The organism is Nocardia aobensis NBRC 100429 (assembly GCF_000308375.1).
Lineage (GTDB): Bacteria > Actinomycetota > Actinomycetes > Mycobacteriales > Mycobacteriaceae > Nocardia > Nocardia aobensis.
Window position 1 is genome coordinate 1 of record NZ_BAFQ01000294.1, and the last position, 57333, is coordinate 57333.

The 57333-nt window shown below is 61.9% G+C and carries 55 protein-coding genes and 6 pseudogenes (1 of these 61 only partly in view); 39 read left to right on the top strand and 22 right to left on the bottom strand.

Annotation, left to right across the window (positions count from 1 at the left end; genetic code table 11):
* Both RJ03_RS37920 and RJ03_RS36555 read right to left on the bottom strand, forming a co-directional pair.
* A partial coding sequence (locus RJ03_RS37920) for a class I SAM-dependent methyltransferase (RefSeq protein ID WP_167332039.1) occupies nt 1-382 on the bottom strand: 382 nt, incomplete at its 3' end.
* A 623-nt stretch (nt 383-1005) separates the two neighbouring features.
* Nucleotides 1006-1668 carry a class I SAM-dependent methyltransferase gene (locus tag RJ03_RS36555; RefSeq protein ID WP_157163569.1) on the bottom strand — a complete coding sequence of 221 codons (663 nt, stop codon included), beginning with the start codon at nt 1666-1668 and terminating at the stop codon, nt 1006-1008.
* 157 nt (nt 1669-1825) lie between these two features.
* On the opposite strand from RJ03_RS36555, the gene RJ03_RS32470 reads away from it, so the two are divergent.
* The 5 genes and pseudogenes from RJ03_RS32470 to RJ03_RS32485 all read left to right on the top strand — a co-directional run bounded on the left by RJ03_RS32470 (nt 1826) and on the right by RJ03_RS32485 (nt 7205).
* Nucleotides 1826-2446, top strand: coding sequence for a TetR/AcrR family transcriptional regulator (locus RJ03_RS32470; protein ID WP_051025575.1), 621 nt, complete (start codon nt 1826-1828; stop codon nt 2444-2446).
* Between the two features lie 607 nt (nt 2447-3053).
* Entirely contained in the window at nt 3054-3314 is a 261-nt protein-coding gene (locus tag RJ03_RS36560) for a thioredoxin family protein (RefSeq protein WP_373281744.1), read from the top strand.
* A gap of 352 nt (nt 3315-3666) precedes the next feature.
* Nucleotides 3667-5055, top strand: a pseudogene (locus RJ03_RS32475) (fatty acid desaturase family protein).
* 26 nt (nt 5056-5081) lie between these two features.
* On the top strand, nt 5082-5981 hold the full coding sequence (locus RJ03_RS36565) for a polyprenyl synthetase family protein (protein ID WP_157163570.1): 900 nt from the start codon (nt 5082-5084) through the stop codon (nt 5979-5981).
* Between the two features lie 3 nt (nt 5982-5984).
* Nucleotides 5985-7205, top strand: coding sequence for a lycopene cyclase family protein (locus tag RJ03_RS32485; RefSeq protein WP_063820497.1), 1221 nt, complete (start codon nt 5985-5987; stop codon nt 7203-7205).
* A gap of 619 nt (nt 7206-7824) precedes the next feature.
* Here the strand turns inward: RJ03_RS32485 and RJ03_RS38715 are convergent.
* The 7 genes from RJ03_RS38715 to RJ03_RS36580 all read right to left on the bottom strand — a co-directional run bounded on the left by RJ03_RS38715 (nt 7825) and on the right by RJ03_RS36580 (nt 15383).
* Complete coding sequence (locus tag RJ03_RS38715; RefSeq protein ID WP_245552458.1) at nt 7825-8010, bottom strand: hypothetical protein; 186 nt, start codon at nt 8008-8010, stop codon at nt 7825-7827.
* Nucleotides 8011-8259: 249 nt separating this feature from the next.
* On the bottom strand, nt 8260-8868 hold the full coding sequence (locus tag RJ03_RS32490) for a LysE family translocator (protein ID WP_157163571.1): 609 nt from the start codon (nt 8866-8868) through the stop codon (nt 8260-8262).
* Between the two features lie 294 nt (nt 8869-9162).
* Entirely contained in the window at nt 9163-9903 is a 741-nt protein-coding gene (locus RJ03_RS32495) for a PadR family transcriptional regulator (RefSeq protein ID WP_157163572.1), read from the bottom strand.
* A gap of 677 nt (nt 9904-10580) precedes the next feature.
* On the bottom strand, nt 10581-10952 hold the full coding sequence (locus RJ03_RS32500; RefSeq protein WP_036510339.1) for a DoxX family protein: 372 nt from the start codon (nt 10950-10952) through the stop codon (nt 10581-10583).
* Between the two features lie 520 nt (nt 10953-11472).
* A complete protein-coding gene (locus RJ03_RS32505; protein ID WP_036510235.1) occupies nt 11473-13203 on the bottom strand; it encodes an amidohydrolase in 1731 nt (576 codons plus the stop codon).
* A 449-nt stretch (nt 13204-13652) separates the two neighbouring features.
* Complete coding sequence (locus tag RJ03_RS32510; RefSeq protein ID WP_167332040.1) at nt 13653-14489, bottom strand: GntR family transcriptional regulator; 837 nt, start codon at nt 14487-14489, stop codon at nt 13653-13655.
* Between the two features lie 498 nt (nt 14490-14987).
* Nucleotides 14988-15383 carry a DoxX family protein gene (locus RJ03_RS36580; protein ID WP_083871512.1) on the bottom strand — a complete coding sequence of 132 codons (396 nt, stop codon included), beginning with the start codon at nt 15381-15383 and terminating at the stop codon, nt 14988-14990.
* A 333-nt stretch (nt 15384-15716) separates the two neighbouring features.
* Here RJ03_RS36580 and RJ03_RS32515 point away from each other — a divergent pair, with 333 nt between their 5' ends.
* Nucleotides 15717-16343, top strand: a complete 627-nt coding sequence (locus tag RJ03_RS32515; RefSeq protein ID WP_036510345.1) for a VOC family protein — start codon at nt 15717-15719, stop codon at nt 16341-16343.
* A gap of 20 nt (nt 16344-16363) precedes the next feature.
* Nucleotides 16364-16765 carry a VOC family protein gene (locus tag RJ03_RS32520; protein WP_245552459.1) on the top strand — a complete coding sequence of 134 codons (402 nt, stop codon included), beginning with the start codon at nt 16364-16366 and terminating at the stop codon, nt 16763-16765.
* A 149-nt stretch (nt 16766-16914) separates the two neighbouring features.
* Here the strand turns inward: RJ03_RS32520 and RJ03_RS32525 are convergent, their stop codons facing one another.
* Nucleotides 16915-17355 (bottom strand): YdeI/OmpD-associated family protein, encoded by a 441-nt coding sequence (locus RJ03_RS32525; protein WP_036510242.1) that lies wholly within the window; start codon nt 17353-17355, stop codon nt 16915-16917.
* A gap of 1 nt (nt 17356) precedes the next feature.
* Nucleotides 17357-18217 (bottom strand): sigma-70 family RNA polymerase sigma factor, encoded by an 861-nt coding sequence (locus RJ03_RS32530; RefSeq protein ID WP_051025580.1) that lies wholly within the window; start codon nt 18215-18217, stop codon nt 17357-17359.
* A gap of 92 nt (nt 18218-18309) precedes the next feature.
* On the opposite strand from RJ03_RS32530, the gene RJ03_RS32535 reads away from it, so the two are divergent.
* The 5 genes from RJ03_RS32535 (at nt 18310) to RJ03_RS32550 (ending at nt 22020) form a co-directional block, all read left to right on the top strand.
* Nucleotides 18310-18660 (top strand): VOC family protein, encoded by a 351-nt coding sequence (locus tag RJ03_RS32535; RefSeq protein WP_036510248.1) that lies wholly within the window; start codon nt 18310-18312, stop codon nt 18658-18660.
* 77 nt (nt 18661-18737) lie between these two features.
* Entirely contained in the window at nt 18738-19331 is a 594-nt protein-coding gene (locus tag RJ03_RS32540; protein WP_036510251.1) for an MspA family porin, read from the top strand.
* A 776-nt stretch (nt 19332-20107) separates the two neighbouring features.
* Nucleotides 20108-20515, top strand: coding sequence for a nuclear transport factor 2 family protein (locus RJ03_RS32545; protein ID WP_036510254.1), 408 nt, complete (start codon nt 20108-20110; stop codon nt 20513-20515).
* 33 nt (nt 20516-20548) lie between these two features.
* The gene (locus RJ03_RS37615; protein WP_157163574.1) at nt 20549-21115 is read left to right on the top strand and encodes a hypothetical protein; all 567 of its coding nucleotides are present in this window, start codon (nt 20549-20551) and stop codon (nt 21113-21115) included.
* Nucleotides 21112-22020 (top strand): alpha/beta fold hydrolase, encoded by a 909-nt coding sequence (locus RJ03_RS32550; protein WP_157163575.1) that lies wholly within the window; start codon nt 21112-21114, stop codon nt 22018-22020. The genes RJ03_RS37615 and RJ03_RS32550 overlap by 4 nt, the downstream gene beginning before the upstream one ends.
* 273 nt (nt 22021-22293) lie before the next feature.
* On the opposite strand, the gene RJ03_RS32555 is transcribed toward RJ03_RS32550, so the two are convergent.
* Complete coding sequence (locus RJ03_RS32555; protein WP_036510256.1) at nt 22294-22896, bottom strand: TetR/AcrR family transcriptional regulator; 603 nt, start codon at nt 22894-22896, stop codon at nt 22294-22296.
* Between the two features lie 167 nt (nt 22897-23063).
* Between RJ03_RS32555 and RJ03_RS32560 the strand changes: the two genes are divergently transcribed.
* The 6 genes and pseudogenes from RJ03_RS32560 to RJ03_RS38720 all read left to right on the top strand — a co-directional run bounded on the left by RJ03_RS32560 (nt 23064) and on the right by RJ03_RS38720 (nt 27873).
* Entirely contained in the window at nt 23064-23558 is a 495-nt protein-coding gene (locus tag RJ03_RS32560; protein WP_083871513.1) for a nitroreductase/quinone reductase family protein, read from the top strand.
* A 79-nt stretch (nt 23559-23637) separates the two neighbouring features.
* A complete protein-coding gene (locus tag RJ03_RS36585) occupies nt 23638-24282 on the top strand; it encodes a class I SAM-dependent methyltransferase (protein WP_083871514.1) in 645 nt (214 codons plus the stop codon).
* 452 nt (nt 24283-24734) lie between these two features.
* On the top strand, nt 24735-25130 hold the full coding sequence (locus RJ03_RS32570; protein WP_157163576.1) for a hypothetical protein: 396 nt from the start codon (nt 24735-24737) through the stop codon (nt 25128-25130).
* A complete protein-coding gene (locus RJ03_RS32575; RefSeq protein WP_245552460.1) occupies nt 25127-26704 on the top strand; it encodes a multicopper oxidase family protein in 1578 nt (525 codons plus the stop codon). The genes RJ03_RS32570 and RJ03_RS32575 overlap by 4 nt, the downstream gene beginning before the upstream one ends.
* A 436-nt stretch (nt 26705-27140) precedes the next feature.
* Nucleotides 27141-27518 (top strand): annotated as a pseudogene (locus RJ03_RS39155) (SDR family NAD(P)-dependent oxidoreductase); the annotation flags it as partial.
* Between the two features lie 25 nt (nt 27519-27543).
* Nucleotides 27544-27873 carry a hypothetical protein gene (locus RJ03_RS38720; RefSeq protein WP_051025584.1) on the top strand — a complete coding sequence of 110 codons (330 nt, stop codon included), beginning with the start codon at nt 27544-27546 and terminating at the stop codon, nt 27871-27873.
* Here RJ03_RS38720 and RJ03_RS36595 read toward each other — a convergent pair.
* Nucleotides 27866-28534 (bottom strand): TetR/AcrR family transcriptional regulator, encoded by a 669-nt coding sequence (locus RJ03_RS36595; RefSeq protein WP_245552461.1) that lies wholly within the window; start codon nt 28532-28534, stop codon nt 27866-27868. The genes RJ03_RS38720 and RJ03_RS36595 overlap by 8 nt on opposite strands.
* Nucleotides 28535-28710: 176 nt before the next feature.
* On the opposite strand from RJ03_RS36595, the gene RJ03_RS32590 reads away from it, so the two are divergent.
* From RJ03_RS32590 to RJ03_RS39160, 4 genes are all read left to right on the top strand, one after another.
* Nucleotides 28711-29946 (top strand): LLM class flavin-dependent oxidoreductase, encoded by a 1236-nt coding sequence (locus RJ03_RS32590; RefSeq protein ID WP_036510262.1) that lies wholly within the window; start codon nt 28711-28713, stop codon nt 29944-29946.
* A 178-nt stretch (nt 29947-30124) separates the two neighbouring features.
* Nucleotides 30125-30775 carry a hemerythrin domain-containing protein gene (locus RJ03_RS32595; protein WP_063820499.1) on the top strand — a complete coding sequence of 217 codons (651 nt, stop codon included), beginning with the start codon at nt 30125-30127 and terminating at the stop codon, nt 30773-30775.
* 64 nt (nt 30776-30839) lie between these two features.
* Nucleotides 30840-31025, top strand: a complete 186-nt coding sequence (locus tag RJ03_RS32600; RefSeq protein WP_036510265.1) for a hypothetical protein — start codon at nt 30840-30842, stop codon at nt 31023-31025.
* Nucleotides 31026-31302: 277 nt separating this feature from the next.
* The gene (locus RJ03_RS39160) at nt 31303-32109 is read left to right on the top strand and encodes a transposase (protein ID WP_373281745.1); all 807 of its coding nucleotides are present in this window, start codon (nt 31303-31305) and stop codon (nt 32107-32109) included.
* A 38-nt stretch (nt 32110-32147) separates the two neighbouring features.
* Here the strand turns inward: RJ03_RS39160 and RJ03_RS39165 are convergent.
* Together RJ03_RS39165 and RJ03_RS32610 are read right to left on the bottom strand one after the other, a co-directional pair.
* Nucleotides 32148-32276 (bottom strand): annotated as a pseudogene (locus RJ03_RS39165) (hypothetical protein); the annotation flags it as partial.
* A gap of 82 nt (nt 32277-32358) precedes the next feature.
* Nucleotides 32359-32970, bottom strand: a pseudogene (locus tag RJ03_RS32610) (recombinase family protein).
* Between the two features lie 163 nt (nt 32971-33133).
* Here RJ03_RS32610 and RJ03_RS37625 point away from each other — a divergent pair.
* The 4 genes from RJ03_RS37625 (at nt 33134) to RJ03_RS35460 (ending at nt 34793) form a co-directional block, all read left to right on the top strand.
* The gene (locus RJ03_RS37625; protein WP_157163578.1) at nt 33134-33328 is read left to right on the top strand and encodes a hypothetical protein; all 195 of its coding nucleotides are present in this window, start codon (nt 33134-33136) and stop codon (nt 33326-33328) included.
* Between the two features lie 365 nt (nt 33329-33693).
* On the top strand, nt 33694-34113 hold the full coding sequence (locus tag RJ03_RS32615; protein ID WP_063820500.1) for a hypothetical protein: 420 nt from the start codon (nt 33694-33696) through the stop codon (nt 34111-34113).
* A gap of 21 nt (nt 34114-34134) precedes the next feature.
* Nucleotides 34135-34608, top strand: a complete 474-nt coding sequence (locus tag RJ03_RS35455) for a helix-turn-helix domain-containing protein (RefSeq protein ID WP_051025587.1) — start codon at nt 34135-34137, stop codon at nt 34606-34608.
* On the top strand, nt 34596-34793 hold the full coding sequence (locus RJ03_RS35460) for a hypothetical protein (protein WP_051025588.1): 198 nt from the start codon (nt 34596-34598) through the stop codon (nt 34791-34793). Before RJ03_RS35455 ends, RJ03_RS35460 begins: the two co-directional genes overlap by 13 nt.
* Nucleotides 34794-35142: 349 nt before the next feature.
* Here RJ03_RS35460 and RJ03_RS38735 read toward each other — a convergent pair whose 3' ends face one another.
* Both RJ03_RS38735 and RJ03_RS39170 read right to left on the bottom strand, forming a co-directional pair.
* Nucleotides 35143-35307, bottom strand: coding sequence for a hypothetical protein (locus RJ03_RS38735; RefSeq protein WP_245552463.1), 165 nt, complete (start codon nt 35305-35307; stop codon nt 35143-35145).
* Between the two features lie 259 nt (nt 35308-35566).
* A pseudogene (locus tag RJ03_RS39170) lies at nt 35567-35692 on the bottom strand (PadR family transcriptional regulator); the annotation flags it as partial.
* Nucleotides 35693-36024: 332 nt separating this feature from the next.
* Here RJ03_RS39170 and RJ03_RS32625 point away from each other — a divergent pair.
* The 4 genes from RJ03_RS32625 to RJ03_RS32640 all read left to right on the top strand — a co-directional run bounded on the left by RJ03_RS32625 (nt 36025) and on the right by RJ03_RS32640 (nt 42963).
* Nucleotides 36025-36645 (top strand): TetR/AcrR family transcriptional regulator, encoded by a 621-nt coding sequence (locus tag RJ03_RS32625; protein WP_036510271.1) that lies wholly within the window; start codon nt 36025-36027, stop codon nt 36643-36645.
* 1062 nt (nt 36646-37707) lie between these two features.
* On the top strand, nt 37708-39732 hold the full coding sequence (locus tag RJ03_RS32630) for a hydantoinase/oxoprolinase family protein (protein WP_218001049.1): 2025 nt from the start codon (nt 37708-37710) through the stop codon (nt 39730-39732).
* Between the two features lies 1 nt (nt 39733).
* The gene (locus RJ03_RS32635; protein ID WP_036510277.1) at nt 39734-41506 is read left to right on the top strand and encodes a hydantoinase B/oxoprolinase family protein; all 1773 of its coding nucleotides are present in this window, start codon (nt 39734-39736) and stop codon (nt 41504-41506) included.
* On the top strand, nt 41503-42963 hold the full coding sequence (locus RJ03_RS32640) for an aldehyde dehydrogenase family protein (RefSeq protein ID WP_036510280.1): 1461 nt from the start codon (nt 41503-41505) through the stop codon (nt 42961-42963). Before RJ03_RS32635 ends, RJ03_RS32640 begins: the two co-directional genes overlap by 4 nt.
* 885 nt (nt 42964-43848) lie before the next feature.
* On the opposite strand, the gene RJ03_RS32645 is transcribed toward RJ03_RS32640, so the two are convergent.
* Nucleotides 43849-44436 (bottom strand): TetR/AcrR family transcriptional regulator, encoded by a 588-nt coding sequence (locus RJ03_RS32645; protein ID WP_157163579.1) that lies wholly within the window; start codon nt 44434-44436, stop codon nt 43849-43851.
* A gap of 161 nt (nt 44437-44597) precedes the next feature.
* Here RJ03_RS32645 and RJ03_RS32650 point away from each other — a divergent pair, with 161 nt between their 5' ends.
* From RJ03_RS32650 to RJ03_RS37630, 3 genes are all read left to right on the top strand, one after another.
* Complete coding sequence (locus RJ03_RS32650; RefSeq protein WP_218001050.1) at nt 44598-46670, top strand: MMPL family transporter; 2073 nt, start codon at nt 44598-44600, stop codon at nt 46668-46670.
* Between the two features lie 134 nt (nt 46671-46804).
* Nucleotides 46805-47164: a nitroreductase/quinone reductase family protein gene (locus tag RJ03_RS36615; protein WP_245552466.1), complete on the top strand. Its 360-nt coding sequence runs from the start codon at nt 46805-46807 to the stop codon at nt 47162-47164.
* 589 nt (nt 47165-47753) lie between these two features.
* On the top strand, nt 47754-48239 hold the full coding sequence (locus RJ03_RS37630) for a hypothetical protein (RefSeq protein WP_157163580.1): 486 nt from the start codon (nt 47754-47756) through the stop codon (nt 48237-48239).
* Between the two features lie 653 nt (nt 48240-48892).
* Here the strand turns inward: RJ03_RS37630 and RJ03_RS32655 are convergent.
* Nucleotides 48893-49522: a TetR/AcrR family transcriptional regulator gene (locus tag RJ03_RS32655; RefSeq protein ID WP_036510285.1), complete on the bottom strand. Its 630-nt coding sequence runs from the start codon at nt 49520-49522 to the stop codon at nt 48893-48895.
* 88 nt (nt 49523-49610) lie between these two features.
* Between RJ03_RS32655 and RJ03_RS32660 the strand changes: the two genes are divergently transcribed.
* The 3 genes from RJ03_RS32660 (at nt 49611) to RJ03_RS32670 (ending at nt 52714) form a co-directional block, all read left to right on the top strand.
* Nucleotides 49611-50612 carry an SDR family oxidoreductase gene (locus RJ03_RS32660; protein ID WP_036510288.1) on the top strand — a complete coding sequence of 334 codons (1002 nt, stop codon included), beginning with the start codon at nt 49611-49613 and terminating at the stop codon, nt 50610-50612.
* 1519 nt (nt 50613-52131) lie between these two features.
* Nucleotides 52132-52332, top strand: coding sequence for a hypothetical protein (locus tag RJ03_RS38740; protein ID WP_036510291.1), 201 nt, complete (start codon nt 52132-52134; stop codon nt 52330-52332).
* Nucleotides 52325-52714, top strand: a complete 390-nt coding sequence (locus tag RJ03_RS32670; protein WP_036510294.1) for a nuclear transport factor 2 family protein — start codon at nt 52325-52327, stop codon at nt 52712-52714. The genes RJ03_RS38740 and RJ03_RS32670 overlap by 8 nt, the downstream gene beginning before the upstream one ends.
* A gap of 521 nt (nt 52715-53235) precedes the next feature.
* Here RJ03_RS32670 and RJ03_RS32675 read toward each other — a convergent pair.
* A complete protein-coding gene (locus RJ03_RS32675; RefSeq protein WP_218001051.1) occupies nt 53236-54180 on the bottom strand; it encodes an NADP-dependent oxidoreductase in 945 nt (314 codons plus the stop codon).
* Between the two features lie 195 nt (nt 54181-54375).
* On the opposite strand from RJ03_RS32675, the pseudogene RJ03_RS38745 reads away from it, so the two are divergent.
* The 3 genes and pseudogenes from RJ03_RS38745 to RJ03_RS32690 all read left to right on the top strand — a co-directional run.
* Nucleotides 54376-54854, top strand: a pseudogene (locus tag RJ03_RS38745) (cupin domain-containing protein); the annotation flags it as partial.
* A gap of 231 nt (nt 54855-55085) precedes the next feature.
* Nucleotides 55086-55304 (top strand): helix-turn-helix transcriptional regulator, encoded by a 219-nt coding sequence (locus RJ03_RS38750; RefSeq protein ID WP_245552467.1) that lies wholly within the window; start codon nt 55086-55088, stop codon nt 55302-55304.
* Nucleotides 55305-55635: 331 nt separating this feature from the next.
* Nucleotides 55636-55839 carry a sigma factor gene (locus RJ03_RS32690; RefSeq protein ID WP_036510297.1) on the top strand — a complete coding sequence of 68 codons (204 nt, stop codon included), beginning with the start codon at nt 55636-55638 and terminating at the stop codon, nt 55837-55839.
* A 502-nt stretch (nt 55840-56341) separates the two neighbouring features.
* Here RJ03_RS32690 and RJ03_RS32695 read toward each other — a convergent pair.
* Together RJ03_RS32695 and RJ03_RS32700 are read right to left on the bottom strand one after the other, a co-directional pair.
* Entirely contained in the window at nt 56342-57235 is an 894-nt protein-coding gene (locus RJ03_RS32695) for a beta-ketoacyl-[acyl-carrier-protein] synthase family protein (protein WP_167332042.1), read from the bottom strand.
* 48 nt (nt 57236-57283) lie between these two features.
* Nucleotides 57284-57333 carry the 3' end of a helix-turn-helix domain-containing protein gene (locus tag RJ03_RS32700; protein ID WP_036510303.1) on the bottom strand. Its footprint extends 703 nt past the window's final position, so only the last 50 of its 753 coding nucleotides appear in the window; its start codon lies off the right edge, out of view; it ends in the stop codon at nt 57284-57286.

Here is a 57333-nt window from a genome sequence, read left to right on the forward strand (position 1 = left end):
GGTGGTGGGGGCTCGATCCGTCGCGGTAGTCGACGAGGTGTAGGTGACCCGACGGCTTCAGGACACGGAGTATCTCAATGGCAACAGCACGCTTCTCGTCGGGCGGCAGCTGCCGAAACATCATGGCCGCCAGCGCTCGGTCGAATTCGCTGTCGGCGTACGGGAGTTGTTGTGCAAAGCACTTCACGAGCCGAAAGCCGGACAGTCCCGTCGCGCGGCGTTGAGCGCGAACCAGCACTTGCGGGTCCGAGTCACAAGCGACGACATCCGCTTGCGGGTGTGCGAGCTTGGCCCGAAGTGCAAGATTTGCTGTACCACAGCCAATCTCCAGCACCTTGCTGTCGGGGGCGATCCCCGCTTGGGCGAGAATTGCGCCATGCACGGTAGGTACACCGCGAATTCGGCTGCGGAGATCGTACCGTGGACCTGGTGTTTCGCGGCTTGCGCCGAGCCGGCTCCCAAGTTCTGATGTGGGGGTCCCGTGCTTTTCTCCCCTAACTCGGAACGGCCGCCCACTCGCGGAGGCCTGGAACTTCACCATGGTCTCCTCGCCCGTGGGGGACAGGCCGGAACGCCGACTCGGACCGGTGTGCCGTCCGGAGGCTGCGACCTGTACGCAGGGCTGGAATAAGCCGCCCGACCGAATTCGCAACCAGTCATCACTAACTCTCCCTCGTACTGTATTCGTTGACAAGCGCCCGGGCGGTGGGGCGAACCCCAAGTGCGATTTCCTACGCATACGCGTGGCGCTGATTGCCGGGCTTCAGGCAACCTTCTCTACGGGATCCGAATTGGCACTGCTGTGAAAGAGAACGTTCTTTCGTCGGTGGACTTGCCGGGCTCGGACGCGCCGACCCAGCAGTTGAACGACTAGCGACGCTGATACGGCATGCGCGGCGAGGCCAAGGAGGACAAGCCCGAGCCCGAGACCGCTCAAACGCAGGTGCAGGAGCAACGTGACGACTAGGAGTGCGGTCACTGTCAGCCACGGTCTCGAAATATGCCTCACGCTGCGCTCGCGGGCTTGACCGCGACGACGTAATGTGTCCATGGATGCAGGTCGCCTTCGGCAAGTTGACTGAATCCCGCCGCTCTTACCGATCGCCCTAGTTGCTCGATAGCATTGTGTTCCATGGCATGTGCCGTCAAGATACCGACGAGCCGACGCCCAATCGGATTTGTCGGCGGCCGAAAATCTGCCACCATGACATGCCCGCCAGGGCGCAGAACACGATACATCTCCGCCAACGCGGCACCTCGCAATACCAGCGGCAAGTGATGCAACATCATGCAGCTCGTGACGATGTCCAGGGAATTGTCCTCGACGTCAAGAGATTCGGCGATTCCGACCGCATAGGAACAGTTCGGCAACTGGGTGGCCCGTCGTGCCACTTCCAGCATCGATCCGGATGCGTCGATACCACGTACCGTGCCGTGCTGCCCCGTCAACTCTGCAAGTCGACGCGTGAGTTGCCCTGTGCCGCAGCCGACATCGAGAACATTATCGCCGGCCCGGGCGCGACTGAGCGTGGCCAGCCGGTCGTAGACGAGGTCGCGACGGCCCCCGAAGAAGATCGCGTTGAAGAGGTCGTAGCTATGGCCGTGGTCCATGGTGAGCCCGGGAGTGTCAGGGTTCGGCTGTCGATGCAGCAGCTGTCCGAGGTGCACAACATGCTCCTTACTTAGTTCAGACTAAGAACATGGATAACTTAGTCATAACTAAGTAGTGACGCAAGAGCATCTGCGATGAAGTGTGACGATGTGCCGGTCGCCGCAGTGCGCCGCGCCGAACGAAGTCAGCTTCACGACTGGCTAGGATGGCGAGATGTTCGCCAAGTCGTCCCCCACAGACGGCCGTCGTTCCCGGCTGAGCGCGCGAGATCGCAGAGCGTCGATTATCGAGGCCGCAACCGACGTCTTCGCAGAGTTCGGCTACTACCGCAGCACCATGGGCGAGGTGGCGCATCGCGTCGGAGTAACCGAACCGGTCGTCTTCCAGAACTTCGGGACCAAAATGGCGTTGTACACGGCAGTGGTCGAAAGTTCGGCTTCGCGCATGTGTGCGCTGATCGATACGCTGGCAGAGCAAGCGACCTCTGCCGAGGAGCTTTTGTCGGCAGTAGTGGGCCCGGCGCGCGTCGATGAGCTGCATGCGCCAGGAGCCGTGGGGGTGATTTTCGCCGATGCGATGGCCTTGCAAACCGAACCAGCGGTCCGGGAGGTCCTGCGCCACAGCATTCGCAAGATCGCCTCAGTCCTAGCCGCGAAGGTGGACGACGGCAAGAACGCCGGCCAACTGAGGGCGGATGTCGACGCCGAGGCAGCCGCGTGGCTGGTGTTGTCGTTTCTGGCAGGGCACGGCTTCCGTAGCGCGGTGATGCCGGACCGAAAACGGTTGGAAACCAAGTTATCCGAGTACACACTGGCCGCGCTTCTGGACAGGTGAGCCGGCAGAACCGGAGGTCCACCACACGGAAGCGGCTGTTCGAGTTTTCCTCCTTCTTGTCGGTCCGGCAATGGTTAGAAACGTGATGCGCCTGTAGTGGTCAGCGGCATCAAGCCCCGACCGCGGGCGCAGAACACCGCGAGCTGTCGAACCTCGAGATCCACCTAGAACGTTCTGATGTGTACCTCTGAGCTCGTTGCGCCAATGTGCGGTTATTGTATCCAAAGGGTCTGTTAGAGTCTACAAGTCAAGGCAGGCTGGATGCATGCGTGGTGTGCGCATCGCTGGGCCCACACGTGCTCCGTGGTGCGGTAGCGCCTGAGTGTAGCGTCCTGCTCGAACCTCGCTGCTCGCCAACGATCGAGGTCACGAGCGATGTGCATCCAATCACGTGGATTTCGTATCCAACTTGATGTAGGTTAGATTCGAGCTTCGCCCCTTCGGATGCATCGGAACGGCGGCCTGGCAGGAATGTTATTGCTATGTCGTCGATATCGCGGCGCCGAACCGTTCAATCATCGAGAGAGATATGTCTACCGGAAAATCAACTGGGATCATCGAAGTTACCGATCGATCGTTTGAGGATGTAGTGCTGGCGTCTGAAAAGATGGTCTTGCTCGATTTTTGGGCTGAATGGTGCCCTACGTGCAAGGCATTGACGCCCGTCCTGGAAGAGTTTGCGGCGCAGTACAGTCACAAAGTTGCGGTTGCTGCGGTCGATGCGGATCGGAACCCGGGAACGGCAGCCAGATACAGCGTCGCCTCCGTCCCAACTTTGTTGCTCTTCCGTGGTGGCCAGATGCTTCGACGTATTTCTGGAACGCAGACGAAAGCTACCTTGATACGTGAGCTCAGCGAACTTCTGTAGTAGATTTAGTGCAAGCTGTCCGGTTCTGATCGGCGGAACTGCATGCAACCTGTTGCTGCCCGCCTGGATCGAGCGGGCGGATCGAACATCCACTGCGAGTCCATTCGATATCGATCGGAGCCTGTGGGCAATCGCCTCGCCTGTCGTCTTGTTCGGTACGGCGCTTTTCGGGCATGAGGTTGGCTATCGGAAGCATGCGTTTTTAAATTCGGAACCGGGCGGAACGGAAAGTTTTATCGCGCCGCTGTAAAGCGAATTTGGATCCGCAGGACGTCATCGACTGACCCCGGATCGCTGAGAGCTTCGGGGCGAGAGTTGCCGGTAGCCTCCGGCAGGTAAAGGGAGAATTTCGATGGCCATCACGGATATACGGGCCTTCGCTCATCTCGCCGAGGCCGACATCGAGGAACTCGGTCGCGAATTGGACCAGCTTCGAACAGACATCGAGCAATCGCTCGGACAACGAGACGCCGAATACATTCGGCGCGTCATAAAATTTCACCGCAGCCTTGAGGCATCGGCGCGTCTGTTGTTGTGAGCCAGCCGAGACCGAGTACCGCGCACAGTCGGGACCGTGATGCTGGCAACCGCCAAGATCATCGAGATGATGGAACTCGGCCACAACATCAGCCACGGCCAATGGGACTGGATGAACGATCCCGAGATCCACTCCAACAACTGGGAATGGGACTTCTTCGGCCCTTCCGCTCATTGGAAGCGTTCGCACAACTACGTCCACCATGCCTACACCAACGTCTATGGGATGGACGAGGACCTGGGCTTTGTCATCCTGCGGATGACCCGTGACGAGCCATGGCGTCCGGTCCATCTGCTGCAACCGGTGACGAACCTGATCATCGCAGCAGCGTTCGAGTTGGCCATTGCCGTACACGATTTGGCACTCGAGCGGCGACATCTGGGCATTCCCCGCAGCCGGCTGAAGTCGAAACCGAACATCGAGTTCGCGCGGAAGGTCGCACGTCAGGTCGGTAAGGACTTCCTGCTGTTCCCGGCGTTGAGCGGACGGAGGTTCCGCCAGACGCTTGCGGCGAATGCCTCAGCGTTGTTGCTGCGCAATCTGTGGTCCTATCTCGTAATCATGTGTGGGCACTTCCCCGACGGTGCTGAAAAGTTCACCACCGAACACATAGAGGGGGAGACCCGTGGTGAGTGGTATCTGCGACAACTACTGGGCACCGCGAACTTCACCGCCGGCACGGTACTTGCGTTCCTGACAGGCGGCCTCTGCTACCAGATCGAACACCATCTGTTCCCCGACCTGCCCAGCAACCGCTACCCCGAAATTGCCAAGCGTGTTCGCGCCCTGTGTGACACGTACGACTTGCCGTACACGACCGGGCCGCTGCTCGCGCAGTTCTGGCAGGCTCACCGCACGGTGTGGAAACTCGCGCTGCCGGATTGGTTGCTGCGTCGCACGTCCGACGATTCTGCGGAAACTCGCTCCGAACGCAAATTCTTCGAGGTTTCGGGTGATCGGCCTGTCCGACAGCCGAACGAGCCTGTCACCGGTGCGCGGCAGGGGCTGCGCACTGCCCTGTCGGTGGCCGCCTCGTCGAAGCGGCGTGCTCTGCCCCAGATAACTGTCCGTTATCCGGGTGTGAAGCGAGGGTGGGTAAGTGTGTCGTCAGGGCGGGCTTTCGGCATTTTTCGTTGGCGGGAGGCAGTCGCAGTCGCAGGTAGGTTTTCGTGGTCGAGTTGGGCCCTCAGGCGGCGAGCATGAGCTGGCTGAGGCGTGGTTCGGGAGCTATGAGCGGTTTCGACAACACAACGGTCATGACAAGCGGGGGCAACCCCGTGGGTGCGGTCGATCCGGGTGTCGACTGGGGTGGTTTCGAGCTTCCGATGCGGGTGGGCGCCACCTTGGGCGAGGTCGAGAAATTGCTGGCTGGTGAATTCGCCGGACTAGGTGCTGCCTTACGTCGGCCCACATCGGTGGCGGTGTCGGCCGATGGTGTTTGTGTGCGTCTTCGTCCGCTGTTTACCGTTCTTGCCGGACAAGTTGGCCCGCGACCGGATGATTCGGCACTGGTTACCGCGGCGGCGGTCCTCGAACTCGTTTACCTCGCTACGCTGTGTCACGGCTGGGTTCATGACGAAGCGCCGGTGCGGCGGTGGCCATCTTCGGACGTGGCGGTGCAGAACGGACGGGACCTCTACGTTTTGACCGGCGACTATCTGTCCGCCCACGCCTCGGTACTGGTGTCGAGGCTGGGCGCGGACGCAGCGCGGATCGTCGCGGAGGCTTTTGCCACGGTGGTCACCGGGCAGATGCGCGAAAAATCGGATCCGCAGCGTAACGACGATCTGATCGACCGCTACCTGCGGATCGCCCGGGAGAAGACCGGGACGTTGTTCGGTGCGTGCTGCCGACTCGGCGGTATGTACTGCGGTGCCAGCGCCAGCGACGTCGATGTGCTGAGCCGGTTCGGTGCCACTGTGGGCGTGGTTGCGCATATCGCCGATGACCTCACCCGCGCTGTGTCGACGCCTGACGGACTAACAGAACCGGAACTCGAGGAGTCGATGCGGAAACAGCTTCTCGACCATGCTGGTCTTGCGGACACTGAATTGATCGCACTGCCTAGCGGGGCTGGTGTCGAGGGTCTGCGGCGGGCAGTGCGCCACCTCGCGGAACGCGCGGGATAGGCATTGGCAAGCAGTATTTCTCGCGGGACGCGCGAGGTAGACCTGTGCGTAGTCGGTCTCGGTCCCGCGGGCCGGGCACTGGCACACCGCGCCTCCCAGGCCGGGCTGACCGTGGCGGTGGTGGATCCGCGGCCGGACAGATTGTGGCCACCCACTTTTGGCTGCTGGGTCGATGAACTTCCCTCATGGCTGCCCGCCACCACGATCGCCGTCCGCATCGCGCGGCCTATCGTTTGGACGAACAGGCGCCGCAATATCGACCGGGAGTATTGCGTCCTGTCCAAACCCCGGCTCCGCGCCGCGTTGTCCCTCGACGATGCCCGCGTCGTGGCTGCTCGGGCCACGCGGGTCGAGCCACATCGAGTGAAACTTTCCAACGGGACAGCCCTCACCGCGGCGACGGTTTTCGACACTCGCGGCTCGACGTCCGGGCACCGGCGACGCATGGCGAGCGCCCACGGCATCTTCGTCGACGCCGATATCGCGGCGCCGATGATCGGCGACGGTGAAGGATTGCTGATGGACTGGCGGCGCGGCAACGGCGCCAGCTCGCAGGAACCGCCCTCGTTCCTGTATGCCATGCCGCTGGGCGATGGAACAGTCGTCTTCGAGGAGACCAGCCTCGGCTTGTGTGGTGGCATGCCGCAGCACGAACTACGCAGGCGGACAGTGAATCGTCTCGCCGCCCACGGCATCAGGCTCAATGGTGACGAGAGGTGCGAGGCCGCCCACTACCCACTGGTTGAGCCGCCACCGAAACCCGGCGCCGGGCGGGTGGTCGGGTATGGCGCCCGCGGTGGCATGATGAATCCGGCCACCGGATACAGCGTGGCCGATTCCCTGGCACTGGCCGACACGGCGGTCACCGCTCTGCAACAAGGAGAAGATCCGATCGCCGCGCTGTGGCCCTGGCAGGCGCGGCTGGTGTACTGGATGCGCGTTCGTGGCCTGTGGGGGCTGGGCAGGCTGACGACCGAACAATCGATCGCCGCGTTCGACTCCTTCTTCACCGCCACGCCACGCGGCCAGCGCGCCGTCTTGTCCACTCGCGACGACTACGCGACACTCGCCGCACTCCTGGTCAGGACAGTCGCCCACACTTGGCCGTTCCACTGGCGCTTCGACTTCGTCGGCTGGACCCACCGCAATCGCTGGACCGATTACACCTTCAACCTCCCGGCCCGCACACAACAATCCCACCCCGGCGCCTCGGCAACACCCTGAGAAGACCGATCAGAACAAAGTATCGCGGACCCGTATCGGCCGGTACCGGTTGGGCCGAGCAGAGCAAGCTCGGTGTCGATGTCTACGTTGATATCGCCGAAGAAGTTGATGTTCTCACCGTGCGCCGGGCTGATGTGCGCCAGCACTTTCCTCCTACCAATGCGGGGCGGGCATGCTCCGTCTGCTTCGAGGGCGTCGGTCCGTGATGGGTTTCGGCTGATCGTAGTCGTCTCCCGTCTACCGGGTGCGATGGGTCCAGCCGACCAGGTCGTAGCGCCACCGGAACGGGTGCGGGTACGCACCGTGTTGAACAATACGGCTCCCGGCGCCGTGTACTCGTCGTACGCGGACAGCAGCGCGCGTTGTTCACGCGGCGCGAGGCTTGGAAGAAGGACTCGAACATCGCGATCGATTGGTCGGTGGTGAGCCGGCCCAGCCCTCCCAGTTGACGCAGCCGCATCCAGCGAACTAGCCGGGCCTGCCAGGGCCACAGTGCGGCGACCGGATCACGCTCTTCGCGCACCGCGTTGACCGCCGTATCCACCAGTGCCAGGGAATCGGCCACGCTGTGGCTGGTGGCCGGATTCATCATGCCGCTGCATGAACCGAACGCCATCGCCTACGGCCTCGTTCTTCGGCGGCCGCAGATCCAACGGGTAGTGCGGCGACTCGTCCAGCTGGTTGCCGGGTGGCGCATGCCATGAACGTCGAGCCGGCGTAGCAGGCGTTTACGTAGTTCACGCTGCGGCATACCACCGCGGAGACTGAGGCTGGGCTCCTCGAAGACCCCCGTGCCGTCACCCACCGGTACCGCATACAGAAACGACGGCGGCTCATCGTCGCCAGGCGGATGGGAGTGCTACTTGGAAGACCTCTTCGAAGCCGGCCCATCAGTGATGACGAACGGAACGGTTGACGCGGTGAAGGCCAACCCTGTCGCTGCAGCACACCATATTCATTACGAAGAACCGTGATGTGCTTGTACGTGACTGCGGCCTCGCAGGCAAAGGATGGGCGGCCCGACGCGTCGGCAAGTAAAAAATTCCGATTCGGCTCAGGTTCGGCTTTCGTTCAGTAATGCCACTCCGAAGAGACCAAGTGCAGCTCCACTACCGCGCATCAGATTTCTTGTCAGTTTGGCATTGCTGATGAGGAAGTGTGTGCCTCCGAACAGAAACGCATAGCTAAGGAGAGAGCAGAATCCGAGCGCGGCGAAGATGACTCCCAGGAAGAGGCCGTCGACCGCGGGGTTCGTCTCGCCGAGGAATTGGGGTATCACACTTGCGAAGACGAGAACGGTCTTCGGGTTCGAGAGGTCGCATAACAGTCCTTCACGGAACCCGCGGATCAAACCACCCGGCCGAAGTGAAGCCGCCGAGGTCTGTTCAACCGAAAACCCTTTGGAGAAGACAAGTCTCACGGCAAGGTAGAACAGGTACGTAGCTCCGGCTACGCGGATGAGTTCGAAGGCCGTGTGGGAGGCCGCGAGCAATCCGGTCAGTCCGGCGACGGAGGCCATCGCCCATATCAGATCTGCTGCCAGAACGCCGCAGGCTGTGGCGATGGCCGCCGGACGTCCGCGGATTACGGCATTCTTCGACGTTAAAATCGCTGCAGGCCCAGGTATTGCGACCAAGAGCGCGGCGAGGGCGGTGAAAGCCAAAAGATGTGAGACCATATGGCATTGTGGCATACGATGTCACCTCGGGAACGCGCCTTCTCGTAGGCGTTTAGGTGGGCCTTTAGAATACGTCATCACGCCGTTCTCGGTAATACTGCCGTGCCGGAATATTTCATGCGCCTTCTGGTGAGCCGATCTCGAATAGTCGCGGTCTGTTGAATGTGATCCGCGGGTGGATATCGATCTCTGTGCTGGCACTGCTCAAGCTCGGGGGCGAGGGGGGTGTGATGCCCAGATTAGGCCGCTTTCGATAACGGTGCTGTCCGGTTCCGGACCTCAGTGCTGCCGGGACCTTGTCGACGCTCGCGGGTGCGGTGGTTGTGCCGTGCCGACAGCAGCGCCTTGATCGTCAGGGGCAACGGTGAACGCGGGGGAGGGGTTACGGCGCGTTCGGTCGCCGGATCCGCCCGCGAGTTCCGGGGCCGGGTCGCCGCCCTTCATCACGCCGATGTGGAGATCGGCGCCGGGGTTGAGGTCGGAGATCATGTTTTGCACCCACCTCAGCTCGGCTGCGATCATCGCGCGTAGATACTGGAGTGCCATCCGCTGGCGTCGCGGCACGGTGTTGCTGTCTGTCGATTTGTACCTCGTGTCGGCGCTGGCGAGGTCATTCGTGAGGTGTTCGATACGGTCGCGTAGCAACTCGAGCACATAGTCGTTCGGAAGGACGTGTGCCTGGGCCAAGGCGACCGGAAGCAGCGGGTACTCCCGCGCGGGTTCTCGCAGGGCCGTGGCAACCTTGTCCCGCAACGCCTTTCGGCCGACATCGGTAATGCCGTACACCGTCCGTTCGGGCCGGCTTCCCTCGCGATCGATACCCATGGTGCTCACCAGCTTTCGACCGGCGAGCCTCACTACCGTGTGATAGAGCGAGCCGGTCCGCACCTTGATCAGTTCGTCCCCGCAGCGATTAACGAGCAGCTGCTGCATCTCGTACGGATGCATAGGTCGTTCTTCGAGTAGCGCAAGAATGGCGATCGCCAAGGGTGTCAAAGCAGGCTTCGCCTTCTGCCTCATCGGACTACCTCTCCAACTCGCGGTTCTCGGGCGATGGGTGCTGAAAGAAGCTACGGCAGGCCGCATGCCGCCAGCCGGTGTTGAATCCAAACTCTCCCTTGTCATCGACATAATGATATCACCTGTATACACTAGGCCGCTCAGCTGGTGTTGCCGCCGATGGTGATGTGTTCGGTCAGCTCAAGGCTCGTCCAGCATGTACAGCGTCGGCTGCGCCTGCTGCGATCGGCTGGTTGCAATACTTGGACTTGCATCTCCCGATGCATCGTCGGTGACTGCACGAACATCCGCGCCCACCTGTCGGTGATCGATTCGCCCCTGACAATGACCGGCCAAGCCGGAAGACCACTGCCGGTCTTGGCGGGTGCCTCGTAGCCGCGGGACGAACCGGTGTTCGGACTGGAGGTCGGGGTCGCCGTGGTCACCACTGTGGGGAATATCAACGCCCCCACTGCCGAGCCGATCTCGCTGACGGCTCGCCGCGCTCGCCGGTGTCGTCGCGATCCGGCGCGATGCTTCGAGGTTCTTACGGAGATATTCCGTTTTCTGCGGGTTCGGCGTATGTGATTCATCCGGCAGGACTCTCCCCGATTTCAGGGTCTGGTACCTTTTAAAGCGATATGCTGCGGGACCCTCGGGTGTGGGAAGGAGTCTTTACACGAACTAGCAGGCAGGCGTCACCATCCGTATGGGCCGAACCGCCCCCAGGCAATTACCGCGGCGAGCGCAAACAATACGGTGACAGTAAGCACTCCTGATATCTCCTTACGACGAATGTGAAGAAGTGCTGCCAGAACTGCAAATATCATCAGACCAACTGCGGCGATCGGCGTGAGGATGGGGGCGACCCCGGTGGCGCCCGGTGCTATGACGCCGGCCGCTCCAATGAGCTCCACAAATCCAATGAAACGTATTCTTCCCTGAGAAACCGTCTGCATCCAAGGAAATTTTCCATCCAAACTGGCCTTCGGCTGCACCAGCTTGTTGATTCCGGATAGCCCTATCAGGGCGGCCAAAACGCTCTGTAAGGACCACAAAAATATGCTCATTTGCCACTCCATGATATAAAATTGAAGGTAGTCTGCAATCGAACGAATTAGTTCAAGCCGCTACGTCGAAGGAAATTTTGAAGGTGCGAGTGAGGTTATGGGCGCCCGATTCGACGGCCATCAAAACTTGTCACACGGTGGAGGTGCACCGGGTTCCAGTGCATGAATGGTGCTTCTGACTCTCGGTCAAATGTGCAGCGTCTCCTACGGTCCGAGGAATAAGCACTCACATGGCAGGCGCGGTAGTCGGCAGTTTTCCAGGGGGTCACGGATCACTTCGATGGTGAACCAGCCTCTTCGTCTCCAGTCGTCAAGCAAATTGACTACCGCATCCGAGGTGGCGACGTAGTCGAGGACGACGTCGGATAACCAGATCCGCAGATGTACATCGCCCTCGGGAGGGCGCCATCCATCGACTGTGGGCATCGCCCTCACCTCCTCGGGTTAACGCAGGGGTCTTACTGGCAAGCGCGACGGGGCGGAGTGAGCCCGATATCGGGCCGCTTCTCGCCATGAGGTGCTAGGACGCCGTGGTATCGGCGTAGGTCAGTGGTTCGCCGTCGAAAATTGTTGTCAGTGCTCGGATCTTGTGCAGATCGTCGATGTCGCAGGTGATCGGATCGCGGTCGACGATAACCAGGTCGGCGAGACTTCCCGCGGTGATCGATCCGATTTCGTCCCACTGCAACACTTTGGCCGCGTCGCTGGTGAACATGGCCAGCGCCTCTTGGCGTGACACTCGCTGGTTCGGTCCGATGTTGCGATATCCAGATTCCATGAACTCGTGCGTCAGCGCGAGTTCCATCTGTGCCCACGGCGACACGGGTCCCCAATCCGTACCGCCGCCGACCGAAATATTGACGTCGAAGAAATGCCGCAATGGGTGGATATGTTCGCGCACCCACCGTCCCATCGTACGGCTGATCAGGTCGCCTTCGCCGCACCCGAATGCCATCGAGGTGGTGTGGGAGAAGTTCAGCGCGCGATACCGGTCGATCTGATTGTTCTCGATTGTTGTCGCGTGGCAAAGAATCCAGTTCTGCTCGGCTACAGAGATTTCTGGGTCCAACCGTTCGAGGAGGGCGAGGACTTCGTCGTGGGCTTTCAGACCCATAGCCAAGATATTGAGTCGCATGTTGTTCTCGGCGCAGAACCGCATGACGTACTCGGCGCGTTCGGGGGAGATGGAGCGCTGACCGTAGGTCAACTTGCCGTACACGTCGAGGTAAGGCTCGCGCATCATCATCGTGCCGCCGTAACAGTAGCCGTCCCATGCGATGGTGACACCATTCACTCGGAATCGGTCGTCACTCAGCGAGATTGCGTCTTTGGCGTTGCTCAAGCGCGCGTAGAAGTCGTCGTCCTCACGCGGGCGGGCCCAGGCGAACCCGTACATTTCCGCTTCCTGAGAGGCGACGACGCGCATCTCCAATGCCCGGTCGGCGCGTAGCCGGCGATAGATGTCGAGGAATTCCCGGTCCAACTGGTGATTTTCGTATACGGTGGTAATTCCGAGACGTTTGTACTTCTCGATGCCGTCGACAGTGGCTTGAGCGATGATTTCATATTTGAAATGCGCCGCCAGCCGGGTAATGAGGTCGTTGCCGGTCGCGTCGTAGCCGTAGTAGAGCATCAACGACCCGGAAAGACGCCCGGTCGGTGTGCCGTCGGGAAACTTATCGATCCACACGTTGTCGGTGCGGTCGGAGGATTCGCTGGTGATGGCGAGCAGTTCCAGGCCTTTGCTGTTGAGCGCCATCACGCTGGGGCGGACGGGCGCCCAGGGAATGATCGCGACAGGATGATCCGTGGTCGCGGTGTCCAGTACGTAACGGTCGGGCAGTACGCCCTCTTCGAGATCTCGGTACGAGCTGGCGTGGAAGAAGTGTGGTTCCCCGATCGGTGAGCACACGATCATTTGTCCGTCAGGAGTCTTTTCGGCGGCTTCCCGGATTCTCGCGACGATTTCGTTGTGATTGCGGCAATTCCATAGCGAAACGGTCATGGCGTCCGTCCATGACCAGTGCATCATGTGTGGATGCGTGTCGACCAAGCCGGGGGTCATGACCGCACCATTCATATCCACAAGTTCCGTTCCAGCTGGAGCTCGCCGACGCACGGTCTCGAAACTACCGACCGCCACGATCCGATTGCCGGTTGTCACCACGGCTTCTGCGATGCTTCGATGCGGGTCCATCGTGTGCACCGTGCCGTTGAAATAAAGGCGGCTGACTGTCAGCTGATCGTTCATCAATATGTCCGTTGAGTCTCGGCTGTTGATATTTGCCAGCGTACAGTATCCAAACTAGCAAACCTTGCATGCAAGTATCATCGAGTTGGATACAAACTGTCAAGCCTGCTCTGCTGTCTCAACCGACCAGCTGGCACGACGCCATCGCGCACTCTGCCTCGGCCAACGAGGGGACCCGTGGCTCGGGTCGGCGAGTGTGAGGACCAGTTATCGGTAGGTGCGGATCCGGCCCATTCGGCCATGACCGCGACCGCGAGGTCGAGATCGAGGCCGCGGTCGTAGCGCATTACCGCCGGACGGTAACGGCCGACGGCGGTCTATTCGTCGATCGTCGCGGTGGGCGATGACTGAGCGCTCGACCGGATGGCGGTGTTGGTACCTCGGTGACGCCCGGTGATCCGGCAGGCGAACCGTTGGCTCACTTCGGGCGCGGTCATGATCATCAGTGCCTACGTATGTACACAACCGAACTTCGCCATCGCTACCGCGGTTGGGAAACTGAACGGTGCGTGGCGTTCGGCGGTCATCAAAGCCTCTGCTGTGGCCGCTATATGGTCGACGATCAGGTCGCGAGCAAGCGTGCGGTCCCGTGCGATGAAGGCGTCGAGTATCGGCCGGTGCTCAGCAAGCCGGGCGGCGACCATCTCCTCATCGGGCTCGGCTGATAGACGGGCCTCCTGATAGCGTTCCGCGTGATCGAATAGTGTGGCGAGGTGCTCCGTGAGCCGCGCCCCCGCACCGACTCGCAGGCCGGCATGGAATCGGCGGTGGGCGTCTCGGTCACCCTGATCAATCAGGTCTAATTCGCCCTCGAGGCGTTCGAAGTCCGCACTCCGCAATACCGGAACGGTGAGCCATGCAGCCAACGCCTCGCCGGTAACCCGCATGGAGTACAGATCGTCGAGATCGTTCATCGTCAATGGACTGATGAGGACCGAGCGGTGCATACCGGAATTGATCACCAGTCCTTCGCGCTCCAGCAACCGCAACGCGTCGCGCAATGGAGTGCGTCCCACGCCGACGCGTCGACTCAACTCCGACTGGGTGTACTCGCCACCAGCCACCAGCTCGCCTCTGAGTATCAGCCCACGCAGATCGTCGAACGCTCGGGCACTGATACCTCGGGCATCTTCCTCATCAACCGGCGCCGACTGCGACACAGCCGTAGTGGTCGATAAGCGCTGCTTCGCAGTACTGGTGGTCGCATTCCGCGCGTTCACAGCAAAAATCCCCTCGATCGCGTATCTCTGCCGGTAGTTGACCTCCCATTGTATCCAATGGCTCAACTCTAGTATACGTTGGACCAGACCTAGCGTTCTCCAGGTGCTGAAGGCGCCGACGCAGTCAGGCGGCCTAGGCAACTTGCGATTCGCCAGACCCACCCACCGTCAGCATGCCGGAAACATCGGAATACAACCGCCCAGGCCCGTCTCGGCTGCGGAGTCCGTTGGTCATCGCACTTGTCGATGGCGCCCGCGCTTGGGCGGCTCCAGCGGACGCCCGACGAAGATGTGTCCGGCTTGAAACCCCAATCTCGATACCACGACGACGTTCAGCCCACGACTGGAGAGCCCGCGCCGCGTTCGACCACATGGACCAAGCCGGCGCGGGTGCCGTTCAAAAGCTGGCGCGCTCAGGCACCGTCCATCCGTTGACCGTCCTGTCGGTCACCAGTTGTGGATCGGCCTGGTTGTACAGGCCGCCTTCGCATTCGAGAAGGCGGCTGCGGGATCCACCGTCCATAGAGACTCGAGGAGTGCTGGAGCGTGAAGTGAACCGTCGGCTCATACCGGATGAGGGGCTGTCGCAACGCTGAGCTTGCGACTACTCGGCCGTAACGCCCACGACGCTATCGCACACACCGTAAAGAATCCGGTGTAGAACAGATGGATCACCGCTGATCCGTGCGCGACGTGCGATGCGAAAGCGCCAGTGAGATCGAAAATCGTACCCGCATAAGCCCATTCCTTTATAAGGGGAAACTGCGGCGCGAGAATGGTCAAGGCGCCGAGTACCTTCCAGAATCCGAGGATAGTCATAACATAGGTCGGATAACCCAACTCTGTCATGCCTGCCGCGGTGTCGCCGACGCGCAGTAGGTCTGCGACACCACCGGAAGCCAGGATGAAAACTGTGACCGAGGTGGTGGCCCAATAGCCGATTGATCGTGCATTGCGCATGGTAAGTCTTCCCGATTCGTAATCTCGACGCGATCGCGTTGCGCGCCATCACCTCTCTGACGCATCACCTGAGGTAAATGTGACCCGGCACGATAGGGACGGCACGAGCTGCCGTGACCGGTCTCGACACCGAGGTCTTTTCCGGGGTGCGTCCCACAACTTTTCCGGTGCATCGACCGGAGACATCTGCGTGCCGGAACGGGGAAGCCCCACGTCGGGCTAGCGATCGGCGTCCACCGTGTGCCGAGCGTGGGATTGCGTGGACAACTCGGTCACAACCCAGCGGTGGCGTGCGTCAACACCACGACATACCAACGCACCAAAGGACTGGACATGACCTCGATCAGCCATCTCGTTCTCGGAACCACCTCCCCGTCGGCCGCCGAGAGCTTCTACTCGACCGCGTTCGGCGCGAACGCGCCGATCCGCGCTGAAAGCTCGGTGGACGAATCAACCGGTTTTCGCGGGTTCACCCTCGGGGTGGATGTTTCCGGGGCGGCGAGCGTCGACAAGCTCTTCTCCCAGGCTCTGGGCTTGGGAGCGACCGAGGTGAAGCCTCCGAGAAAGCAACTCTGGGGCGGTTACTCGGGTGTGTTGCGTACACCGGACGGCACTATCCTGAAGATCGCGACGACAGCCAAAAAGGACGACGCCCCGCTGGATCTGAACCCTGAGCGAGTGGTGCTGCTACTCGGTGTCTCCGACGTCAAGGTCAGTAAGCAACTCTATGCCGCCCGGGGGCTGGCAGTGGCGAAGAGCTACGGCAGCAAATATGTCGAATTCGAGCAGCAGGGTGGTGCGGTGACACTCGGTCTGTACAAACGGGCAGGTTTGGCGAAAGAGTTCGGTGTCCCACCGGAGGGCAGTGGTTCGCACTGGCTCACGATCGCGTGGAGCGGCGAGTCCTTTACCGACCCCGACGGGTTCGTCTGGGTTTCCGTCGACGCCGGTCACGCGTGAACGGGCGAGGAATGAGCGCTGTGGAATTCCGTATCAGTCAGGTTGTCGTTCCCTCTCTCGATGTAGATTCCTCTCTGGCGTTTTATCAGGACATCCTCGGTTTTGTGGTTCGTCGCGACGAAGGAGAGGGCCCCCTGCGCCGGCTCACGATCGGGCCGGTCGATCAGCCCGACGTGTCTGTTGTGCTGGCATCGACGACCGTGCCTCCCGGCAGTGCGTGCCGCTCCGAGCAGATGGCCGAAGGCCCGTTCCCTAGCATCTGTCTTTCGACCAGGAACCTGCTGGACACCTTCGCACAGCTCGAAGCCGAGACGGCCCTCGTGGAGGTGGCTCAAGAACCGATACGGCACGAGTCAGGGGAATGCGACTGTGCATTCTTCGACCCGGCAGGCAATATCGTCCGGATCGTGGAGGCCGCGTGAACGGATCCGTGCTGCTTTGAGGGTGGGATTACCGTTGCCTCGGGAACGTCCGGTCTCACTGCGCACCGGGCATTCCCGAGGCGGCGCGACTCCTTCAGCTGCGGTGTCACCCCAGCGGATCGGCAAGCATCTCGGTCGCACCTTCGTCATCAGCTCTCCGCGCGTAACCCATCGATTATCTTTCTGATGCGGCGCAGCCGCGTTTCGGGCTTCTTCGCACTGTCGATGAAGCGGATCTGCTGGCGTCTCTGGGGAAGCGTCAGTCGGTTGTAGGCGGCCCGAGCGTCCGGATCCGCCGCCAGCACTGCCGCGAAGTCCTCGGGCTCCTCGACTGTGATAGGTTCGGTATCCAGTTCGACTTGCACCTCGACCATTTCGCCGATCGCAACTCCGGCTGCGGCCCGGTTGGCATTGCTGAGCCCGATCAAGTGGCGGCCACGCATGATCGCGATCCGGGTGTTCCAGGTGTGGCCGTTTATCGTGACGTCCACGCGCGGCCGAGCGCCCGCACCGAGGGACTTTACGACCGCGTCAGGAACTTCCAGCCCACGCATCGGCTCGGGCGGCTCGACTTCGGTCCGAAACCGCATGTCAGTACTCCGCTCGGTCGGTTGCAAGCTCCAGGGTAGCCAGGATCTCGGGATCGGCGATCAATTCGATCTCTTGCACCAGGCCGTCGTCGATCCAGAAGGTGAACGCAACCTTCGTCTGTTCACCGACCATCCACGCCAAGCCGGGCTCGCCGTCGATCGATATCGGTCGCGCACCCCTTGCGCCGCCATGGAAGCGAGCGGCGACCGCGAGCGCGCCGTCGTATATGTGTTTCGCACCCATCTGCTCGCCTGTGCTATCAGCGCGCATGACCGCATCCGGCGCCAGCAGGTTCAGCAGGTCGGAGAGCTCTCCGCCGCGCGCAGCCGAGAGAAATGCATCGACCACCTCACGGCTTTCCACGCGCTTGCGCTGCTCCTCCACCGGCTCGGGTGCTCCGCGCACTTTGCGGCGTGCTCGACTGGCCAGCTTACGGACAGCCATGTCCGAGCGACCCAGCGCAGCGCTGATCTGTTCGAAGGGGTAGCCGAATACGTCGTGCAGGACGAACGCCACCCGTTCGGCCGGCGCGAGCGTGCCGAGGACGATCTGCATCGCGTCGCCGACCTGATCGGCCAACAGCGCATCGGCCTCGGGATCAACCTGTAGGTGATCGGCGGGCAGCTCGGCTTGCGCCGCCGATTCCGCAGCGGACCTGGTGTGGCGTCGGCGCAACTGGTCCAGACACAGACGGGTGACCACTGTGGTCAGAAACGCGGGTGGATCATCGACAACGTCGAGGCGGGACATGCGCAACCACGCCTCCTGGACCACATCGTCTGCTTCGGCATTCGCTCCGAGAACTCGGGCCGCGATCGCGGTCAGCCGTGGACGCTCAGCCTCGAGTTCGGTCAAATCCATATGTGTCATGTTCTATAGACGGATTCGAACGCTGCAATGTGACTCACGCGCCGCGGCGGTCACAAATGTTGCCCAGTACGCGTCAGTAGAGCATGAACACTCTCGAGAACATCGTGTACACCGTCAATGATCTGAACGCGGCCAAGGCTATCCAGATCGCATTGCTCGACACCGAGCCGCACACCGACAACATCCACTACGTGGGCTTCAACGTTGGCGGTACCGAGATCGGCTTGACCCCTGTCCAACGCGACGCGGCCACCTCCACTGTCGCGCACATCCGGGTCGCTGATCTCGACGCTACCCTCGAACGGGCCCGCAAGGCCGGCGCCACTGTTGTGAACGAACCCCGGCAGGTGAGCCCCGGCACTCGCGTCGCAGCTGTTCAAGGATCGGAAGGTCCCGTCTATGGGCTCATCGAACACACCGAAGCCACCGCGTAAGCCGACGGAGCACGCGAAATCCAATGAATAGGGAAGTTCTTCGGATGAGACGCTCTACGGTCGCTGTCCTGTGCCTCATGGCGACAACACTCAGCGTCGGTACCTCTGCAATCGCAACAGCAGACCCCGTAGCGGACACCTCGCGCGAGGCCATCACCGACGATGGTTGGCAGATACGAGTCAGCAAACTGGAAGAGAACGTGGATCGTGTTCCGAACCTGGCTGAGTCGCCATTCACTCGGGAGGGGTTCGTCAGGTTGAAGGCAGTTGCCGATATCGCTGGGAGCGGTCACGTGCCAGTCGATGCTGCCAATCTGACGCTGGGATACCAGATCGGCTGTCAAGTCGACGTCTCCAACGGCATGACTATAGGGCTGTCCGCAGCAGTAGGGCCGAACGTCAGCATTTCCGTGGGCGGGGTGAACGCGGGTATGAGCGCATTGGCGATTCCCAGTCTGTCTTTCGCCCCCAAACCGGGCACCATCACTACCGTACCGTTGGCAACGAAGCAGCTCAGTGGCGCGCACGCCTCGGTCACGGTCGATCAAGTGCAGGTCAAGGTCGATTCCTGCCTGGGGCCGGTGAGTCTACGCTCCTACGCGATAGCCTCTACCTCGACCGCCGACGCCGACAACTCCGTAGCCGTCTACGGCGATCCCATCTGGCTGTGACGAATGCGAACCACGTTCTTGTGCCTGGCCGCGCTGACGGTAACGATCTCGGCGTTCTCGCTGCCGAGCGCCCGAGCCGATGCGGGACTGCCTACGAGCACTTGTACTGCAGAGCAACCCCCTGGCTCGCCACGCTGTCCGCCCCCTTCGACCGCTGGTGAGAATCATTCGTCGCCCCTTCCGCTGCAGATGCTTCTGCCGGCGCCCCGCAAGTCGAACAATTCTGGTTCCCAAGACAAGGTCGGTGCGTTGACCCCACCACCACCCGCTACAAACCACGACCGGAACCATCGGCCGATCGTTTCATAGCGGTCGGCACCGAACTTGCAACGACGGGTTCTGCGAACTCAACGACGGTTGGTATCCGATGTGGGTACCAACCGTCGGCGTTCGGAACCGCCGCACGGCCGAACCGACCCGGTGCGGGTGCACACCGGACATTCAGCGAAGTGTCCGGCCTCCGTACGTTTGCGGTCAGGCGCGACCGGAAATGGTGTTCGATGTACCCACGGGGTGGGCGAGCTGGTTCGATGCGCGGCTTTGCGCGCGGCGGTGTGTAGGCATGGCCGCGTCCGTTGGTCCGATCCGCCCATTTCCCCCGAACGACCGATGAGGCTCGTGTCGGCGATGTTGCCCTCGACGCCGCGATGACAAGCCGGTTGCGCCATGCAGTCACACAAGGAGGCGATCGTATCCAATTTTTATAATTATGTAGACATATACTGTGACAGTGGATACACTTTGGCTGATTCAGGAGCCCTTCGGAGGAGTAGCAGATGGCCAGCAACGTCGAAATCGTTCGGAAGATGTACGCGGATTTGGCTGACGGGAATTTCGACGCCATCTTGGAGGCGTTGGACCCGGAGATCGTCTGGGCGGAACCCGATCTGGAGTTCTTGCCGTATCCGGGCGTGACCGAAGGTCGCGACAATGTAGCTGCCGACGTCTTCGCGAAGATCCCCGCTGTCTACGAGAAGCTCGAGTTCGTACCCGAAGTGCTTGTCGATGGTGGTGACACAGTGACCGTCATGGGGCCGGCGACCGCGAAGGGAGCGCATGGGGATGCCGAGCACTTCCGGTTCGCCCACGTGGTGAGGCTCCAGAACGGGCGAGTGGTGCGCTTCGATCACTTTGTGGATACGCACAAGATCGCCCGCACGCTTGCCGCGAAGCCATCCACGTAACTCCGGTCCGTCCATTGCGAAGAAGACGTTCGAATGGTTGCGTTCGAAGGTGGCGAGCCGGGGGGCGGCGAGGGAAGGGCGACAGGTAAGCAGATTCTGCGCGATCGTTGCTCACTGGGAGTGGGGCCCGTCCCGGGGCTGCCGACGGCAAGCGAGCTACTGCGCGCCCTGCGCGGTCTACGCGTCGATGGATATCTGTGCCAGCTTGGGTACGACCTGCTTCAGGCTCACAGATTGTGCCGCGAATGCCCGGAGCGAGTAACTGAGGTGCGCATCCGCAGACGTGCCTTGATTCTCGATATCAACGCGTACGCCGGCAGTCGGTTGCGGGGAAGGAGAGCCTGGCTCCGGGTGGGTTCGGATGCCCTGGGGATCTTGATAGATCAGATCGCGTGTGTAGCGGAGAGTGCATTTTACACATTGACGACCGGCGATCCGGCGGGGGACGATATGCATGCGATATGGACCCGGCTAGCTGAGCTCGAAAATGAATACACTGATCTCGTAACGGATTTCATCGACACGGCGAACTGGCTTGATTCCTACGGTATATGGACAGGCGGTGCCGTTTCAACCCCATCGAAGGAAAGCGGAAGATGAAAGACATCGATTGGACTTTCGGTGGCCTATGGCCTTACGAGCCGCATTGGTTCGACACCCCGGAAGGGCGTCTGCATTACATCGATGAGGGGCCACGCGACGGCCGGCCTGTGGTGATGGTCCACGGAAACCCGACCTGGGGCTTCCTTTATCGCAACTTCGTGGGACCGCTCGTTGACGCTGGCTATCGTGCAATCGTGCCCGATTTCCTGGGCTTCGGGCGGTCGGACAAGCCATCGGACCCTACCTTGTATCATCCGGGCAAGCACTCGGGGCGGCTCAATGCGTTGCTGGACTCGTTGGATCTCCATGACGCGGTGGTGATACCCCAGGACTGGGGGGCGCTCGGCCTGGCCTGGGCGGCGGCCAATCCGGATCGAGTCGACGGTCTGTTCATCATGAATTCTTCTTTTCAGAATCCGAAGGAGGAGTGGAAGTTTCCGTTACCGCTGAAGTTCTTCCGGATTCCTGGGGTTGGTGAGCTCCTGGTTAAGGGATTCTCGATGTTCCATCGTTCTTTCCTTTTCGGCGTCGGGGTGGTCAAGAAGGAAAGACTGACGAAGCAGGTTCGTCACGCCTACCTCGCACCGCATCCTACCTGGTCCAGCCGAACCGGTGTCCTGGAATTCCCTCGTGCAATTCCGAACGGGCCCAACAGTGCGATGGCTCCACTGCTGATCGCGACAGAGAAGGGGCTGGAGAAGCATTTTCGGGACCGACCGGTGAAGATCGTGTGGGCAATGAGCGATGTCGCGTTCACTCCGGACATGATCGATAATCTTTGGTTGCAGACCTTTCCTGATGCCAATGTGGTTCGCCTTGAAAAGGCGGGGCACTATCTGCAGGAGGATGCCTACGAACGCATAGTGCCAGAACTTCTTAAGTATCTAGCTGACCTCACGTAGAGAAAAAATCGGGTGTGCTACCGACGGTGGCGGGGCCGTGCGTGCCTGCCATCGGAGCCGCTCGCATGTGTTTGCCCTCCGATATCGCCGTGTGGGCAATCGCTGGTTGTACAGTCCTCCCGTGTCTCGAACGTGTGGTTGAACAGTGCGCATCGTTAGGCGTGATGCGGGATGGCCTTCAATCTTGCCGTTGATGCGCGGCTTGGTGATGGTGATTGGGTCACCCGACGCGTGATCGACTCATGCCCGGACAGCCACCGCGCGCCCCAGGATTCAGGTTTCGACGGCACGAGTGAACAGGCCTGCTCGCGCCGCCATGAGGGTCACTGCCGTGGCTGTCTCGGCGGTGCGGTCGTCGACATTTTCGTGCGTAATGAGCACGCGTAGATAAATGGGCGCAACGAGCGCCTTCACAAGCTCCGCGGGATCGGTCCCCGCGGGGAGTTCGTTTCGAGCGATGGCGCGATCGATGACGGGAAGGCTACGGCGTATGCGATCGCGGAATACGTGTCGCACCACATCGGGAGGCTGCTGGCTCCCTGCGGTATCGACCACGAGGACCGACAGCACGGCCCGACCTGCAGGGCTCGACGTCCAGGCCGCCAAGCTACGCGCGAGCATGCGAAGGTCCCCTTCGATCGAGCCGGTGTCGGGAATGGGAATCTTCGTGGCCACACTCTCCGAGAGTGCGTCGGTGATGAGAGCGTCGCGGTCGGGCCATCGGCGGTACACAGTTGTTTTGTGGACACCCGCCCGGCGCGCGACGTTCTCGAATGTAAAGGCGGCGTATCCGCGTTCGCTCAACTCTGCGACCGCTGCGGCGAGAACGGCGGCACGTACCTTCGGCCCTCGTCCTGGGGCCGCGACTGCACTCATTGCAACTCCTTGTTGCGATATGGGCGAGGTTCTGGCATGCTCGATGCTATCGCAACTTGAGGTTGCGGTAGACAAGTTGCCGACACGCAGAGTAAGCGTTCCACGCTGACTGGACCGCCCCTACGTCGGGGAATGTGTGGAATGGATTCGCATCATGGGTGTGCGGCATGGATCCGAACTCTTTGAGAGATTTCATGGTCAATTCTCCAAACGAAGTCAAGCTCGGGCAGTCACGTGTCCAGCGGCTGGGCAATGTTGTGGTCCGGCTCATACTCCGGTCGCCGTTGCATCGCATTTTGAGCGGAAAGCTACTGATCATCACCGTGATCGGAAGGAAGACGGGTCGTATCTACCAGAATCCGGTGGCCTATGTGCGGCATGAGGATCATCTGCTCATCGGTACATCGGCTGGTTGGCGGCGAAATCTTCGTGTCGGTGAGCCGGTTCGCATTCGGTTGCGGGGCGCGAATCTCGACGCCGAGTGGGAGGTGGTCACCGCTGAAGGGCCTGCCGCGGAGTTCTATCGCGTGATCCTCGAGCACAATCCGACTCACGGGAAATTCGCGGGCATCGCGCTCGAGCCTGACGGGTCGGTGAACCGCGAGGATCTACGCCGAGCGTTGGCCAGAGGAACGGCTGTGGTACGTCTCCGCCCGGTTTAGCGAGTGGCACGCAGCGGTGCGGGACGCCTCTCGGTAAGGCACGAAACCAGGCGAAACACAAAATGATGGGAAGTCTGCAATGTCTACTCCTGAATTCGATCGCACAACGTACTTCAACTCCGTATACAGCTCACAGTCTCCGGACGGTGCGGCGATTCGAGCTGCTGGCTGGGATATCGGTATGCCGCAACCGGAGGTGTTGGCTCTGGAAGAAGCCGGCGCAATAGGCCATCGTGTTCTGGACGCCGGCTGTGGAAGTGGGGAGAATGCGCTCTATCTCGCCTCGCGTGGTCATGAGGTGACCGGCGTGGATATCGCTCCCGCCGCGCTGGAACACGCGCGCTTCAAAGCGTCTCGACGCGGTGTAGATGCCACGTTCGTCGTTGGCGACGGTCGAGAGTTGCCCTCAATAGTCGGTCAATTCGATGCGATCGTCGATTCCGGGTTGTTTCACATCTTCACTCTCGATGACCGGTCTCGGTATGTGGAAGCTCTGCGGGGGGTCTCGGTTATCGGGGGCGTGGTGCACATCCTGGCTGTCAGTGATCTGGCAACACCGGGACCGGGACCTCAGCGGTTGACCGAACACGAGTTGCGCGACGCATTCGGAAACGGTTGGGCTGTCGACTCGCTGCGGCGGTGCGAGATGCTTGGGCGGCTGCCGGGTGACGACCTGGAATCTGCCGTCCCCGCTTGGCTTTTGAGCGCACGACGGACGCTGTGATGAAGCCGTCTTCGGCGTGAGGTCGGCATATCCGGCCCACGGACGAAGCGCGCCGCCGTCACGATAGAACCGCCCTTGCGCTGGCTACTCTTGCGAGATCAATCGCTCTTGCAGATCGGTGGATGAGGCCGGCTCGCGGATTCAGCGACGTCGGAGCTGTGCCCTCCGGAAGTCGACCGAGGCTTTGTGACCGCGATCTGCCGGATTGTCCTCGCGACGCGCACAGCAGATCCACGATGAGCCTCTGGTGCGCCGGTCGGTGTGTCGAGCCGTGCTCGAGTGCCGGCACGATCGCTCGCATCAACAGCGTCTGCAGATTTCAAATTTTTCGACATCCATTTAGTGAAACAAAGCGGCGTAAGCCGCCATGTGGAAGGACATTTCATGTCAGAGTCGGTGCGGAGATCCGAGAACGGGTCGGCTCGAGGGGCTCACGCGGGGGAGTGGGCGCGATGAAGCGGACCATCTTCTGGGCCCTTCGGGCGGTGACGTTGTTGACCGCGGCCAGCGGTGTGGCGCAGTCGACGCTGGCGGGTGAGTTCCTGTCTGGCAGTCTCGGGGCTTTGGACGCGCATTCTGTCAACGGATCGGTTCTCGCCGCTGGGCTGCTGATTCAGACCGCTGGTTTCGGACTGGCTCGGCTTGTCATCGGATCGACGGGATGGGCGGCACTGATCAGTCTGATGCTGACCGCTGCCGCAGGTATCGAGATGATGCTCGGGCGCAGAGGGAACCTCGCAGTACATGTTCCGCTCGGCGTGCTGCTCACCGCCGGCCTGCTCGGATTGTTCTCCTACACCTGGCGTAATCGCGGTCTGGTCGGAGCGAAGGCGTTGGGGGAGAAATGAACTCGATGAATCGTCGCGACCTGTTCCGGCTCATGGGCGGAGTGGGAATTGTGGCCGGGCTGGGGGCCGCAACCGGGTTCCGATTCGCCACCGGCCTACCTACCTTGGGTGCGCAGGAGACTTCCGATGCTCGTCTGCCGGAACCGTTCACGTTGCCGCTGATGAGACCGTCGGTGCTCACGCCCGAGCGGACCGACTCGACAACCGATTACTACCGCATCACACAGCGTCCGGGTTCAGCCACGATCCTGCCGGGGTATTCCACCCCGATTTGGGGCTATAACGGAACTTTTCCCGGGCCGACGCTGATTTCGCGACGCAGCAGGCGAACAGTAGTGACTCATCGCAACGAACTTCCGGTTCCAACAGTCGTACATCTGCATGGGGGGCACGTGCCAACCATTTCCGATGGGTATCCGACCGATCTGCTGGTTCCGGTGGGTGCCGAGCAGGCGCCACACCCGATGTCGGGGGACATCGACCCGTCCGCTGGAATCGTAATAGGCGAGCGTGATTACGACTACCCGATGAGCCAGCCCGCAGCGACACTCTGGTACCACGACCATCGGATGGACTACACCGGAGCGTCCGTCTGGAGAGGGCTGGCCGGTTTCCACTTGATCGTCGATGACGCCGAAAAAGATCTCCGGCTGCCTTCGGGAAGCCGGGACATTCCCCTGATGATTACCGATCGGGCCTTCACGGCCGATGGCGGATTCAAATATCCGGCTCTGGATCCGGACATGCGGTCCAAGCCTGGTGTGACAGCCGAGTACATGCAGGGTGTACTCGGCGATGTGGTGCTGGTCAATGGCGTGCCGTGGCCTTTGCATCGTGTCGATGCAGCGCGCTACCGGTTGCGGATATTGAACGCCTCCAATGCTCGGGTGTACCGGCTGCGAACAGACGTATCCCATGGACGGAAGGTTCCGTTCATCCAGATCGGGTCAGATGGCGGGCTCCTGGGGCGAGCGCAGACACTGGACACTTTGGACCTCGCCCCCGGTGAACGTTTCGATCTCGTCGTCGACTTCTCGGAGTGTGCGGTCGGCGACGAGGTAACCGTTCACAACGACCTCGGCTCAGGCGGCGCGACACAAGTTATGCGATTCGTAGTAGAGCAAAAGGCTGAAGACGACACCGTTATTCCAGACGTTCTGACCTCGATCGACAAGATAGATCCAGCCGCGGCCGTTCGCACACGTCAGTTCAGTTTCCGGCGGGGCGGGACGGGCTGGCTGATCAACGACAAACCCTACGTCCCTGAGAGGGTTGTGGCAGATCCCAGGGCGGGCGAGGTAGAGATCTGGCGGCTCGTGACGGCGCTGAACCACCCCATTCACCTACATCTCAATCAATTCCAAGTGCTCTCACGCAACGGCAAACCGCCGCGGGCCACCGATGCCGGCTGGAAGGATACCCTCGATCTTCGCGCCGCCGAGGTGGCGGAGATCGCGATCCGCTTCACCGACTACCCGGGGCGGTATGTCATGCATTGTCACAATTTCGAGCATGAGGACATGGGGATGATGGCCACCTTCGACGTGCGGGATGCGCGGGATCCGGCCCGCTGACTCGATCACGGACGGCGTGCGTGTCCAGCCGGCAAGACGGCGGGCGCGAGCGGCGATATGTATCCGTCTATGGTCATATTATGGACAAATTTGCAAGATTTGGATACAATTTTGGAGTGGTTCATAGGGGAGCGGCGGAGCATCGATAACGGCGTGGTTGGTGGTGCTTTGCTCGCCTGTGATCCTCGGTTGGTTACAACTGAATCTCTCGATGGTTGCGCTGCGTGGACTTGGTCCGTTCCGCGGCTCACGGCGTGATTTCGGCGCGGCCATATGGTGACCCTGTCTCGAATCGATGCGCGCAATTTGGGGCCGCTGAAGAGAGAGTGGTCTGCAGGCGAGGGCCATTCGAATCCCTGCCACCTGGCAATGAGGCCGGGCTGGTCCCCAATGATGTGGTCCTGCAGTTAGTCCCGCGAAACAGGCGAGAATGCTAATGTCGGACGGACCTTTGTTTGGGCTGGCGAGATCGCCGGGCCCACAGACCGCCGGGCTGATCGCGGCCGTGGGCGGCACCACACACGCCTACGCGGTCGACGTCTCCGACGAGGCCGCGATGCGTGAGCGCGCAGCGACGGTGATCGAAGCGCACGGGATGCCCGACATCCTGATCAACAACGTCGGCATCGGCCAGGTGGAGGACTTCTTCGAGACCTTGGCCGCCGAATTCGACCGAGTGCTGCGGTCAACCTGGGCGAGCCGTCAACGGCTGCCGCACCTTCGGCGAGGTGATGGCGCGGCGTGGCCTCGGCGCCACATCGTCAACCTGTCGAGTATGGCCGCCTGCAGTCCGCAGCAGGGCTTCAGCGTGTATCCGACGAGTAAGTCGGCCGTGTTTCATGTTCTCCGACTGCCTGGGCGCCGAACTGGCCGGCAAGAGGATCAAGGTGCATACGATCTGCCCCGTAATCGTGCCTACAAATATCGTTGCCACCACCAAGCTCTCGGGCCTGACGGCCGACGACGAGGCGGCGAAGCACGCGAAATACAATGCGCTGTTCCGCAAGCGCAGCTACGGGCCGGAGAAGATTGCCGAGCGGATCGTGCGCGCGGTCGAACACTACCGCGACATCGTCCCGGCAACTCCCGAGGCGCATCTGCAGTACCACTTCCGTCGTTTGGCACCGGCTTTGAACCGCTTCTTCGCGGCGCGGGTCAAGCTCACGTAAAGCGTGGGAGGGGGCCGGATGTGCCAGCGTCGCGCAAACAGTCTGCCTCGGCGCCGGTATCCGTGTACAGCTGGAGCGCGCTGTCCACTATTGCCGTTATGTAGCGATCGTCGATCGACAACCCGGCGAAGAGCCGCCGATACATCAATGGTCCGGCGAGCTGGTCGATAACCATCGTGATGTCCGTGTCGTTCCGCAGTTCGCCGCGACTTCTGGCGGACTCGAGAATCGCCCGGAACCCTGCCGACCCTGAGCGGTACAGGGCTTCTTTGAGTTCCGCGAACGCGGGGTCGAAGGGAGCTCGTTCGAGCACCGCCCTCATGGTCCGTTCGCTCACTGGGTCGTCGAGCAGTTCACGTAGGCCGTTCAACTCGCTGTTCAGGTCGGCCCGCGTCTCGCCCGTCGGCGGAGTCCGTGCGCGGGTCATCCGCTGCTCGGTTGCGTCGTGCACCAATGCTGCGACATCTGGCCAGTGGCGGTAAAGGGTTGTTCTCCCCACGCCGCTTCGGGCGGCGACAGCGGCATGAGTGACGCCGGTCAACCCGTCCTCGGCAATCAGCTCACGAACAGCTGCCAGTGCTGCTCGGCGGCTACGAATGACCCGTGGGTCCGGACCTCTAGTCAGTGCGGCCCGAGTCGTCCAAGGCTGAGCTTCGTTCACCGAAATCTCCTTCGCCCACGAACTGGATTGGCGTTGTGGAACATCTTGCACCAAAGAACGGTTTGGTACATACTGTTCTATATCTGTAGGACAGAGTGTTCCGTAGAGGCTGGTTGTCGGCATCCGCTGTGCGGTCGGCTGCTTCGTTCGGGCCCATTTCCGCTAGGAGGACATCGTTGAAGACACTGCTCATGAGCACGGCGGCCATTCCGGTCACGCTGGCAGAGCGTCGGTCGCGACGACCGGTCGCTCGTGACGTCGAGTTGTACCAAGGCATGCTGCATAGCTACGAGGAAACCGTACGGTTGGCCGACGAACTGGGGTTCGAGGGTATCGGTAGTACAGAGCATCATCTGCAGACCGAAGGCGGGGAGTCGATGCCGAATCCGCTCATGCTGTATACGAAGTTGGCGGCTTCCACCTCAAGAATCAAGTTCATGCCAATGTCCGTCGTGGTCACCTCGCACGACCCGATCAGGGTGGCCGAGGACCTGGCGCTATTTACACACATGTTCCCGGGGCGCTTGGCCGGTGTTCAATTCGCACGTGGTTATCAGACCCGCTGGATGCAGACCCTCACGCAGTCGGACAACATCGTCGCTCTCAACCCGGCATCCGACCAGCGCAATCGGGCAAAATTCGACGAATATCTCGCGATTGTCGAAAAGGCTTGGTCCGAGGATTCATTCAACCATCGTGGCGACTACTATCAGGCCCCGTTTCCGGCGGAGGGGATCGCCGATTGGGCGCTGGCTGATTGGACACGCGCTTACGGAGGGCTTGGCGAAGTCGACGAAAACGGTACGGTCCACGAGATCGGTGTCGTACCGAAGCCGTTCGAACGCCCACGGATCTTCATCCCGAACACCTTCTCGCCGCAAACGGCGATCGATTCCGCGAAACATGGGCGCACTCTTGTCTTCGCGGCAGGAAACCGCGAGCGGGCACGCCAGACGGCGGAGCTTTACCGCGATACCGCGAACGAGGCAGGCCGGAGGCTGGGTCTCGGGCAGAATTTCGGCATGTTGGTAAAAATCGCGTTCGGGGACACCTATGAGGAAGCTTTCGACTATGCGGCGCGTACTTATGGATTCTGGTATCAGAACTTCTTCCAGAAATTCAGATTCACCGAGGTATTCCGCACCGCTGCCGACGATCCGACTCGTCCCTTCGATCTCGGGGACGAACGGGCGTTGACGCAGCGAATGATCGACAGTGGCCACCTGTTATGCGGTACCGCCGAGCAGGTTCTTGACCAGATCGCGGAGGTTGCGACCGTCTACGGCGGCGGAAAACTGGATTGGCTGATCTATGAGACCTGGGGCCAGTCGCTGCCGGACGACGAGCGCGCGGAATCGCATCGCTACCAGCTCAGCACGTATGCCGACCAGATCATGCCGGCGTTCAGTTGAACAACCATCGTCGGCCGGGTGGATGCGATTCCACTCGGCCGGTGCAGTGGCCGGCCGGGCCCACGGCCTTGACCTGGGTTCGAAGAAACCGCCCGCGATTGCTTCTCTGCGTCGGTGCCGGTGCGATTCCGTTTCCGCTCGCGAGGATACGTTGCGAATATGGAAAGGAGCACCTCTCATGGGCAGTCCGAACGTCATGATGATGATTGTGGTTCACAACGCGTTTCGCCGTGATTTGACCCGCATGCAGGCCGCGGCGGCCGAAGCGGATGACCGAGCTACGCGTGCCGCCCTGCGGAAAACCTGGACGACATTCAGCCGGTATCTGAGCGTCCATCATCTCGCCGAGGACGAGATGCTCTGGCCTCCACTGCAAGCCAAACTGAGCGAGGGGGTTGCCGAGGAGACGCTCCTGGTGGAAATGGCACACGAACATGCCCAGCTCGATCCGTTGATGAAGGAGATAGATGAGGCGTTGGCTCATGGCTCGGCCTCCCGCCTGATTCGACTGTTTGAAGATCTCGGTACCGTGTTGACGGGCCACCTCGACCATGAAGAGTCCGCCGCGCTGCCTTTGGTGCAGCAGAAGCTGAGCGTCGCCGAGTGGAAGAGCTTCACAAATGATCAGCGCAGACGGGTAGGCCTGCGCAGCGCGGGCACCTTCTTCCCCTGGTTGCTCGACGGTACGCCACCCCAAGTTCGAGACCGAGTACTAGGCATCATCCCACCACCGCTTCGGGTGGTTTATCGGACGGTTTGGGAGCCCCGCTATCGTCGCCGGTCCCCATGGGTAAGCGAGCAATCGTCAGGTCGGCCTGCTGCCAGGTGACCACCGCAGCGGCCCACGGTGTGGACGAGTTCGTTGATGGCAACTCTAGGAAACTCTAGCCGCGGTGCCGGTGCACGGCCATTTCGTGGTGGAATCGACTGCGATGGAATCGTTGTTGTCGCCGCAGGTGGCGAGCAGGCTCGTCACCGTCACCACGCCCAGCGCCACCACAATCACCGGCAGCGAGGCGGCAGTCGAGATCTCCGGCACCCGTCCCAGCAGCCGTGTGCTGAGTGCCGCACCAGCTTGACGCCGATGAACCGGCAACCCGTAGGCCAGATCCGCCAGCCGGACCAGGACTGCCTGCAGAACGAAATACAGTGCGCGGCACCGAACCGATCACGACGACGAGATCAGCGCCATTACCGCCGCGACCACCGGCCCGCCTCGCGCACGGCCAACTTCGAGCGCCTAACAGGTTCTGTCTGGTGGCGTCGGGTTCGGTTGCAGTGAAGTATGTTTCGTTGTGGCGGCACCGTGGATCGTGGATGACGAGTTGTGGACGGTAATCGAGCCGGCTACTGCCGGTGAAACCGGCCGGGACACCGGGAGCAGCGCAGATGGACTCCCGTCTGGTGTCGCAGGGAATCTTGTTCGTCCTGATCACCGGGGTCGGGTGGGAAGACCTGCCCCAGGAACCCGGGTTCGGGTACTGGATGACGTGTTGGCGCCGGTTGCGGGACCGGCAAGGAGGAGGCGATCAACGGGCACCGCGCCTTCATCGCCCGCCGACGCAAAATGCCCTCGAGCGAGGAATACCGTATCCCGACCGATGCCGAATGGGACGAGTTCCTCGGCCACTTCGAATGCCGCAAGGTCGCGCTGGGCGAATGCGGCCGGGCATACGGCACGAGTTGCCTAGCACGAGCACAGCTGCATCCGATGCCCGCTGCCGCGAACCGGCCCGACCCAACGCGACCGCCTCGAGCAGATCCGAGACAACCTCAGCGACAGGATCACTGAGGCCGAACGCGAAGGCTGGCTGGGTGAGGCCGAAGGCCTGCGGGTCAGCCTCGCCGCAGCTGCGGACAAGCTGGCTCAGCTCGACAATCGTGCCCGCCAAGCGGCGACCGTCTTCTTGGACACCCCGGCCTTCCCCGAAGTCGTCAGCAGGACGCTCACCGCCGGCATGCTGCCAGCTCCAGCCCGAAGTGGCGGACCGGCATGAGCATGGGCGGAACGGTGGTGATTCTCTACCTGAAGTCTCGAACAGAAGGTGCTGTGCCACCGTTGTCACCGACCACCGAGCGTCGTCCAATTCACCGATCCCACTGCCGGGCCATAGACGAGACACGAACCGTGCCACGCCCTCTCCCGCGGTGACATGCACATGAAGGTGCCGATTGTGCTGCTCATCGCCGAGCGTGGTCAGAACCTGGCAACCACCATGCTCATCGGCGACATCGCCCGCGACCTCCTGCACGACCTGCAGCAGTTGAGCACCCAGCCCCGGCTCCAACTCCAACAGCGACCGAGCATGCCGCTTGGGGACCACGATCACATGATCGGTTCCGAACCCGCGACGGGGCGGCTGTGACCTTCGGTGATGGATGGCCGAGATTCTGCGGCGATAGTTGGCCGGTCTACGCGGCGCCGTTGCGCAGGTAGTTGTGGACGGTTTCGCGGCTGACGCCGAATTCGTTGGCCGGCAGGGATTTCGGTTCGCCGGCCGCGGCGCGGGCGCGAAGCTGGTCGGCCTGCTCGGGGTTGAGGGCGGGTTTGCGGCCGGTGTAGACGCCGCCGGTCTTCGCCGCGGCGATCCCTTCGCGTTGACGTTCGAGGATGAGTGCGCGTTCGAACTCGGCGAAGGCGCCCATCACGCTCAGCAGCAGGTTCGCCATGGGTGAGTCCTCGCCGGTGAAAGTCAGGATCTCCTTGACGAATTCGACTCGTACGCCTTTGCCGGTGAGGATGCGCACGAGCCGGTGTAGGTCGTCGAGGTTGCGGGCGAGGCGGTCCATGGAGTGAACGATGACAGTGTCGCCGTCGCGGACGAAGGCGATCATCTCGTCGAGTTTGGGGCGGGTGGTGTCCTTGCCGGAGGCCTTGTCGGTGAAGGTGCGTTAAACGTCGATCCCGTCGAGCTGGCGGACGGTGTTCTGATCGACCGTGCTGACCCGGATATAGCCGACCGCATGATGTGCGCCTTTAGCGACCTGATTTGTTAGGTTGAACTCTAAGAACTCACCTGACATGTGTCGAGAAATTCGAAACTTGACCCTATTTTGACGCTGTTCGCCCTCGGTCACGGTTGTGGTGTTGGGGTCTACCCCAAATGTACGTGGCATACCGACTGATCCACGAAAGGATGGCTGCAGGTGTGAACGTACCGTGCCGCGCGGAGAGCGGGCTGGAGGAATGGACACCGAGAACCTGCGCCTGGCCATCCTCCGTCGTGTCGTTGCCGAACTGCGCGACGTGGCCGAAAACCTGCGTGCCGAGCGCGCCCGCATCGCCGACGCCCCGGGCGACACCGACTGGCCCGACCGAATAGTGACCGACCTCCCCGGCAGGTCATCAAGAGCTGGCTTGTCATCCTGCTGGAGGTGTTGATGCGCGACTGCTTGCGTCGGTGGCCCATTCCTTGATCGCGGCGAACGATCGCGCACGGTCGCAGTGGTTGCCAGCGCCAGCAAGCAGGATTCCGGCCAACCGTAACCGGCGCAGTCGGCGCTTCCGCGAATCGGGCACCCACACCATCGGCATGTCCTGGGTCGCACTCTTGCTCCACGACTTCGCTGAGTCCTGGGTTGAAGGCCTGTCGGTTCGGTCTGTGGTCGGTCTGTGGCGTTACCCGCGCTACTCTGTACACAGACTTAAAGAAGATGTATACATACTATCTAGAAATGTATTCTGAACGATGTGAAGTTACCCCAACGGATGTGCCCGCGGGCACAGAATGGATACATAAGGTGCGCATGCATACTCAGGCTGTCAGGTTGGCCCTCGCCGCGTCGGCGATCGTTGCTGGATCAATAGCTGTGGCCGGACCGGCGAATGCGGTCGCGACCCCAGCCGAGGCATGCGGCAGCAATTACCACGAAATCGATCACCACGACATCCCCGGCGCACGCATCCACCTGCTCTACAACGGGTCCGTTGACTGCGTAGTCACGACGCAGAACAGCCCCGGCACTGCAGTCAACATGTACGCTCAAATCGCGAAGCAGAACGCGGACGGAAACTTCACCGACTACAACACTGACGAGGGCAAATTCGCTTACTACGCTGGCCCGGTGCGGGTGACCGCTCCCGGCGTCTGCATCGACTGGGGAGGCATGATGACATCCGGCGGGGTAGCTTACGTCTGGTTCTCAGGCGCCTCACACTGCCGCTGACCGCGCAAAGCCGAGGACTGTGTGCGCGAGCGCATCACCGCTATCCACGCCCGCGCACCCGGCCACATCGACCCGGCCGCGGTCTCCGCCATGGATTCGCACCTCGTGGGCGGCGATCATCAACTCCCACCTAGATTCACGCAACGATTCCTGACGGCTCGCTTCACCACGTGGCTTACCTCGCTCGTTCGGGGCGTGTCGGTATCGTCATCCGCCGATACTGTCGCGGTGACCGACAGCGCGGGGAGTGAGGCGGCGGGGCTGGACGGGTTGTCGGCATCGCAGCGACAGCAGGCGATGACACGGTTCACGGTGCTGCGCCCCTACCTCGAGGCTGGCATCCCACTCGCTCAGGCCGCGACGGCGGCCGAGGTGCCGGTCCGCACGGCGCGCCGATGGCTGGCCGCCTATCGTCGTGACGGCCTGCCTGGGTTAGTGCGCAAACCCGCACCGGCAAGGGGCAGCGGCAGCTTCCTGAGCAGATGGTGCAGTTGATCGAGGGTCTGGCGCTGCGGCGCCCGGCACCGAGCGCCGCGACGATCCATCGCCAGATTCTGGATATCGCTGCCGGGCAGGGCTGGCCCACACCGTCTTACAGCACGGTCTACGACATCGTCGCGGCCATCGATCCGGCGTTGCGGATGTTGGCGATCGACGGTGACAAACGGTATCGGGGCTGACCATGATTGAGGACGACCACTCCCATTGCCATCGCAGGGTATGCGGTCAACCTCGGGGCTCCCTCGGCGTTGAACACCGCACTGGCTCTGCGGCAAGCGATCTGGCGTAAAGCCCATCCTGATTGGCACGTGTGCGGTACTCCCGATGTCCTCTATACCGACCACGGCAGCGACTTCACCTCCCACCACCTCGAACAGTCCTCGCCGACCTCAAGGTCAGGCCGGTGTTCTCGCTGCGTATGGGCGAACAACCCTGCCCTTGGCGAGCCGAGTTTGTCGGTGAGGCTGGGCGGCTGTCAGAGGGGGCGAGCGGGTTTCGGCAGTGCGCTCGGGCGCTACAGCCGGTTCGTCAGCTTCGGTAGCGGTCCGCCGGGTGATGTTTCTCGGAGATCCGCCCGTAGGATGCGGGACCGGAATACTCCCACGCCACCGTGCCGGCATCGAGATCGGAGATCACGTCTCGTACCCAGCTGAGCTCGGCGGCGATCATCGCGCGGACATACTGGGGTGCCATCCAATGACGGCGTGGCGCCGCATTGGTAGCCGCCGATTCGTACGTCGCGCCGGCGCGTGCGAGGGCGTCTGTGAGATGCTTGACTCGCTCGCGCAACAACCCGAGTGCATGGTCCTTGAGGGAGGAGTGCACCTGAGCCAAGGCGACCGAAACGAGGGATACGCCTGCGCGGGTTCCGCAGGGTCTCGGCGATCTTGTCTCGCAATGCCTTTCGGCCGACATCGGTAACATCGTACATAGCCCGTTCCGGCCGGCTCCTCTCGCGATCGATCCCCTTGGTGCTTACCAGCTCTTGTTCGGCCAGCCGCGTGACCGTGTGGTATATCGAGCCGGTCCGCACCTTGAGTAGTTCGTCTCCGAGGCGACCAACAAGCAACTGCTGCATCTCATATGGATGCTTGGTCGTTCTTCGAGTAACGCAAGAACGGCTATCGCCAAAGGTGTCACGGCAGGCTGCGCCCGCTGCGTCATCGGGGTACCTCTCCCTGCTGCACGGTTTCGAGCGGGCATGTGACGTGGACCGAACGAGCTATGGCGGAACCGTGCGCGGTCACCTCACTGTGTGAATCCAAATGTTAGCATATCATCGACATCTTGACATCATATGGATACGAAGGAGGGGATCGGCTTGGCAGTCGCAGTCGGCGCGGCTCGGTCTGCTCAGTCACGTCGCGATTGGATCGTATTGGTAGAGCAGGCAAAGCGTGGTCGTAGCTAATGCCTCGGCCAAAGTCTCTGACGGCAGGAGAAATCGCTGCGGCGGCGCTGGCCGTCATCGATCGTAACGCTCTCGATGCCCTCACTATTCGTGCCGTCGCCGAAGAGTTGGGTATGAGCACGATGTCGATATATCGGTACGTCAAGGGTCGGGAGGAACTCGAAAGATATATTGTCGACCTCGTGATCGCGTCAATCGATGTCTCGCTGGAGGAGCATTTATCGTGGCGCGAGCGGATCCGCATACTGCTACAACGGTTTCGGGATAGCGTCGCAAGGCACCCGCAGGTAGCACCGCTGTTGCTCAACTATTGTTTTGATTCCGAAAGTGCCTTGCCCTGGATGGAAGGGTTGCTGGAGACCTTAGCAGAAGCCGGTTTCGCGGGCGAACGACGATACATTGCCCTTCGGTTGATGGCCAGATTTGTGTCCAACTCGGTCCAAGGGCAGTACATGCGTGGGTCTATTGAGCAATCGAATCCTCCGGCGAATCGAGCAGGCAGAAGTTTTCCGTTGGCGGCAGAAATTCCTATTCATGCCCGCAACGTCACGGCTGATCGAGAGTTCAGCGATCAGCTGGCCATAATACTCGATGGTCTCGCAGTCACGATTGAGAATTGAGTTCACTTCACGGAAATCGGCTATTCATCAATCGCGGCAATTCAATTAGGACTCCCAACTCGTTGCTCTATCCTACCGTTGATGCCGAGCTCATTCTTGGACGAGTGAATATCGCGTACGCGGCGACAACGCACGACGTTGCGTTGCAGTGGTCGCATCATCAGGGGAGCGGTCACTATTACTGCGAGACACCCGAAACTGGAGCCGTCCCTGTTTCACCTGATCGAGGGTATGCGGGCGTCGATGAAATTGAGAAAGGCCCGGGATATCGCGTTTGCTGCCGGCTGAGCCACATGCAACCGGGCCGCCGCGCGGGTGAAGTGCCGTTCCTCAGCGGTCGCGAAGTGGCTTCACCCGATCGAGGAGTGTGGGCAGCATCAGGTGGTCGTTGACGTTGGCTGCGGATGGTGAGCGGGAAACCATTCGCGCAGGTCAGAATGTGTGCTTGGAACCGGCCTTGGCGCGGTCGACCGGGCTCGGACCTGTTGTGCCGCCCCTTTTTTCGCCCGCACGTGCGAGCTGTCGACCATGATCCGGCCGATGTCGATCAATCGGGCGGCGTGGGCGCGGGCAAGTGCGGCCTGATGGATCTGCTCGAACGTCCCGGCTTGCCAGTCTCGCAACCGGCGCCAACACGTCATCCCGGAACCGAACCCGAGTTCCTAGGGCAGGTCTTCCCACCCGACCCTGGTGATCCGCACAAACAAGATTCCCGCACGACCAGACGGGAGTCCATCTGCGCTGGTCCCGGTGCATGAGGACATGGGGGTGATGGCCACCTTCGATGTGCGGGATGGGCCGGATCCGGCCCGCTGACTCGATCACTGAGGTTGCAGATGCCCAGCCGGGCCAGATGGTGTGTGTTCGGTTGGACATGCATCCATCTCACTCTGCGATCCAGCAGGATCGTCTTGCGCATGCCGCGAGCTACTGTGGCGCGTCAGACAGTGCATCACGACGTGCCGATGAAGCAAGCCGAAACTGTATCCAACTAGTTAATTTTCGTATACAGTCGAGAGCGGGGTTCGGTGGACACGAGGAGACTGGAATATGGCCGTAAGGATGGCAGTCGACATCGGGGGTACGTTCACGGATGTAGTGGCGTACGACGACGTGCGCGGGACACTGACGCTCGGTAAGGCACTGAGCACCCCGGAGAACCTCATCGACGGGATCTTCGAAGGTGTCCGGGCGGCGAATGTGTCCGAGGACGAGTTGTCCCTGGTGGTTCACGGTAGCACCGTCGTAGTCAACGCACTGATCGAACGCAAGGGTGCGCGGACAGCGCTGTTGACCACGCGTGGTTTTCGAGACGTCTACGAGATCGGTCGGATCAACCGCCCCGATGCGTTCAATATGGCCTTCACGAAGCATCGGCCGCTGGTAGACCGGGCCATGATCTTCGAGGTCGACGAGCGATTGGCCGCCGACGGTTCGGTAATCGAAGAGCTGTACGAGGAGGGGGTTCGGCAGGTCGCTCATCGGCTGCGTGAACTACGAGTCGAAGCTGTGGCTGTTGTGTTGCTGCACTCGTATCGCAACTCTGAACATGAGGTACGCGTTGGGAGAATCCTCGAGGAGGAGCTGCCAGGCTGCTACATCAGTATGTCCCATCAGATATCACGCGAGTATCGTGAATTCGAACGGACATCTACGGTCGCGGCCAATGCATTCGTCGGCCCCGAAGTCAGCCGGTACCTCGGCCGCTTCGCCGATCGGCTGGGCTCCGAGAACGCACTTGCCGTGATGCAGTCGAATGGCGGTATTTCCGACGTCGCGACAGCCAAGGTGCAGTGTGTTCAGATGCTCGAATCCGGGCCGGCGGGCGGCGTTGTCGGCACCATCGCGATGTGTGAGCGCTTGGGCTATCGACAGGCCATCGCCTTCGATATGGGGGGGACCACAGCGAAATCGGCGGTAATCCGGGATCTCACGATGCCGCTTGCCAGCGACTATTTCCTCGGTGGGTACGCAACCGGGTTGCCGATTCGAATCCCCTGCATCGATATCGTCGAAGTCGGGACAGGTGGCGGCAGCATCGCTTGGGTCGACAGTGCACAGGGTGTGCACGTCGGGCCTCGCAGCGCGGGCTCCGCCCCGGGGCCTGCCTGCTACGGACGGGGTGGGACCGATGCCACGATCACCGATGCGACAGTTGCTCTCGGACACCTGTCCCCCCAGGGCGAGCTGTTCGGCGGGTTGCGGCTGGACGGCGCCAAAGCGGTCGCTGCCGTCCAGGAGGTCGCCGACCGGATCGGCGTCGACATGCCGGTAGCGGCCGCGGGAATCATCGCGATCGGCGCAGCGGCAATGGCTAATTCGGTCCGAGCCGTCACCACGGAACGCGGCCTGGACCCACGTGACTTCGCAATGTTCGCATACGGCGGCAACGGCCCGCTGCATGTCTCGCTTGTGGCGCGCGAACTCGGCATCCGACACGTTGTCATACCGCCGATGCCATCGGTTTTCTCTGCTGTCGGAATGCTGATGGCGAATCTTCGCCGAGATATCGTGCAAACGAAGGTTCGAACGCTTGATGCGGCAACAGCGGCAGATGTGGACCACGAATTCCAGGAACTGGAGCTCGAATGCGAGAAGTCGCTTCGCGCGAGTGTGGTCGAATTCGGAGAAGTGCGATTCGAACGTGCAGCGGACATGCGGTATGTAGGACAAGAGCACACAGTAACCGTTCAGATTCCGCGAGACATATCCGGATCCGCAATTCGCCCCCTATTCGACGCGGCTCATGAGAAGCGTTACAGCCACAGCGCACCAGAGCAGCCGGCCCAGATCGTCAGCCTGCGTGTTTCCGCAGTCGGCGCGTTGCCTAAACCGCTTCTCTCCGGAATCGAGCCCGGAGGTCCCCGCCCGCCGGAAAATTCGGTCGTAGGTAGGCGTGAGGTAACGTTTTCGGCAGACGAAGGCCCGGTGTCTACTCCGGTGTTCGATCGAGCCGCACTGCGCGCCGGTAACGAAATCGATGGCCCGGCGGTGATCGACGAGCCGACAACCTCAGTCCTGGTGCGTCCTGGAGATACCGTCCTTGTCGACCCTTTCGGCAATCTGCTGATGACGATCGGAGCCTGAGATGAGCATTGATCCACTCTCCAACGGATCGGGCCGGAATGTCGATCCGATCACTGCCGAGATAATTCGGTCCGCATTGGTCGCGATCACCGACGAAATGAAGACCAATTTGATGCGAACCGCCTACAATTTGATCATATACGAGGCGCAGGACTTCACCGTAGGACTGTTCGATGTCGACGGAAATACCATGTCGATCGGGCTAGGGCTCCCGATGTTCATTCGTGGTCTCTCGGACGCGGTAAAGGCCAAGATCGAATTCTATGGTATCGATGGAATTCATCCGGGCGACATCATCCTGACTAACGACGCATACATCATGGGCAGCCACCTAAATCACATGATTTTCACGCTGCCGATATTTCACGACGGCGAACTGGTGGCTTTCGCATCGTCCATGGCCCATTGGCTGGATGTCGGGGGTGTGCTCGGTGGCACCACCACAGACATCTATTCGGAGGGATTGCAGGTACCGATCGTCAAGATCTTCAGAGAAGGTGTGCAGAACGACGAGCTCACCAGGCTCATCGCGACGAATGTCCGCTTCGAAGATTTGGCCATGGGCGACTTCAATGCGCAGGTCGCAGCGATTCGTACCGGCGAGGCACGCATGCACACGCTTCTCGAACGCTATGGCGCCGACACTGTCCGAGACTGCGTTCGGCAGATGTATCACCGTAGCGACGAACTGGCACGGCAGGCGGTTCTGCAGATTCCCGACGGTACCTACTCCGCGGAAGCGTATATGGACGACGACGGCGTCACGATCGGACGTCAAGTGCCGATTCGAGTGCAGGTAGTGGTAGCCGGAGACTCGATGACTATCGATCTCGAAGGAATGAGTCCGCAAGTAGCGGGCTACTACAACTCCGGGGCGACTGCTGGTCGGTCTGCGGCGCAAGTGGCATTCAAATGCATAACCTCACCTCTGGACTACCCGATCAACGACGGCGCGCTCAGTTCGCTCAATGTCAAATTGCCACCCGGTACAGTAGTGAGCGCAGTGAAACCTGCTGCCATGCGCTGGTGGATGACCTATCCGATGACCGTGGTCGACTGCATATTCAAGGCGCTTGCGCCGGTACTTCCGAATGTCAGTATTGCCGGTCATCATGCTGACCTCGGTATGACGTTGTCGCATGGGACGGATCCCGAAGGTCGATTCTTCCAATTCGTTGGTGGGCCCCAAGGAGGTGGATGGGGCGCGACCTCGGCGGCCGACGGACAATCCGCGACTATCTGCGTCAATGACGGCGACACACACAACGCGCCGGTCGAGGTCACAGAAGCAAAGTCGCCGACCGTCAGGATCGAGGAGTACGCGCTTGTTCAGGATTCCGGCGGGCCGGGCCGCTTCCGGGGAGGCCTCGGAACACGGCTGAAGGTTCGGGCCAACGTGGATGTCCAGCTCAGCTCGTGGATCGAGCGAACAACTTGCGCCCCATGGGGTTTGGAACACGGGCACTCGGGCGTGGCGAACAGCATCAGGGTGGACCGAAGCGACGGCACGGAAGTCGAATTCCCAAATGGCAAAGTTCAAGGGATTTCCCTCGCCGCCGGCGATTGCCACGTCGTTGTGGTTGGCGGCGGTGGTGGATTCGGTCCGCCATATGAGAGGCCGACCGGCGAGGTACTCGCTGACGTAAGGGCGGGATACGTATCCGTCGACGCGGCTGAGCGCGACTACGGTGTCGTCGTGACGTCGAATAGTCAGGGCGACTTCGAAATCGATACCCATGCAACCGAATCGCTACGCAACGGAGACTTGTCATGACCGCGATATCCACCAACCCCGACGAACTCGATGACGCAACGGCGATCGACGAACTTGATCGCAGGTTCCACCAGATGCGTGCTGCATCTGGTGAACAAAATACGCCAACACTCGACCAAAGGCGTGAGGACCTCACCGCGCTGGCAGGTGCCATGTTCGGCTTCCGAAAGCAGATTCAAGAAGCACTGGCTGCCGACTTTGCCGTGCACCCGACCCAGCTGACCGACTTGACGGAAGTGCTCGGTGTCGCCGGGCAAGCGCAATACGTAGCCAGCCAGCTGGAAGAGTGGGCAGCGCCCCAGCAGCGTTTCGTCGACCCACAATCCTTCGGTACTGCAACGGCAGAAATTCAGTACCAGCCCAAGGGCATTGTCGGAGTGCTGTCACCGTGGAATTTTCCGTTCCTGCTGTCGCTGGGACCGCTGGTCGATATTCTGGCGGCCGGTAACCGGGCAATTCTCAAACCGTCGGAACTTGCACCCGCGAGCAGCATGGTGTTGGCTGATATCGTCTCGTCGACATTCGACAGCGATCGAGTCGCGGTCGTGACCGGCGGCGTCGCCCTGGCTCGGCGCTTCGCCGAATTGCGGTGGGATCACCTGCTCTACACCGGGAACGCTACGGTGGGTCGTCAAGTGGCGGTAGCTGCCGCGCAGAATCTCGTACCGGTCACACTGGAACTGGGCGGCAAGAACCCAGTGATCGTCCACAGCGACAGCGTCAACGAGGAGACGGTTGCACAGATCATCGGAAACAAACTGGCGAAGAATGGCCAGATTTGCATCGCTCCCGACTATTGTCTGGTTCCCCGTTCACAGCTCGAAGAGTTCATTGAGCTTTCGATATCTCATACCTTCACTACCATGCCCGATTACGGGACTTCGCCGGACTGCACCGGGATCATCAACGAGCGTCATCTGCGCCGATTGACCGGCGCGCTTGACGAAGCCCGTCAGCGTGGCGTGAAGGTTGTCGATCTCAAACCGAACGTCGAGATCGATCCGGCGACTCGGCAAATGCCGCTCACCCTCGTGGTGGATCCTCCGGAAGACCTAGCCGTGATGAATGAGGAGATATTCGGCCCCATCCTGCCGATCAAGCCCTACGATACGATCGACGAGGCCGTCGGGTACATCAATTCTCACGACAAACCCCTCGGGCTGTACATCTTCACCAGGGATTCGCATGCAGCGCAGACCATCCTCGATCGCACCGCATCCGGAGGCGCCTGCATCAACACGTGCGCAGTGCAGGGTGTGCTTCCATCGTTGGGTTTCGGTGGTGTGGGAAGTAGTGGCTACGGCCGGCACCGAGGTGTGGAAGGATTCCGTGAATTTTCGAATCAACGTGGGGTCGTGACCCGCGGAACCGGAGACACCACAGCCGCATTTTTCCCGCCCTACTCTGGGCACGCCCAGCAAATCGTAGATGCCGTTTTCGGCGAGACTGCAGGATGAATGCGCTCTCCCGCTGCACGCGGCGCGGTGGGTGGTCTGATGAATTCTATGAGATCGTCCTAGAACGCAGAGTGCAAGGCACTGTAATGTCGATCGATCGCTCTGATTCCGGAGCTCGATCGCAGATCGACGCAATCACTATACGTCTAACGACCTACCAGGAATGTTGATGGACATTTCCGTATACACCTCCGCGGAGGAGATCCTCGATTATTTCGGAAAATGCCCTGTTTGTGGTTACCCCGCATCGGCGTGGCGATATACGCAGAGACACGCCGACGGCGCCGTCGCAAGCCTTGTCGTCGCACATTGCGGGCTTCCGTGCGGCTGGAGCGGCCCGGTCGAGCCGACGTCGATGACGCGAGTCGCGCGCCACCGAGTCCGGCGGGATTGAGTCTCCTTCGAGCAGCCAATTCCGAAGTAGCCTCCCGATACCTCATAGCATTTCGTCTAATCGGAGGGGCAGCCGAATCTCCGCTCAAAGGAGGGCACGTTTGGCTCCGTCACGATCACCGGCCACGTCGCCCTCCCCGGCACCTGCGACAAAGTCACAGCCGGCCGCTGGATCGTCGAGCTAACCTTCGACCTGCTTCACCAGTACCGACGACTGCCCATCCGATGGGAACGCCGCACCTACATCCATCACGGATTCCTCAACCTCGCCGCAGCACTGATCTGCTGGCGATGACTCAGCAACCGAACCCGATAGGAGCTCTTAAGTCTCAACTGAAGGAAGTGCCAAACCGTCGAACGACTCCGATATTGCCGTTTCGACGGAGGCCTACGGAAACGCACATTCGCTTGCCCACGGTGGAGTCAGATGCCTTCCTCAGTCGCTGGGTAACGTTGCGCCGCAACACTGGTATGTACGCGGGATGACCTCATTCACCGGTGATCGGCTTCTAGGAAGCTGTCGATGGTTGGACCGAACCATCGGGCCACGTCGTGGAGTGGGGCCGTGGCGATCGGTCCCAGTTTCAGGATATAGCGGGCCCATGCGATGCCGACCAGTTGTGAGCCCACCATTGATGCTCGACGGGCTGCCTCCGTGTCCAGCGGCTCGCCCGCCTTTCCGCGCCAGATTCTCTGGGTGACGAATTCGTTGACCCGTTCCGCTGCCTCCGGTGAGCCCGAGGCCGCCTGGGCCAGAGCTATGAAGGCTTGTCCGGGTCGTTCTGGGCCTTGCTCCCACTTGATGAGGAAGTCTTCGACGATGTCGACCCCAGTGCGTGGACGGCTGTCTTCCCTGCGGGTCGAGCGGTCTCGGGTGTACAGGCCGGCCATGCTCTCCACGAACAGATCGAGTTTGTTGCCGAAGTAGTGATATACGAGGGCGTTGTCCACTTCGGCGCGGCGTGCGACCGCTGCAACGGCAGCTTTCGTGAACCCCTGTTCGAGGAAGATCGCTCTGGCGGAAGTGAGAATCGTCTCGCGAGTCCCCTGGTCACCGGGCCTACGGCCGCGTCCTGCCACCACATCTCCTTCCAGCTATTCACAGACTGTGAATTATATGCTTAAAATCAGACACTATGAATTCTATGGTGGCCAACGGTTCGGTCGGGCAAGCCCCCTCGAGACCGCAGGTAAATTCGACCGGAAGGCTCGGAGCTTGGTGCTACGACCATCGCCGACTGGTGTTGGTGGGCTGGATCGTCGGCATTGTCGTCGTGATCGGGGCGGCAAGTGGGCTCGGAGCCGCCTTCAAAGACGACTTCAGCGGCGCGGGACAGTCGAAACATGTCCAGGACGTGTTGCGGCAACGCTTTCCATCGCAGGCGGGCGACAGCGCTCGAGTGGTGTTCCGCACCTCCGGCGAAGCGGCCGCATCAGCCGCCGGGGCGCGGATCGCAGAAACGCTCGATGCGATTCGCCCTCTACCCCATGTCGCATCCGTGTCCCAGCCGGTGCTCGCGAAGGACAACAGGACTGAGTTCGCGACCATACAATTCGACGCGGTCAGCGCCGATCTCGACAAGGCGGACGTGCAGCTGGTGATCGACAAGGCGCAGTCCTTCGCCCAGCCGGGGTTGGATATCGAACTGGGAGGTGCGCCCATCAGTGTGGCGGTGAAACCATCTCCCGGCCCCAGCGAAGGTATCGGCATCGGCGCTGCCATCATCATCATGCTCGTCGCCTTCGGGTCGGTCGTGGCGATGGGGCTGCCTATTCTCACGGCTCTCGTCGGGGTGGGCGTCGGATACGGGGCGGTCGCGCTCGTCAGCCATACCCTTACTGTGCCCAGTTTCGGTCCGGCGATGATGGCCATGATCGGTCTGGGGGTTGGGATCGACTATGCGTTGTTCATCGTGACTCGTTACCGGCAGGCGCTGGGCGACGGACTGGATCCACGGTCGGCAACGGTTCAGGCTATGTCGACTGCTGGCCGCGCCGTCCTGTTCGCCGGAACCACCGTACTGATTTCGCTGTTCGGGTTGTTCCTTGTCGGCCAAGCATTCCTCGTCGGCCTTGCGGCGGGCACGATTCTGGCCGTCATGGCTGTGATGACCGCGGCTGTGACCCTGCTTCCCGCGATACTCGGATTTACCGGCCGCGCCATCGACAGGGTCCGTTTGCCGGGGCTGCGTATGCCCGGCGCCGAATCCGGCGCCGGCGGAAAGTGGGTTGCGTGGAGTCGGACGGTGCAGCGCCGGCCCGTGGTGTGCGGCGGGATCGCGTTGGCGATACTCCTGCTGCTCGCCGCACCGATGTTTTCCATGCGGCTGGCGTTCAGTGGAGCGGCGACAGATCCGGCCGATCTCACCACCCGCAAGGCCTACGATTTGCTGTCCGAGGCGTTCGGTCCCGGTTTCAACGGCCCGTTGGTTCTCACCGTGGAGATGCCGGACGGCCCGGCCGATCGTGTAATGGTCGAGAACCTCGGGAATCATTTGGCGGCGGCGTCAGGGGTGGCGCGGGTGACACCAGCCTCGTACAATCCGGCGGGGGACACCGCGGTGCTGATGGCGTATCCCGCGACCGATCCGCAGTCCGCGGATACTACCGATCTTGTGAATCGATTGCGCGACAACGTCATCCCGCAGTTGGTCGCAGGCAGCGCCGTGAAGGTTTCGATCGGCGGTCAAACGGCGGTCGGAATTGACGAGTCGTCGCTCATTTCGACACGGCTGCCGTGGGTTATCGGTCTCGTGATCCTATTGTCGTTCGTGCTCCTCATGGTCGTATTCCGCTCGATCGCGATCCCTTTGAAAGCTGCGGCAATGAATCTTCTGTCGATCGGTGCCGCCTATGGTGCGATCGTTGCCGTGTACCAGTGGGGTTGGCTGTCGGCGATATTCGGCTCCGGTCATACCGGCCCGATCGACCCGTGGATCCCTTTGATGATGTTCACCATCACTTTTGGGTTGTCCATGGACTACGAGGTGTTTCTGCTCTCGCGAGTCCAGGAGCATTGGCGTCGTGATCGTGACAATTCGGCTGCGGTGGCCCACGGGCTCGCCGCAACAGGGCGGATCATCACGGCGGCCGCGGCGATCATGGTCTGTGTATTCGGCTCGTTTGTCATCGGCGACCCGATGCGTACCCTGAATGTTTTCGGGCTGGGTTTGGCCGTTGCCATCCTAGTCGACGCCACTCTCGTTCGTATGGTGTTGGTGCCGTCCATCATGCAGCTGCTCGGTCGTGCGAACTGGTGGCTACCCGGCGTGCTCGACCGGGCTCTGCCGCACTTCGAGATCGAGAAAGCTTGATCGCGAAAGCATTCTCGGGTTCGAAACGATGGGAGCAACGAATGACTGATCGAGGTTCTATCTCTCGGCGATACCGCCTCCGTAACAAGATCATCATCTTCCTGCAGCGGCGTCTCGGTCTGGCACTTGGGCCGATGCACCTACTCACGGTCGCCGGCCGCAAGTCCGGGCGTCCGCGAACAACCCCGGTGGCGCCGATACGAGTGAACGGGCACCGCTATCTGACTCAGGCGTACCCGAACTCGGAGTGGGTGAAGAACGCGCGTGCTTCCGGGTACGCGGTGTTGGCTCGGGGTCGGCGCACGGAGAAGGTGGAACTAGTGGAACTTCCCGAAAGCGAACGTGGTTCGATCTTGCGCGAGGTCCCCCTGCAGAATCCCAGAGGGGCACGAGCCTTCATCAGGAACTCCCTCGTGGAATCTGATTCGCCTGACGGCTTCGCCGCAGCCGCTTCTCGTTGCTCGGTGTTCCGGATCGATACCTCCGGATTCTGAGACTACCGATTCGGTGAGGCCGCGAGACTGCGTTCGCCCGCACCTCTGTCTCGCGGCAAATCGCCGAGATTGTCGATAGCGGCAGCTACCCGCGTGCGCTAGGAAGCACTCGAGTCACCGTACTCGAGTCGGCTAACGCGACCCCGCACAACCTTGCGAGTTCGGAGTCCTGACCGCACTGCCGCCTCTGGCAGCACACGGCGCTTCGTCACCTGGTCGGCAACGCCCTGTCCGAAGCGTTCGTCGGCGATGCCGGCAGTCGATCTCACGGAAATATCGATTTCTTCGCTCTTGCCGATTCGGCTGACTATGTGTTGTTCGCCAGCTGTCTCGCTGGAGAGTAGTAGGGAGCCGCCGCCTGATCCGAACGGGCCGCTTCGGTAGCCTACATTTGTCTGATGTTATAAAGAAGATTGGCGTGGAAAACCTCCCAGCGGCGGGGGTAATTATCGTCACGGTTACTATTAGTTCTCAGTTCGCCGACATCTGGGCGGCGTAAACGCCTGCGGTGTCTTCGGCTCGGTTTCTCTGGACAGCGTTCTCAAGTTCCGACTTGAGCGTTCTCATGCCTGATCTATAGGAGTAATCTGTGAAAGTGCAAAGGTTTGTCGCCGGGGTATTTGTGGCTGCCGGTGTAACGATTACCGGGGGAGCGATCGCCTCGGCGGCCCCCGCCGTGAGCCCTGTGTCGGGTTCGGTCCTCGATCCCTCCGATTATCTCGTCGGGGATACGGTGTACTTCAGTACCAGTTACGCGAACTGCTCGATGCATGCCAACGGCGACGTCGGCTGCGACATAAGCCCGGGCACCGCGAACCTGTGGGGTATTCCGATCAACGACCTCGTCATCAGTTTGCCCTTCCTTCCTGCGCACCCCAACTTCGGCTTGATGGGACCCCATGGCCGAGCCGGTAGCCGCTCGATCGACCCCGGCGCAACGCCGGATGGTTATGACTATGGCGGCATGCTGCGGTTTGGTGGTGCTACCTGCAGTGCCGGTGGGCGTGCGGCTCTGAGCTGCTCTTCGAAGGGGCATAGCTTCAGCTTCGGCTCGTCGGGCACCACTGTGAGCTGAGATGCGTGCCGCCGTCGCGGAAGGCGTCGGCGGCGCAGCGGCACGCTGCCGCGTCCTTTCGAGACCGTTTCATCGCGTCTCGATGCGTGTGCCTCAGACGGATGATCTGCTGCAAGTATTGTCATGTTCATTCCGGCCACGCCCGACGGAGTGAGTTCCGGGGCCTTTTGCGCTGGCGGTATGCGGCTGCAGTCACCGACGTCTTGCGTGCCAGCGATACAGCGAGGCGGTGTCGGGGGAGTGACGCCGAAGCGTGCGTGAGGGCTCCGGAGTGGGCTATCGAGTACGCCCAGGCCTCGCCGAAGTTCTTTGATAACAGCTCGAGTGGCGGGAGGCCGGTTACCTCGGCATAGGTGTGGAGCGACTCGGCGAAGTCGAGAAACATGAGGAAGGGGGCGAGCCAAGGGAGTGATAGTCGGCTCCGTGGTTCACCGTGGCAGCCGTCCTGCAGGGAGTCTGTGGATCTGCGGACGACGGCTCACGCGGCGCGCCCGTTGCTAGGGCACCGGCAGCTGGTGATCGCTGAGAGAGCATGTTCCAGATCCGCCGCGCAGATCGATTATCTCCACGACAGCCGACGGCCGAACTGCGGTAGCCGAGCGCGGTCCCAACCGATGTCTGTGAACGCCTCAACCTCAATGAAAACCGGTGGCTTACTCCACCGATCCGCCGCGGTCGACGAGGTCGGCGAAGATTCGGGTGATACGGGCCGTGAGCGCCTCGGGGGTAGTGCCGGATTGGGTTGCCCGGAGGCCGAATTTGCCGTCGACGGTGAGGGAGGCCATGCCATGGGCCAGGGACCACCAGGCCAGGGCCATGGTTTCGGCATCGGCTGCCGGGAGGAAGCCAGAGGTGACGGCCGTGGCGACGGCGGATTCGAGGACGGCGAAGGCGGCATCGCCCGCGGCCTCTGTGTTGGGGTGCTTCTCCGGCGCAGAGAGCTCGGGGCGGAACATGATTCGGAAATAGGCCGTGTGATCGCGGGCGAAGTCCACGTAGCCGGCGGCCATGGCGATCAGGGCGGCGCGCGGGTCGGGGGCGTTGTCCCGAGCGGAAACCATTGCTGCGCCTAGTATTTCGAATCCTCGAGTGGCAAGGGCGGACATCAGGGCGGCGCGGTCGGCGAAGTGGTGATAGGGGGCACCGGGGCTAACGCCGGCCTCGCGGGCGACCTTGCGCAGGCTCACCGCAGCCAAGCCCTCGGCCTCGATCAACTCCAGGGAGGCGCGCAGTAGCTCCTCGCGTAGGTCTCCGTGGTGATAGCGGTTCCTGGTCGGCGGCATGGGATGAGCGTAAGGGGTTGACGGTTCACGGTTCCATAATCTATACAGTGATTAAATTCTAAACGCTGCTCAGATTGGAGTTCGGTCGATGCCCGATCTCGTTCTCGTCACCGGCGCGTCCGGATTCGTCGCAGGTCATGTCATTCAAGAGTTGCTCGGCCGCGGCTACCGGGTGCGCGGCACCGTGCGCTCGGTGGAGCGCGCCGCGCAGGTAGCCGGGGTGCTGCCTGGTATCGAACTGGTCGAGGCTGCTCTGGAGTCGGACCATGGTTGGGCCGAGGCGGTCGAAGCCTGTCGATTCGTCGTGCATACCGCCTCCCCGTTCCCGCCCGCCGCGCCGCAGTGCGAGGACGAACTGGTCCGGCCAGCCGTCGACGGGACCCTGCGGGTCCTGCGCGCGGCCGCTGCAGCCGGGGTCCAGCGCGTCGTCATCACCTCCTCCATGGCCGCGGTCGGGGCGGGTAATCGCGGCCAAGTACTCACCGAGGCCGACTGGTCCGATATCGCGGTCTGTGAGCCGTATGAGAAGAGCAAAACTCTCGCCGAGCGCGCTGCCTGGGATTTCGCCGCCGAACATCCGGAAATCGAGGTGGCCGTGATCAATCCGGGCATGGTCATCGGCCCCGTCCTGCGCCCGGAGGCGGGGACCTCTGTCGGCGGCATCCGCGCCTTGCTGGCCGGTGGCATGCCCGGCGTTCCGCGCCTGAACTTCGCACCCGTGGATGTTCGCGATCTGGCGGTCGCGCACCGCCTGGCCATGGAAACACCCGCGGCCGCGGGCAACCGCTACATCTGCGCCGGAGACCAGATCTCCCTTCCCGGTATGGCCCGGATTCTCGCTCAGCGCTACCGCGTCCCAACTCGCGTCCTCCCCGACTGGCTCGTCCGCCTCAGCGCCCGCTTCGATGCCGATGCCCGCACCGCGGTCCGCTACCTCGGCCGCGAGGAACGCCCCACTTCCGCCAAGGCCGAACGCGAACTCCACTGGCATATGCGGCCCACGGCGGACTCACTCTTCGACACCGCTGCCAGCCTCATCGAATTCGGTCTCGTGGCCGACCCCGGAGCCGTCGAGACCCGCCCAGCGTGACATCGCGACCGTACTACCTCGAATTCGTTACTACGATGGGCGAATTGTGCGTGCGTGCTCTCAGACGCCACTGTTCGCAGTTCTCCGACCCGGTCATCGTCCAGAGTCTGCAGGAATATTCCGCGGGCCGAATGGCCTGCGTCGCAGAGCGAATCGGACAAGAAATCGCTCGCGAGGAAGGCTTTCATCGTCCCGCTGCGCCACAGATAGACCGGTCGGGTGATTGAATCTATCTGTCGATGTTGCTTCCAACAGGTTCGGAGAGCAGCGGATTTGGGCTGCATCGTGAGATCTAACTGTCTGCCAGGCGGGTCAGGTGGAAGTCGGAAGCAGGTGGGGCTGTGTCTGGGTCCTGTGGTGGATGATGCTCGTTCCCGCACCGGCGGGCACGCGCGTTGGAATGTGGCCGTTTCCGTCTCCGCATATGTTTACCTCTGCCAAACGTATACATCTAATGGCGATTGGTTGACGAAAATCGTCCCTGCGGATACATTTGCTCAATCGATGGCTGAGACCTGGAAGGTACTGGGCTGCATGCACGTGTCGACCGAAGCATCTCCGGACTTGCATCGGAACCTGTCGAAAAGGGCCGGGACCGATTCCCGTGGTGCTGTTCAGTCGTCGGTCGCTCTGCCTGGTAGTGGTACTGCGGCCATGGTCGCTGGTTCCCCTGGTGGTAGACACTCGATCGGGCGCAGCGGTCGGGGCGTTTCCCGCAGCGGACCAGTTGGCAGCGACTTCGGCAGCTTCACCGAATCGGATGCCTGCCACGCATCCGTCGGTCATCCCGGAGCGCTTCGCCCGGAATTCGTCGTCGGTGCCGATGCTCGCTGCACCAAGCCGGCCGTCTGTGGCGGTACCAGTTGCTCCGAGCGACCCGACATCAGCTGGTCCGAGACGGCCGTCGCAGGACTTGTTCGGCGGAAATCCATGGGTCGGTCGACCGGGCATCATAATGCCGCAGTCACCGAATTATCCCGGGGGTGCGGTCGGCCCTGTTCGTGATGTCCCGAGTCGCCATGGAAACCGAACCACCTCCGAGCGCCGTCCGCCGGCTGCCGGGGCGCCTGCGGCATCGCCGACTACTCCAAGGCCACAGGCCGCCGGTGTGCGGCAGGACGCTGGCTCGAACACCTCGAATCCCAGGCTTGCGTCGCAGCAACCGCGTAAACGAGATCAGCCGAAACAACGTCGGAATCCGCCTGCGGAGAAATCGAAATGCCCTATTGTCGAGAGCTTTCGGAACGATACCGCTTCGAGTCGACAGGGTTCGATCTGCCCGGCGCGGACGCATCCGTTCTGGCTGAACTCATAGCGGCCCTCTCGACGACCCTGAGTCGCTACCCTTTCGTTGCACCGCCGTCCACGGACGCTCCGACGGCGTCCCTGCCCGCTGTGGAACGGGAGCCGAGATTGTCGTATCCCGTGGTGGGGGAAGCGCTGCGGGCTGTCTGTCTGTCGGAAACACAAACTTGGACCGGAAGCCCACCCAACCGCTTGGCATGGGCTGCCGAGGGAATTGGCCTATCTGTTCTCCGACGGCGGCATCGAGACCGGCATCGACATCGACCGGGCGCTCGACGCCGCCCGGCTGATCTCCCGGCTGCTCGGCAAGCCCGTGAACAGCAATCTGCTCACCGCGGGCGGTCGCCTGCGGCCGAGGAATGCGGCATCACACCGAGCCGCACGAGAACGACCCGGAGGTCCTTCGCATGGATGAACTGGCCGACCGCTTCTTCGCCGCGGTCAGCGCGGGCGATACCGCGACCCTGACCGAGCTGTACGCGCCCGACGCCCGGATCTGGCACAACGACAAGAACGCCGAGGAGACCGTCACCGAGAATCTGCGGGTGCTGCGCTGGCTCTCGCGCACGGTGGAAAACCTACGGTACGAGGATATTCGGCGTTACGTGCTGCCGGACGGCTTCGCTCAGCAGCATGTGGTGCGCGGCCATCTGCCCGGCCACGGTGAGCTGGAGGTTCCCGCGAGCCTGTTCGTGCGTGTCCGGGACGGGCGCATCACCCGGATCGACGAATACGTCGACTCGGCGGCGACGCAGCCGCTGCGCGAGGTGTCGGCGACGACCGGAGGGTACCGATGATGCCGGTCAACCGACCCGAGGGCGAAATCGCCCAATTGTGTACGCGGATGCGCACATTCATCGATGCCGAGGTCGTTCCGGCGGAGTCGGTGCTCGGTAAACAACGACAACGGCTTGACCAGCGGTCATGTCTGGTAGCGGCTCAGGCTGCGGGCGGGGTTGGTTGGTGCTTGGAGTTGTTGTCGGTCCATCGCGAGAGCAACCGTCGATCGATCCGGGCCGGTTCGGGGAACCTGTAACAGCACAAGGGGACTGCATGGCACGTGGTCCAGCGGTGCGAAAAGTCGCGCTAAGCCTCTTATCTGCGGTGATTCCTCAGCGCGACTTTTCGTGGATGTGGACTGACTCCGCGAAAAGCCGCACCTCACAACGACTCCCAGGGGGCACTTGCCGTGCGGCTGACAATGTTCAGGAGCAGTTCGTTCCTGACGAGGGCCGCCCGCACTCGGGAACTCGGATGACCAGCGCTTCCCGCGGTGGGTAGGGTGGCGACGTGGGAGGGCACGCCGATATTGGTTCGGTCACGGCGTGATGATGATCTTGCTGCGGATCCGGCCTGCTTGGCTCTTGCCGTGGACGAGAGCGAGGTCGGCCAGCCGGTGGGATCCGGTGACCTCGACGGTGAGCTCCCGGGTGTCGATGAGCTCGACGATCTTGGTGAGCTGTTCCGGGTCGTTGCGAGCGACGAAGTGGACGGCGGTGACCTGAGCGCTGGCGGCTGGCTCAACCGGTGTGGCGATCGAGACAATAACGCCGCCCGGCCGGACGAGAGGAACAAGCTCGGCGGCCGCAGCAGGCGTGATCGCGGCGAGGTTGATGACGGTGTCGACCGTGTCGTCGAGCGCGTCGGCGAGAGGGCTGCTGGTGTAGTCGATGATCTGGTCGGCGCCGTGAGCGCGGACCGCAGCGGCGCTGCGCCCGCTCGCGGTAGCGATCACTGTTGCCCCGGTGCGCCTGGCGAGTTGGACAGCGAACATGCCAACGCCTCCTCCGGCACCATTGATCAGGACTCGCTGGCCCGAGGTGAGGTGAGCGTGCTCATGCACCGCCTGATAGGCGGCGAGCGCGGCGACCGGGACTGCGGCGGCGTCGGCCAGCGCAATGGCCGCGGGTGCGATGGCCAGCACATCAGCGGGGGCGGCGACGTACTCGGCCGATGCGCCGCCGCGGTCGAGGCGGCCGATCACACGGTCGCCCACGGAGAACGAGCCGGATTCGCTTGCGGCCTGCACGACCGTGCCGGAGACATCGAAGCCGAGAATGTAAGGCAATTCCACCGGCAGCACATCGCGCAAGTACCCGGCACGGAGCGCGGCGTCGGAAGGGTTGTAGGAAGTCGCCGCGACCCGGATCAACACCTGGCCCGGGTCGGGCACCGGCAGCGGCACCTCCTCGTAGCGGATGATTCCCGCGTCGCCGTACTCGTGGATACGTGCGGCTCTCATGGTGTTGCGGAGAACGTCCATCAGCGGTTCCTGTTCCTCGAGGTCCCGCGGCCCGACCTCGTGGCCACGGTGCGATCACTTCGCCTGTGATCAACGGTAGAGAGGTAGGGAAAGGATCTCCTATGCGTCACAGTCGTCGTTTTATGCGCGATCGTCTTCGCTGCGCCCTCGGGATAGACTCACCGTGTGGACGTGCTCAGCGATGTGATCGCCATTATGCGCACGGGACGGCCACGTTCAGCACGCATCGAATGGCATGCGCCTTGGGGACAGCGCTTCCCCTCGGTCCTGGGGTCGGCGGGTTTCCAGGTGATCCTTCAGGGCTCGTGTTGGCTGACCCCCCGGGCGGCGGCGCACCCGTCGCGCTGGGTGTCGGTGACGTGCTGTTCTTCCCCCATGGGCACGGATTCGGCTTGGCCGACCGCCCGACCACGCCACTGGCCGAACCCGACTGCGATCCGCTCGAGAACGCCGATCTTTACGCCTCAGCGTCCATCGGAAAGCCCCTGCACGACAGAACCTCAACGGTGACACTCTGCGGCGGATATCGACTCGATCCCGCCCGGGCCCACCCGCTGCTGCATGACTTGCCCGATGTAGTTCACCTGCCTGCGCGCCTCGGACAACACACCGACCTGCGATGGACCGTCGACCTGCTGGCTAACGAGCTCGATCATCCTCGCCTCGGCACCGATACCATCGTGGCCGCTCTGCTCGACATTCTGCTCCTCTACATCATGCGGGCCTGGTTCGACGAGCATCCCAAGGGCAGCGCCGGCGCCGGATGGGCCGCGGCACTGGCCGACCCGGCGATCAGCGTCGCCCTGCATGCCATCCATCGCGACCCGGCCCGCCTCTGGACAGTCGCGACCCTGGCCGCAGAAGCAGGACTGTCACGCGCGGCCTTCTCCAAACGCTTCACCACCATGGTCGGCCAACCACCCCTGACCTACCTGACCTGGTGGCGTATGACGACCGCCGCACGATTGCTGCACGCATCCGATACCCCGCTCGGCCAGATAGCCACCCAGACCGGCTACACCTCCGAGTTCGCCTTCGCCAACGCCTTCAAGCGGGAGTTCGGAACCGCGCCAAACCGATACCGCCAAGCAAGGACGCGAAACGAAGGACAGCTCCCCGCCTGACCGGTGCGTTGGAGTTCTATACCGAGGGGCTGGGGCTGGAAAAGCGGATCGACTTCCCGGGTCCGAGGGACGTTTCCTCACTGTCGGCGTTCGCGATAGCCCGGTGCAGATCGTCTTGTGGTCGCATGTTGCCGTCGCGGGACCGCCGGCCGATGTGGGCCGGCACGCCGCGCCCGGTCCGCTCATCCTCGAATCCGACGATCTGCGAAAGGATTTCGAGATCCTCCGCCGGCGGGGCGTCACTTTCACACAGTCCGAACCCGAGGGCTACCCGGATCGAGGCGATGGATCCGGACGGTAACTGGATCTCGCTGCGTCAGCAGCGCAAGCCGTGACCGCCCACCCGTCCGGTCTCGTCACCGAGGTGTTCGAAGCCCAGCGCGATCGGCTGCGCACCGTCGTGTACCGCGTGCTGGGCTCGCACGCCGACGCCGAGGACGTGGTCCAGGAAGAAGCCTGGATGCGCCTCGTTCGCCAGGACGCAGCGACCATCGGCAATCCAGCGGGCTGGCTGACCACCGTGGACCGAGTATGAGATGGCGCGATGAGATCGAAGCCTCCTGCGACGACTAGCAAACCATCCTTCCGAGGGCCACTGTCGTCGTCCTTCTTCTGCATACGGTGAGGAAGGGTGCGGGCCACGTGCTTCGGTTAGCGACTGCCGGTTCGTGATTCGGTCACCTCGTCACCTTCGGGCGAGTGGTCTTCGCACCCCGATTTCCGAACCATCACACTGCCGGATCGTTTCGGCATCGAGCCGCGCCACCCGAAATCCGAATGCCCGGATTCTCGGACCACGTGGTGGCGCAACGTGTGACCGGCCTTTCGGAGGTCGCGTCATCCCCAGTGATTCTGCGACGTCCTGTCGACGTCCTGTAGGTATGGACGGATCGGCGACCACGACCGGGCCCGACCGTTCCCGCCGGATCGGCAATACCCGATGAACTGCGGATTCAATGCGTGTCGAAGCGGACTCAAACGAGGAACTGCCACAGTCTATTTGCGTATCGATCGCATCTGGAAGTGCTTCGGAGCTGTCAATAGACCCGGAGGGGAGCGAGCACCCAGGTGCCGAAGGCGTGACTGATCGTGAGGACGATCTGGTCGGGTGCGGCGCCGTCTTCGAGATAGCTTTGCAGATTGAGCAAGTTGTCGGCGGAATGGACATGAGCGAAATCGGCGACGTTGTCTACATAGGTGAGGTTGTGGTCGAGGCCGGCTGACAGGGTTATGAAGCGCAGTGCTTCGGTGTTGATGTTGTTGGTGATCACCTGCCGGATCTGGGCGCGGTCGATCTTCGCGCGTAGTAGCACGTCGTCGACGAGGCCGATCAGGGTGCGGCGGGTGAGGGCGGCGATGGCGTCGGGGTTGGTGGCGGCGCGGATGAGCTGGTTGGTGGCGGTAGCGGTGGCGAGGATTTCGATGCGGGCGGGCTCGGTGGTGACGAGGCATGATGCGGCTCCGTCGCTGACGACGGCGTTGACTCGGCGGAGCAGGCGTTGTTCGGGTGTGGTGCATGCGTCAGTGGTGACCAGCAGTATGGTGCGGGCTTCGCCGGAGGCGACGAGTGTGCGGGCGAGGTGCAGGGCGGTGCCGAAGTTGGCGCATTCGGCGGCCGATACCCCGATCGGTGTGGCGTGAGTGAGCCCGAAACGTTCGCTCAGTTGCAGGAGTTCGGTGTTCTCGATCTGGCCGAACCCGACGGTGGAAGAGGCGAGCATGAAGATGTCGATCGCCGACGGCGGGAGAGTGGACTGGTTGAGCGTCTCGGCGATGCAGACGGCGGCCATGTCGATGGGCGAGTCGCGGGCGTGCCGATAGTTGGAGAGTCCGAGTTCGTGCAGAGTATTGACCAGTCCCGGCTCGGCGGCGATAGGGTCTATTCCTGCGATGGGTCGCGGGTCCCCGGTGATGTGAGCCATCCCGGTCATGAAAACACGCATGATGTTCTGCCTTGGAAGGTGCTGTGACACGGACGGTTACTTGCATCCCGCGCCGGCGTTGCTGATGCCGTAGGCGACGAGAATGG

Coding starts and splice junctions, on each gene's coding strand:
- RJ03_RS32625 (WP_036510271.1), top strand. CDS start 36,025: ATGCCTCGGCCAAAGTCTCTGACGGCAGGAGAAATCGCTGCGGCGGCG.
- RJ03_RS36585 (WP_083871514.1), top strand. CDS start 23,638: ATGTCTACTCCTGAATTCGATCGCACAACGTACTTCAACTCCGTATAC.
- RJ03_RS32660 (WP_036510288.1), top strand. CDS start 49,611: ATGCCCGATCTCGTTCTCGTCACCGGCGCGTCCGGATTCGTCGCAGGT.
- RJ03_RS32575 (WP_245552460.1), top strand. CDS start 25,127: ATGAACTCGATGAATCGTCGCGACCTGTTCCGGCTCATGGGCGGAGTG.
- RJ03_RS32505 (WP_036510235.1), bottom strand. CDS start 13,203: ATGAACGATCAGCTGACAGTCAGCCGCCTTTATTTCAACGGCACGGTG.
- RJ03_RS38735 (WP_245552463.1), bottom strand. CDS start 35,307: ATGGCACCCCAGTATGTCCGCGCGATGATCGCCGCCGAGCTCAGCTGG.
- RJ03_RS32500 (WP_036510339.1), bottom strand. CDS start 10,952: ATGAGCATATTTTTGTGGTCCTTACAGAGCGTTTTGGCCGCCCTGATA.
- RJ03_RS37615 (WP_157163574.1), top strand. CDS start 20,549: ATGGTTGCGTTCGAAGGTGGCGAGCCGGGGGGCGGCGAGGGAAGGGCG.
- RJ03_RS32495 (WP_157163572.1), bottom strand. CDS start 9,903: ATGAGGCAGAAGGCGAAGCCTGCTTTGACACCCTTGGCGATCGCCATT.
- RJ03_RS32560 (WP_083871513.1), top strand. CDS start 23,064: ATGGATCCGAACTCTTTGAGAGATTTCATGGTCAATTCTCCAAACGAA.
- RJ03_RS32470 (WP_051025575.1), top strand. CDS start 1,826: ATGTTCGCCAAGTCGTCCCCCACAGACGGCCGTCGTTCCCGGCTGAGC.
- RJ03_RS32540 (WP_036510251.1), top strand. CDS start 18,738: ATGGCGACAACACTCAGCGTCGGTACCTCTGCAATCGCAACAGCAGAC.
- RJ03_RS32530 (WP_051025580.1), bottom strand. CDS start 18,217: ATGGATTTGACCGAACTCGAGGCTGAGCGTCCACGGCTGACCGCGATC.
- RJ03_RS35460 (WP_051025588.1), top strand. CDS start 34,596: ATGGTGCAGTTGATCGAGGGTCTGGCGCTGCGGCGCCCGGCACCGAGC.
- RJ03_RS32545 (WP_036510254.1), top strand. CDS start 20,108: ATGGCCAGCAACGTCGAAATCGTTCGGAAGATGTACGCGGATTTGGCT.
- RJ03_RS36615 (WP_245552466.1), top strand. CDS start 46,805: ATGCACCTACTCACGGTCGCCGGCCGCAAGTCCGGGCGTCCGCGAACA.
- RJ03_RS32595 (WP_063820499.1), top strand. CDS start 30,125: ATGGGCAGTCCGAACGTCATGATGATGATTGTGGTTCACAACGCGTTT.
- RJ03_RS32535 (WP_036510248.1), top strand. CDS start 18,310: ATGAACACTCTCGAGAACATCGTGTACACCGTCAATGATCTGAACGCG.
- RJ03_RS32550 (WP_157163575.1), top strand. CDS start 21,112: ATGAAAGACATCGATTGGACTTTCGGTGGCCTATGGCCTTACGAGCCG.
- RJ03_RS36560 (WP_373281744.1), top strand. CDS start 3,054: ATGGTCTTGCTCGATTTTTGGGCTGAATGGTGCCCTACGTGCAAGGCA.
- RJ03_RS38750 (WP_245552467.1), top strand. CDS start 55,086: ATGGTCGGCCAACCACCCCTGACCTACCTGACCTGGTGGCGTATGACG.
- RJ03_RS32675 (WP_218001051.1), bottom strand. CDS start 54,180: ATGGACGTTCTCCGCAACACCATGAGAGCCGCACGTATCCACGAGTAC.
- RJ03_RS32630 (WP_218001049.1), top strand. CDS start 37,708: ATGGCAGTCGACATCGGGGGTACGTTCACGGATGTAGTGGCGTACGAC.
- RJ03_RS36580 (WP_083871512.1), bottom strand. CDS start 15,383: ATGCGCAATGCACGATCAATCGGCTATTGGGCCACCACCTCGGTCACA.
- RJ03_RS38720 (WP_051025584.1), top strand. CDS start 27,544: ATGTTCTCCGACTGCCTGGGCGCCGAACTGGCCGGCAAGAGGATCAAG.
- RJ03_RS32670 (WP_036510294.1), top strand. CDS start 52,325: ATGGATGAACTGGCCGACCGCTTCTTCGCCGCGGTCAGCGCGGGCGAT.
- RJ03_RS32695 (WP_167332042.1), bottom strand. CDS start 57,235: ATGACCGGGATGGCTCACATCACCGGGGACCCGCGACCCATCGCAGGA.
- RJ03_RS32640 (WP_036510280.1), top strand. CDS start 41,503: ATGACCGCGATATCCACCAACCCCGACGAACTCGATGACGCAACGGCG.
- RJ03_RS32555 (WP_036510256.1), bottom strand. CDS start 22,896: ATGAGTGCAGTCGCGGCCCCAGGACGAGGGCCGAAGGTACGTGCCGCC.
- RJ03_RS32655 (WP_036510285.1), bottom strand. CDS start 49,522: ATGCCGCCGACCAGGAACCGCTATCACCACGGAGACCTACGCGAGGAG.
- RJ03_RS36565 (WP_157163570.1), top strand. CDS start 5,082: ATGAGCGGTTTCGACAACACAACGGTCATGACAAGCGGGGGCAACCCC.
- RJ03_RS32615 (WP_063820500.1), top strand. CDS start 33,694: ATGCATACTCAGGCTGTCAGGTTGGCCCTCGCCGCGTCGGCGATCGTT.
- RJ03_RS32525 (WP_036510242.1), bottom strand. CDS start 17,355: ATGCGGTTTCGGACCGAAGTCGAGCCGCCCGAGCCGATGCGTGGGCTG.
- RJ03_RS32515 (WP_036510345.1), top strand. CDS start 15,717: ATGACCTCGATCAGCCATCTCGTTCTCGGAACCACCTCCCCGTCGGCC.
- RJ03_RS32635 (WP_036510277.1), top strand. CDS start 39,734: ATGAGCATTGATCCACTCTCCAACGGATCGGGCCGGAATGTCGATCCG.
- RJ03_RS37625 (WP_157163578.1), top strand. CDS start 33,134: ATGGACACCGAGAACCTGCGCCTGGCCATCCTCCGTCGTGTCGTTGCC.
- RJ03_RS32570 (WP_157163576.1), top strand. CDS start 24,735: ATGAAGCGGACCATCTTCTGGGCCCTTCGGGCGGTGACGTTGTTGACC.